This is a genomic window from Streptomyces sp. NPDC053076 (assembly GCF_044546845.1).
GTDB lineage: Bacteria > Actinomycetota > Actinomycetes > Streptomycetales > Streptomycetaceae > Streptomyces.
The window spans coordinates 115,344-171,830 of record NZ_JBITZL010000010.1; the positions used below are offsets into that span (position 1 = coordinate 115,344).

At 69.6% G+C, this 56,487-nt stretch carries 50 protein-coding genes, 1 tRNA gene and 4 pseudogenes (1 of these 55 cut by a window edge); 20 read left to right on the forward strand and 35 right to left on the reverse strand.

The genetic code is table 11. The annotated features are described in order from the left end of the window. Positions 1 to 202, forward strand: the end of a protein-coding gene (locus ACIGYR_RS32905) for a DEAD/DEAH box helicase (RefSeq protein WP_399606597.1). The gene continues 2,462 nt to the left of window position 1, outside the view; only the last 202 of its 2,664 coding nucleotides appear in the window; its start codon lies beyond the left edge, outside the window; it ends in the stop codon at positions 200 to 202. 445 nt (positions 203 to 647) lie between these two features. Here ACIGYR_RS32905 and ACIGYR_RS32910 read toward each other — a convergent pair. From ACIGYR_RS32910 to ssd, 7 genes and pseudogenes are all read right to left on the reverse strand, one after another. Next, a pseudogene (locus ACIGYR_RS32910) lies at positions 648 to 989 on the reverse strand (Rv3654c family TadE-like protein); the annotation flags it as partial. A gap of 347 nt (positions 990 to 1,336) precedes the next feature. Further along, positions 1,337 to 1,687, reverse strand: coding sequence for a TadE family type IV pilus minor pilin (locus ACIGYR_RS32915; RefSeq protein ID WP_399606596.1), 351 nt, complete (start codon positions 1,685 to 1,687; stop codon positions 1,337 to 1,339). 22 nt (positions 1,688 to 1,709) lie between these two features. Then, a complete protein-coding gene (locus tag ACIGYR_RS32920; protein WP_391847681.1) occupies positions 1,710 to 1,910 on the reverse strand; it encodes a DUF4244 domain-containing protein in 201 nt (66 codons plus the stop codon). Between the two features lie 80 nt (positions 1,911 to 1,990). Continuing rightward, entirely contained in the window at positions 1,991 to 2,770 is a 780-nt protein-coding gene (locus tag ACIGYR_RS32925; protein WP_399606591.1) for a type II secretion system F family protein, read from the reverse strand. A 288-nt stretch (positions 2,771 to 3,058) separates the two neighbouring features. Then, the gene (locus ACIGYR_RS32930) at positions 3,059 to 3,943 is read right to left on the reverse strand and encodes a type II secretion system F family protein (RefSeq protein WP_399606589.1); all 885 of its coding nucleotides are present in this window, start codon (positions 3,941 to 3,943) and stop codon (positions 3,059 to 3,061) included. A gap of 97 nt (positions 3,944 to 4,040) precedes the next feature. Next, the gene (locus ACIGYR_RS32935; protein WP_399606587.1) at positions 4,041 to 5,231 is read right to left on the reverse strand and encodes a TadA family conjugal transfer-associated ATPase; all 1,191 of its coding nucleotides are present in this window, start codon (positions 5,229 to 5,231) and stop codon (positions 4,041 to 4,043) included. Then, on the reverse strand, positions 5,228 to 6,334 hold the full coding sequence (ssd, locus tag ACIGYR_RS32940; protein WP_399606584.1) for a septum site-determining protein Ssd: 1,107 nt from the start codon (positions 6,332 to 6,334) through the stop codon (positions 5,228 to 5,230). The genes ACIGYR_RS32935 and ssd overlap by 4 nt, the downstream gene beginning before the upstream one ends. 589 nt (positions 6,335 to 6,923) lie before the next feature. On the opposite strand from ssd, the gene ACIGYR_RS32945 reads away from it, so the two are divergent. Next, positions 6,924 to 7,754: an HAD family hydrolase gene (locus ACIGYR_RS32945; protein ID WP_391847676.1), complete on the forward strand. Its 831-nt coding sequence runs from the start codon at positions 6,924 to 6,926 to the stop codon at positions 7,752 to 7,754. A gap of 349 nt (positions 7,755 to 8,103) precedes the next feature. Here the strand turns inward: ACIGYR_RS32945 and ACIGYR_RS32950 are convergent, their stop codons facing one another. Then, on the reverse strand, positions 8,104 to 8,928 hold the full coding sequence (locus tag ACIGYR_RS32950; RefSeq protein ID WP_399606581.1) for an oxidoreductase: 825 nt from the start codon (positions 8,926 to 8,928) through the stop codon (positions 8,104 to 8,106). Positions 8,929 to 9,029: 101 nt separating this feature from the next. Between ACIGYR_RS32950 and ACIGYR_RS32955 the strand changes: the two genes are divergently transcribed. Continuing rightward, a complete protein-coding gene (locus ACIGYR_RS32955; protein ID WP_399606580.1) occupies positions 9,030 to 10,010 on the forward strand; it encodes an ATP-binding protein in 981 nt (326 codons plus the stop codon). Between the two features lie 3 nt (positions 10,011 to 10,013). On the opposite strand, the gene ACIGYR_RS32960 is transcribed toward ACIGYR_RS32955, so the two are convergent. Next, complete coding sequence (locus ACIGYR_RS32960) at positions 10,014 to 11,279, reverse strand: hypothetical protein (RefSeq protein WP_399606578.1); 1,266 nt, start codon at positions 11,277 to 11,279, stop codon at positions 10,014 to 10,016. A 334-nt stretch (positions 11,280 to 11,613) separates the two neighbouring features. Between ACIGYR_RS32960 and ACIGYR_RS32965 the strand changes: the two genes are divergently transcribed. From ACIGYR_RS32965 to ACIGYR_RS32990, 6 genes are all read left to right on the forward strand, one after another. Further along, positions 11,614 to 13,941 (forward strand): SulP family inorganic anion transporter, encoded by a 2,328-nt coding sequence (locus tag ACIGYR_RS32965; RefSeq protein ID WP_399606575.1) that lies wholly within the window; start codon positions 11,614 to 11,616, stop codon positions 13,939 to 13,941. Positions 13,942 to 14,050: 109 nt separating this feature from the next. Next, complete coding sequence (gene acs, locus ACIGYR_RS32970) at positions 14,051 to 16,006, forward strand: acetate--CoA ligase (RefSeq protein ID WP_399606573.1); 1,956 nt, start codon at positions 14,051 to 14,053, stop codon at positions 16,004 to 16,006. Between the two features lie 202 nt (positions 16,007 to 16,208). Beyond that, positions 16,209 to 17,651 carry a Na+/H+ antiporter NhaA gene (gene nhaA / locus ACIGYR_RS32975; RefSeq protein ID WP_399606570.1) on the forward strand — a complete coding sequence of 481 codons (1,443 nt, stop codon included), beginning with the start codon at positions 16,209 to 16,211 and terminating at the stop codon, positions 17,649 to 17,651. A gap of 125 nt (positions 17,652 to 17,776) precedes the next feature. Further along, on the forward strand, positions 17,777 to 18,265 hold the full coding sequence (locus tag ACIGYR_RS32980) for a phage holin family protein (protein WP_399606567.1): 489 nt from the start codon (positions 17,777 to 17,779) through the stop codon (positions 18,263 to 18,265). Further along, entirely contained in the window at positions 18,262 to 19,197 is a 936-nt protein-coding gene (locus tag ACIGYR_RS32985; RefSeq protein WP_391847668.1) for an alpha/beta fold hydrolase, read from the forward strand. Before ACIGYR_RS32980 ends, ACIGYR_RS32985 begins: the two co-directional genes overlap by 4 nt. A 205-nt stretch (positions 19,198 to 19,402) precedes the next feature. Continuing rightward, entirely contained in the window at positions 19,403 to 19,582 is a 180-nt protein-coding gene (locus tag ACIGYR_RS32990) for a hypothetical protein (protein ID WP_236053281.1), read from the forward strand. A gap of 16 nt (positions 19,583 to 19,598) precedes the next feature. Here the strand turns inward: ACIGYR_RS32990 and ACIGYR_RS32995 are convergent, their stop codons facing one another. The 3 genes from ACIGYR_RS32995 to nth form a co-directional block, all read right to left on the reverse strand. After that, entirely contained in the window at positions 19,599 to 20,798 is a 1,200-nt protein-coding gene (locus ACIGYR_RS32995) for a MarP family serine protease (protein ID WP_399606565.1), read from the reverse strand. Between the two features lie 90 nt (positions 20,799 to 20,888). Continuing rightward, positions 20,889 to 21,584 (reverse strand): NUDIX hydrolase, encoded by a 696-nt coding sequence (locus ACIGYR_RS33000; RefSeq protein WP_391847666.1) that lies wholly within the window; start codon positions 21,582 to 21,584, stop codon positions 20,889 to 20,891. A 63-nt stretch (positions 21,585 to 21,647) separates the two neighbouring features. Then, the gene (gene nth, locus ACIGYR_RS33005; RefSeq protein ID WP_399606563.1) at positions 21,648 to 22,655 is read right to left on the reverse strand and encodes an endonuclease III; all 1,008 of its coding nucleotides are present in this window, start codon (positions 22,653 to 22,655) and stop codon (positions 21,648 to 21,650) included. A gap of 383 nt (positions 22,656 to 23,038) precedes the next feature. Here nth and ACIGYR_RS33010 point away from each other — a divergent pair, with 383 nt between their 5' ends. Continuing rightward, a complete protein-coding gene (locus ACIGYR_RS33010; protein WP_030422469.1) occupies positions 23,039 to 23,713 on the forward strand; it encodes a Crp/Fnr family transcriptional regulator in 675 nt (224 codons plus the stop codon). A 40-nt stretch (positions 23,714 to 23,753) separates the two neighbouring features. On the opposite strand, the gene ACIGYR_RS33015 is transcribed toward ACIGYR_RS33010, so the two are convergent. From ACIGYR_RS33015 to ACIGYR_RS33030, 4 genes and pseudogenes are all read right to left on the reverse strand, one after another. Further along, complete coding sequence (locus tag ACIGYR_RS33015) at positions 23,754 to 24,584, reverse strand: MBL fold metallo-hydrolase (RefSeq protein WP_391847664.1); 831 nt, start codon at positions 24,582 to 24,584, stop codon at positions 23,754 to 23,756. A 167-nt stretch (positions 24,585 to 24,751) separates the two neighbouring features. Beyond that, positions 24,752 to 25,627 (reverse strand): annotated as a pseudogene (locus ACIGYR_RS33020) (NUDIX hydrolase); the annotation flags it as partial. A 66-nt stretch (positions 25,628 to 25,693) separates the two neighbouring features. Next, a complete protein-coding gene (locus tag ACIGYR_RS33025; RefSeq protein ID WP_399606559.1) occupies positions 25,694 to 26,158 on the reverse strand; it encodes a RidA family protein in 465 nt (154 codons plus the stop codon). After that, positions 26,155 to 26,316, reverse strand: a complete 162-nt coding sequence (locus ACIGYR_RS33030; protein WP_003975360.1) for a DUF4177 domain-containing protein — start codon at positions 26,314 to 26,316, stop codon at positions 26,155 to 26,157. Before ACIGYR_RS33030 ends, ACIGYR_RS33025 begins: the two co-directional genes overlap by 4 nt. Before the next feature lie 106 nt (positions 26,317 to 26,422). Here ACIGYR_RS33030 and ACIGYR_RS33035 point away from each other — a divergent pair, with 106 nt between their 5' ends. Beyond that, complete coding sequence (locus tag ACIGYR_RS33035; protein WP_399606555.1) at positions 26,423 to 27,400, forward strand: ArsA family ATPase; 978 nt, start codon at positions 26,423 to 26,425, stop codon at positions 27,398 to 27,400. After that, positions 27,397 to 28,788, forward strand: a complete 1,392-nt coding sequence (locus tag ACIGYR_RS33040; RefSeq protein ID WP_399606553.1) for an ArsA-related P-loop ATPase — start codon at positions 27,397 to 27,399, stop codon at positions 28,786 to 28,788. The genes ACIGYR_RS33035 and ACIGYR_RS33040 overlap by 4 nt, the downstream gene beginning before the upstream one ends. Positions 28,789 to 29,151: 363 nt before the next feature. Here the strand turns inward: ACIGYR_RS33040 and wblA are convergent, their stop codons facing one another. Beyond that, the gene (gene wblA / locus ACIGYR_RS33045) at positions 29,152 to 29,490 is read right to left on the reverse strand and encodes a transcriptional regulator WblA (protein WP_132856581.1); all 339 of its coding nucleotides are present in this window, start codon (positions 29,488 to 29,490) and stop codon (positions 29,152 to 29,154) included. Positions 29,491 to 30,053: 563 nt separating this feature from the next. On the opposite strand from wblA, the gene ACIGYR_RS33050 reads away from it, so the two are divergent. Then, on the forward strand, positions 30,054 to 32,396 hold the full coding sequence (locus ACIGYR_RS33050) for a transglycosylase domain-containing protein (protein WP_399606549.1): 2,343 nt from the start codon (positions 30,054 to 30,056) through the stop codon (positions 32,394 to 32,396). 262 nt (positions 32,397 to 32,658) lie between these two features. Here ACIGYR_RS33050 and ACIGYR_RS33055 read toward each other — a convergent pair whose 3' ends face one another. Continuing rightward, positions 32,659 to 33,126 (reverse strand): GatB/YqeY domain-containing protein, encoded by a 468-nt coding sequence (locus ACIGYR_RS33055; protein ID WP_391847659.1) that lies wholly within the window; start codon positions 33,124 to 33,126, stop codon positions 32,659 to 32,661. 93 nt (positions 33,127 to 33,219) lie between these two features. Here ACIGYR_RS33055 and ACIGYR_RS33060 point away from each other — a divergent pair, with 93 nt between their 5' ends. From ACIGYR_RS33060 to ACIGYR_RS33070, 3 genes are all read left to right on the forward strand, one after another. Beyond that, complete coding sequence (locus ACIGYR_RS33060) at positions 33,220 to 34,146, forward strand: metallophosphoesterase (protein ID WP_399606546.1); 927 nt, start codon at positions 33,220 to 33,222, stop codon at positions 34,144 to 34,146. 308 nt (positions 34,147 to 34,454) lie between these two features. Continuing rightward, complete coding sequence (locus tag ACIGYR_RS33065; protein ID WP_399606543.1) at positions 34,455 to 35,213, forward strand: Pr6Pr family membrane protein; 759 nt, start codon at positions 34,455 to 34,457, stop codon at positions 35,211 to 35,213. A gap of 66 nt (positions 35,214 to 35,279) precedes the next feature. Beyond that, a tRNA-Pro gene (locus ACIGYR_RS33070) sits at positions 35,280 to 35,353 on the forward strand. Between the two features lie 83 nt (positions 35,354 to 35,436). Here the strand turns inward: ACIGYR_RS33070 and xerC are convergent. From xerC to ACIGYR_RS33090, 4 genes are all read right to left on the reverse strand, one after another. Then, on the reverse strand, positions 35,437 to 36,642 hold the full coding sequence (gene xerC, locus ACIGYR_RS33075; protein WP_399606540.1) for a tyrosine recombinase XerC: 1,206 nt from the start codon (positions 36,640 to 36,642) through the stop codon (positions 35,437 to 35,439). 74 nt (positions 36,643 to 36,716) lie between these two features. After that, positions 36,717 to 36,929, reverse strand: coding sequence for a helix-turn-helix domain-containing protein (locus tag ACIGYR_RS33080; RefSeq protein WP_399606537.1), 213 nt, complete (start codon positions 36,927 to 36,929; stop codon positions 36,717 to 36,719). Positions 36,930 to 37,399: 470 nt separating this feature from the next. Beyond that, positions 37,400 to 38,878, reverse strand: coding sequence for an ATP-binding protein (locus ACIGYR_RS33085; protein ID WP_399606535.1), 1,479 nt, complete (start codon positions 38,876 to 38,878; stop codon positions 37,400 to 37,402). A gap of 3 nt (positions 38,879 to 38,881) precedes the next feature. Further along, positions 38,882 to 39,730, reverse strand: coding sequence for a bifunctional DNA primase/polymerase (locus tag ACIGYR_RS33090; RefSeq protein ID WP_399606532.1), 849 nt, complete (start codon positions 39,728 to 39,730; stop codon positions 38,882 to 38,884). A gap of 138 nt (positions 39,731 to 39,868) precedes the next feature. On the opposite strand from ACIGYR_RS33090, the gene ACIGYR_RS33095 reads away from it, so the two are divergent. Continuing rightward, a complete protein-coding gene (locus tag ACIGYR_RS33095; protein ID WP_399606530.1) occupies positions 39,869 to 40,888 on the forward strand; it encodes a hypothetical protein in 1,020 nt (339 codons plus the stop codon). 6 nt (positions 40,889 to 40,894) lie between these two features. On the opposite strand, the gene ACIGYR_RS33100 is transcribed toward ACIGYR_RS33095, so the two are convergent. The 9 genes from ACIGYR_RS33100 to ACIGYR_RS33140 form a co-directional block, all read right to left on the reverse strand. After that, positions 40,895 to 41,371, reverse strand: a complete 477-nt coding sequence (locus ACIGYR_RS33100; RefSeq protein ID WP_399606529.1) for a hypothetical protein — start codon at positions 41,369 to 41,371, stop codon at positions 40,895 to 40,897. Between the two features lie 15 nt (positions 41,372 to 41,386). After that, complete coding sequence (locus ACIGYR_RS33105) at positions 41,387 to 41,581, reverse strand: hypothetical protein (protein ID WP_399606527.1); 195 nt, start codon at positions 41,579 to 41,581, stop codon at positions 41,387 to 41,389. After that, positions 41,578 to 41,853, reverse strand: coding sequence for a hypothetical protein (locus ACIGYR_RS33110; RefSeq protein ID WP_399606524.1), 276 nt, complete (start codon positions 41,851 to 41,853; stop codon positions 41,578 to 41,580). Before ACIGYR_RS33110 ends, ACIGYR_RS33105 begins: the two co-directional genes overlap by 4 nt. A gap of 141 nt (positions 41,854 to 41,994) precedes the next feature. Beyond that, positions 41,995 to 44,226, reverse strand: a complete 2,232-nt coding sequence (locus ACIGYR_RS33115) for a cell division protein FtsK (RefSeq protein ID WP_399606521.1) — start codon at positions 44,224 to 44,226, stop codon at positions 41,995 to 41,997. Positions 44,227 to 44,307: 81 nt separating this feature from the next. Then, the gene (locus tag ACIGYR_RS33120; protein ID WP_399606519.1) at positions 44,308 to 44,691 is read right to left on the reverse strand and encodes an RRQRL motif-containing zinc-binding protein; all 384 of its coding nucleotides are present in this window, start codon (positions 44,689 to 44,691) and stop codon (positions 44,308 to 44,310) included. Then, the gene (locus tag ACIGYR_RS33125; RefSeq protein ID WP_399606517.1) at positions 44,691 to 45,341 is read right to left on the reverse strand and encodes a GGDEF domain-containing protein; all 651 of its coding nucleotides are present in this window, start codon (positions 45,339 to 45,341) and stop codon (positions 44,691 to 44,693) included. Before ACIGYR_RS33125 ends, ACIGYR_RS33120 begins: the two co-directional genes overlap by 1 nt. Next, a complete protein-coding gene (locus tag ACIGYR_RS33130; RefSeq protein ID WP_399606514.1) occupies positions 45,338 to 46,330 on the reverse strand; it encodes a DUF2637 domain-containing protein in 993 nt (330 codons plus the stop codon). The genes ACIGYR_RS33125 and ACIGYR_RS33130 overlap by 4 nt, the downstream gene beginning before the upstream one ends. Continuing rightward, positions 46,330 to 46,683, reverse strand: coding sequence for a hypothetical protein (locus ACIGYR_RS33135; protein ID WP_399606511.1), 354 nt, complete (start codon positions 46,681 to 46,683; stop codon positions 46,330 to 46,332). The genes ACIGYR_RS33130 and ACIGYR_RS33135 overlap by 1 nt, the downstream gene beginning before the upstream one ends. Continuing rightward, complete coding sequence (locus tag ACIGYR_RS33140) at positions 46,680 to 46,949, reverse strand: DUF6284 family protein (protein ID WP_399606509.1); 270 nt, start codon at positions 46,947 to 46,949, stop codon at positions 46,680 to 46,682. Before ACIGYR_RS33140 ends, ACIGYR_RS33135 begins: the two co-directional genes overlap by 4 nt. A gap of 586 nt (positions 46,950 to 47,535) precedes the next feature. On the opposite strand from ACIGYR_RS33140, the gene ACIGYR_RS33145 reads away from it, so the two are divergent. Beyond that, positions 47,536 to 47,871: a GntR family transcriptional regulator gene (locus ACIGYR_RS33145; protein ID WP_399606507.1), complete on the forward strand. Its 336-nt coding sequence runs from the start codon at positions 47,536 to 47,538 to the stop codon at positions 47,869 to 47,871. Positions 47,872 to 48,029: 158 nt separating this feature from the next. Continuing rightward, entirely contained in the window at positions 48,030 to 49,277 is a 1,248-nt protein-coding gene (locus tag ACIGYR_RS33150; RefSeq protein ID WP_399606505.1) for an XRE family transcriptional regulator, read from the forward strand. A 128-nt stretch (positions 49,278 to 49,405) separates the two neighbouring features. Here ACIGYR_RS33150 and ACIGYR_RS33155 read toward each other — a convergent pair whose 3' ends face one another. From ACIGYR_RS33155 to ACIGYR_RS33170, 4 genes and pseudogenes are all read right to left on the reverse strand, one after another. After that, complete coding sequence (locus tag ACIGYR_RS33155; RefSeq protein ID WP_399606502.1) at positions 49,406 to 51,070, reverse strand: P-loop ATPase, Sll1717 family; 1,665 nt, start codon at positions 51,068 to 51,070, stop codon at positions 49,406 to 49,408. 503 nt (positions 51,071 to 51,573) lie between these two features. Further along, positions 51,574 to 51,816 (reverse strand): annotated as a pseudogene (locus ACIGYR_RS33160) (tyrosine-type recombinase/integrase); the annotation flags it as partial. Further along, a pseudogene (locus ACIGYR_RS33165) lies at positions 51,800 to 52,015 on the reverse strand (replication initiator); the annotation flags it as partial. The pseudogenes ACIGYR_RS33165 and ACIGYR_RS33160, both read right to left, overlap by 17 nt. An 83-nt stretch (positions 52,016 to 52,098) precedes the next feature. Continuing rightward, a complete protein-coding gene (locus tag ACIGYR_RS33170) occupies positions 52,099 to 52,305 on the reverse strand; it encodes a hypothetical protein (RefSeq protein ID WP_399606499.1) in 207 nt (68 codons plus the stop codon). A gap of 246 nt (positions 52,306 to 52,551) precedes the next feature. On the opposite strand from ACIGYR_RS33170, the gene ACIGYR_RS33175 reads away from it, so the two are divergent. Beyond that, positions 52,552 to 54,375, forward strand: coding sequence for a HEAT repeat domain-containing protein (locus ACIGYR_RS33175; protein WP_399606497.1), 1,824 nt, complete (start codon positions 52,552 to 52,554; stop codon positions 54,373 to 54,375). The last annotated feature ends 2,112 nt before the right edge of the window (positions 54,376 to 56,487 follow it).

The window sequence follows — 56,487 nt, forward strand, 5'->3', positions numbered from 1 at the left end:
GGAGGCGACGCAGACGCGGACGGAGGGGGTGACGCAAGAGGCGGGGCGGATGACGGAGGAGGCAGAGGGGGCGACGGGAGAGGCGGCGCGGCCGGCGGAGGAGGCAGAGGGGGCGACGGGAGAGGCGGCGCGGCCGGCGGAGGAGGCAGAGGGGGCGACGGGAGAGGCGGGGCGGCCGGCGGAGGAGGCAGAGGCCGGCTAGAGGGCCCCGGAGGAGGCAGGACAAGCCGTCGGGAGGAGGCGGACACCTGCCAAGGACCGCCGGGTGAGGACGGCTGGCCAGCCGGAGACGGGGGAGGCCCCCCAGAGGGCGCCGGGTGAGACGAGCTAGCCGACGGAAGAAACTAAGGCCGGCTGGAGAGAGCCGGAGGAGAGCCCGGCCGAGGAGCCGACGGAGCCCAGATCTTCCGCCCGGGGCCTGACCGGGGCAGGGGCCCGCCAGCCGCCACCGGACTCGCCGACACGCCATCCACCACCGGACCCACGCGCCCCGCCGACACACCCGGCACCGCCGGCCCCGCGGACACACCAGACACCACCGGCCCCGCCCGCCCCGCGGACACACCAGACACCACCGGCCCCGCCCGCCCCGCGGACACACCAGACACCACCGGCCCCGTCGGCACGCCAAACGCCACCGGCCCCACCGGCCCCGCCGGCCCCGCTCTCGCCCTGACCTCCGCCGTGAACGGCCCTCTCCCGGCAGCCGCCGTCACGTCCGAGGTGTCGCCGATGATCGCGCACCGCACCAGCCGTACCCCTTGGGCCGCCGCCAGCCGTCCGGCCTTGGCGCAGGCCACCGTGCCGCCCTCGGCCCAGTGGTCCGCCGCCGCGAGCGCCGCCAGATCCGCGCCGCCGGCCGCCCGGTGTCGTACGGCGACGGCCTGGCCGAGAGCGAGCACGGCACCGAACACCACGCACAGCACGGCGATCGCCCCCAGGCTCCACACGGTGGCGGACCCCCGGTCGGAGCCCTCCTGCCGGCCCCGGCGCCCACACGGCCCGTGCGACGCCTCCGCTCGAACCCACCGGCCGGCCCACCACGAGCCCGGCCACCGAGAGCCCACGTTGCCCCTCGCCCGAGCACGGTCCTCCCATCCGCGCAGCCCCCGCCAGCCGCTCAACCACCCCCAGCCGGCCCACCGACCCCAACCGACGCGCCGAACCCAAAAGGACATCCACCCCCACCAGGTCAACCACTCCCGGCCAGTCAGCCACCCCCAGCCCTCCAACCACCCCCGGCCAGTCAGCCACCCCCAGCCGGTCGGCCACCCCCAGCCGGTCAGTCGCCCTCTGTCCGGATGCCGTCGTCCGATGTCCGGTTCGCCTCCACGCTTCACGGCACCTCCTCCCCCGCTCGCACCGCGGCCCCCACACTGTCCTCGGCGAGTGCGACGGCCTCCTCCCGTACCTCGAACGGCAACCCGCTCAACACCGGCGGCTCGGCCACCACCGTCACCCGGACCCTGTCGCCCTCGCGCGCGACGGTCACCCGCGCTCCCCGCGGCGCCGCTTCCCGGGTCACCGTCACCACCGCGTCGGCCGGATCCTGACGGGCGGCGGCCCGGGCGCCCGCACGGGCCGCGTCCACGCACTCGATCTGCGCCGCGACCACGAGCAGGCCCCAGACCAACGCCATCGTGAACGCCACCAGCACGGACAGCACCACGGCCGCCTCAGCGGTCACGAACCCCCGGTCCCCGCCCCGCTCACATGCGCGCACTGAGGGCCTTCTTCACGATGGCCGCCAGCTCCGCCCGGACCTGGCCGCTGGTGACGACCTCGTAGAGCAGCACCGCGAACCCGACGGCCGCGACGATCCCCATGGCGTACTCGGACGTCACCATTCCGGCGTCCCGACGGCTCGCCCCGCACAACCGGACCGCCGCTTTCCTGATCTTTCCGAACATCTCAACCCCCGTAAGGCTCTGTACTTCGGTCGTTCTCCGCGCTCATCCCACGTCTGCGTGTCCGTGCCTTCCCGTACGCCTCACCCCCCTCCCATCACCCCGCCGGCCAGCCCGATCACCACGGGCAGCACCCCGACCGCGATGAACGCGGGCAGGAAACACAGACCGACCGGTGCGGAGATCAGTACGGCCGCCCGGCGTGCCCGGGCCGTCGCCGTGCGGGCCCACTCCGCGCGCGCGTCCGACGCGAGACGGGTGACGGGACCGGCCGCGGGAAGCCCGGACTCGTCGGCCCGCTCCAGCAACCGCGCCAGGGCACCGGCGCCGGGCAGCAGGGCCAGGTTCCGCCAGGCATCGCCCGGTGCGCCGCCGAGCCGGACCTCCGCCGCTCCCCGCGCAAGCGCCTGCCCGACGGGTCCGCCCAGGGCCTCGCCCACCGCGTGCGCGGCGATCACCGGACCGGCGCCTGCGGCGATGCAGGCCGCCAGCAGGTCGGCTGCGAGAGGGAGTTGGCGCGCGGCCCCGGCGGTGTCGATCACCTGCTCCTGGCCGGCCGCCGTCTGCCCGCCCCGCCACCGCCAGAGCACGACGCCGACGCCCAGCCCCAGCACGGCCCCGACGGTCCCGCCGACCAGCACCCACGCGCCGCACGCCGCACCGGCCGGCGGGAGCCACCGCCGTACAGCGGGCGGGATCACGAACGCCGGTCTGCCGGAGGCCACTTCGAGCCCCAGCAGCTCGGCCACCCGGCGCCGAGCCTGACGCCGCCGACGCATCAGCTCCAGCCGCCGCACGCACCAGCCGAGGATCAACGCCGCGACCACGACCATCCCCAGCCTGTGGACAACTTCTCCGCTCACACCGCCCGCCCTTCCCGCACCCGTCGCACTACTCGCCATTTCACCCATTCCGGACTGCCCGCCATTTCCACGCACTCCGGACCAACCTCACGCACTCCGAACCAGCCCCGCGCACTCCGGACCAGCCCCAGGGAGCCTGGACCAACTCCCTGCGGCCCGGACCAATCGGCCTTCCCGCGCACCCTGGCTTCCCCGCACTCCCGGCCTGCCTGCGCCCCTTGCCTTCCCGCGCACCGCAAGCCGCTCGCCGTGTCCCGGTCCCCTCGGGGCCCCGCCCCGGGCCAGCTCTCACAACGCCTCGGCCTTCCTCACGATCCGCACCGCCCACCACATCCCGGCCGCCTCGAACACCGCCCCGGCCGCCAGGCAGCCGAGGCCGGCCCCGCTGTGCAGCAGCACGCGCAGCGGGTCCGCGCCCATGGCCGCGCCGAGGAGCAGACCGAGGGCGGGCAGTGCGGCGAGCAGTACCGCGGTGGCCCGGGCCCCCGCCAATTGAGCTCGCAGGTCGCCTCGTTGATCCCGCTCGGCGCGCAGCGCCCCCTCCAGCCGGTCCAGACCGGCGGCGAGTCCGGCACCTTGGTCCAAGGCCACCCGCCAGCACGCGGCGAGTCCGAGCAGGCCCTCGGCGCCCGGCTGCCGCGCCGCCGCGGTGAGCGCGCCAGGCACGTCGCCGCCGAACCGCGCCGCCGCCACCACGGCGGCATGCGCGTCGCCGCATCCGCCGGAGTCCCGGGCGGCCCGCAGCAGCGCCGCCCCCGGTTGCCGTCCCGCCCGCACTTCCCCGGCCAGCGCACCGCACAGGGCGATCACCTCGTCGGCCCGCCGCTCCCCGTCACGCCGGGACCGCCGGGACAACCGCACCCGGCGCAGCACCGGCACCCCGGCCGCCCCCGCGACGACCGGGATCACCGAGGAACCCAGCAGGGCGATCACCAGCCCGGCGGCCAGCGCCCACCACTCGGCACCCAACCGCTCGCACCGGCGCCGCAGTTCCGCGAGGATCCGCTCGGGGGCGGGCGGTCCGGTCGCCACTACCCCGCCGCCGGCCAGCAACAGCCGGGCCCTGCGCATCCCGTAGTGCGGGCCGCCCAGCAGCCAGGCCAGCGCGCCGAGACAGAGCAGCGCGGCGCCCATGGACGTCTCACCGATCACCTTCGTCACCTCTCTCGTCATTCCGGAACCTCACCCGCTCGGGGATCCCGCCCGACCGGAACCCGCTCGGGGATCCAGCCCGACCGGAACCCGCTCAGGGATCCCGCCCGACCGGATCTCAGTCGTCCGCGAACTCACCCGACGCGCCCAGGAGCTGCCGCAGTCGCTCCCACCCCCGCCCCCGCACGAAGGCCGGCTCGCCCCAGCGCAGTGCCGGTACCGTCCGCACCAGCCCGGTGGCGTCCCGCTCCAGCACATGCACCTCGTCGATCCGGCGCCGCCCGGACCGGTCCCGCACGAGGTGCACCACCACCGAGAGGGCGGCCGCCAGCTGGCTGTGCAGCGCGGCCCGGTCCAGCCCGGCGGCGGTGGCCAGTGCCTCCAGCCGGGCCGGTACGTCCGCGGCGGCGTTGGCATGGACCGTGCAACAGCCGCCTTCATGGCCCGTATTGAGGGCCGCGAGCAGATGCACGACCTCGGGTCCGCGCACCTCGCCGACGACCAGCCGGTCCGGCCGCATCCGCAGGGCCTGCCGTACGAGGTCCTCCAGGGTGACCAGGCCGGCGCCCTCCTGGTTGGCGGGCCGGGTCTCCAGCCGGACGACGTGCGGGTGGTCCGGCCGCAGCTCGGCCGAGTCCTCGGCCAGCACGATGCGTTCACCCGGTCCGACGAGGCCGAGCAGTGCGCTGAGCAAGGTGGTCTTGCCACAGCCGGTGCCGCCGCTGACCAGGAAGGAGAGCCGGGCCTCGAGCAGCGCCTTCAGGATCCGGTCACCTCCGGGCGGCACCGTGCCGGCCGCGACGAGTTCCTCGACGGTGAAGGCCCGGGGCCGTACCACCCGCAGGGCCAGGCAGGTACAGCCGACGGCGACCGGGGGCAGCACCGCGTGCAGCCGGGTTCCGTCGGGCAGCCGCGCGTCCGCCCAGGGCCGGGCGTCGTCCAGCCGGCGGCCGGCCACGCCCGCCAGCCGCTGGGCGAGACGTCGTACGGCCGCCGCGTCCGGGAAGGTCACCGGAGTCAGCTCCAGGCCACCGCCGCGGTCCACCCACACCCGGTCCGGGGCGGAGACCAGGACGTCGGTGACGTCCGGGTCGGCGAGCAGCGGTTCCAGGGGGCCGGCGCCGACCAGCTCGGACCGCAGGTGGTCGGCCGCGCCGAGGACCTCCGCGTCGCCAAGCACCCGGCCCTGCTCGCGCAGCGCCTGGGCCACGCGCGCGGGAGTGGGTTCGGCACCGCTCTGGGCGAGCCAGCGGCGCACTCCGTCGAGCAGGGCCGCGCCGTCGGCCCGGTCGAGTCCGGGCAGGGTCATCGGGTGCCTCCCGCCTCGACCAGCGCGCGCTCCCAGAAGTGCGCGCAGAAGCGGGCGAGAGGGCCGCGCCCGGTCGCCCCGGGGGGCTTCGCGCCACCCTGCGGGCGCAGCAACGCCGGTTCGACGGGCACCTCGCCGGCCAGCGGCAGGCCGAGCAGCCGGGCCACCGCGTGGTCGTCCAGGCCGGGTGCGTAGGGCCCGCGGACCGCGACCCGCAGATCGCGAACGACCATGCCGACGGCGGAGGCGACGCGACCGGCAGCCGCCAGCGCCCGCAGGTCGGCCGGGACGACGAGCAGCGCCAGGTCGAGCTGGGCGAGAGCCTCGGCGACCCCGTCGTCGAGGCGGCGGGGCAGGTCGACCACGACCGTGCCGCCGCGTCGCCGGGCGGCGGCCAGCACCGCGCGCACCGCGGGAGACGGAACGGCCACGCAGTCGCCGCGGTCCCAGCTGAGCACGCGGAGGGAGTGCAGCTGCGGCAGCGACTCCTCCAGGGCGCCGCCGCCGACCCGGCCGCGGGAGGCGGCGAAGGCCGGCCAGCGCAGACCTTCGGCACCCTCGCCGCCGAGGAGTACGTCGAGTCCGCCGCCGAGCGGATCGGCGTCCACCAGTAGGGTGCGCAGTCCCTCGCGCGCGGAGGTGACGGCGAGGGCGCACGCGAGCGTGGACGCTCCGGCCCCGCCCCGGCCGCCGATCACCCCGACGGTGAGCGCCGGGCGGCCGATGCCCTCGGCGACGTCGGCGATGCGGTCGACCAGCCACGGCTCGCCGTCAGGGAGCATCAGGACATGGTCGGCGCCGATCTGGACGGCTCGTTTCCATACCCCGGGGTCGTCCTGGTCACGGCCGACCAGCACCACTCCGGGCCGGCGCGCGGCCCCGCTCACCCGGCGGGCGGCGTCGTCGCCGACGAGCACCAGCGGGGCCACCGCCCAGCCGTCGCCGGATTCCGGTACGCCGTGATGGACCTCGGGTGTGGCGCCCGCCGCCGCGCACAGGCGCAGCAGATCGTCCAGGAGGGCCGCGTCCTCGGTGACGATGAGCGGCCGTCCGGGCCGGCCTCCGGGGCCGGGCGGCGGATCGTGGATGACGGTTCCGGTCACGGGTGTTCCCCCTTCGCTGCGTGGGCCGCGCGGCCCCCGCGGCCACGCGATTCCCAAAGGTGTGAAGAACCGGCGAGCGGCCTCCATATGAACGGCCGATAGGAACCGGCCATACGCGCACCGGCAATCGGAACCAGCCATGAACCGGCCAGGCCGGGGTGCGTGGGAATCACGGTGCAGCGAACCGGGAAATCGTGTGGATCTTGGTCGATAACTGTGGACAACTCAGACCCTGTGAATAACTTCGTCACCCATACCGGCGACCCCTGTACTGATCCGTGTGCGATTCACAGAGCAGTCCGACGATTACCCTCAGTGACCGATCATGGGCATACGAAAACGCGGCCGCGGCGGCGCGAGGCCGGCCCTACGACCGCGTGAAGAACTGGAGAGGAGGGAGAAAACCCATCCGGACATGCGACGACCCCCGCCGGGGGGGAGAGCGGGGGTCGTCCCCACGGCCGACTCGGGGGGGGAGGAGTCGGGCCGGGTTAGCACGGTCGCGAACGATCCGTGACTTCCATGGTGTACCCGAGAGCCCTCTCAGGCAAACCCACGCGCCTCACCTTACGCCGAATGGTGGGCGCCTATGCTCAGGGACGTGGAAAACCACTCCTTGCCTCGCGCAGCAGCCTTCTTTGACCTGGACAAGACGGTCATTGCGAAGTCGAGCACGCTCACCTTCAGCAAGTCCTTCTACCAAGGCGGGCTGATCAACCGCAGGGCCGCCCTGCGTACCGCATACGCCCAGTTCGTCTTCCTGGCCGGCGGCCTGGACCACGACCAGATGGAGCGCATGCGCGAGTATCTGTCCGCGCTGTGCCGAGGCTGGAACGTCCAGCAGGTGCGGGAGATCGTCGCCGAGACCCTGCACGATCTGATCGACCCGATCATCTACGACGAGGCCGCCTCCCTGATCGAGGAGCACCACGCGGCCGGCCGGGACGTCGTGATCGTGTCCACCTCGGGCGCCGAGGTGGTCGAGCCGGTCGGTGAACTGCTGGGCGCGGACCGGGTGGTCGCCACCCGCATGGTCGTGGGCGAGGACGGCTGTTTCACCGGAGAGGTGGAGTACTACGCCTACGGCCCGACCAAGGCCGAGGCCGTCAAGGAGCTGGCCGCGTCCGAGGGCTACGACCTCGACCGCTGCTACGCCTACAGCGACTCGGCGACCGATCTGCCGATGCTCCGGACCGTCGGGCACCCGCACGCCGTGAACCCGGACCGCGCACTGCGCCGCGAGGCACTCGCGCGCGGGTGGCCGGTGCTGGAGTTCCGCCGCCCTGTCCCGCTCAAGAAGCGGCTGCCCACGTTCTCCGTACCGCCCCGCCCGGCGCTGGTCGCGGCGGCGGCCATAGGCGCGGCCGCGGCGACCGCCGGGGTCGTCTGGTACACCAGCCGGCGTCGCGGCACGACCTGACCGGCGCCCGTTTCACCCGGATTGAACCTGAAAGTAAAGAAGTGCAGGCAGGGGTTCCGCTTCATCCCGGCTCGCGGTACAAAGAACGTAGGCCCGCGAGACCAAAGGACATCCGAGAGGATCCCCTGACACTACGCACTTGGCCCCACGGACCCCCGCATGGACACCGGGCACCCACGCGACGTCGACCCGTCGATTACGGGCCAGCCGCACCAGGGACGGGCAAAGCATCCCGACCTGATGGGCAATATTCGAGGACGCTTGGTAACCGGGTGAGCATGCCAGCGGCGGTACGAGCACTCGTACCGCCGCAACCCTTTCCCGGGGGAAGCCTCCTCCGGGAGGGCTCTCAGGCCGCGCCCCGCTGCAGCGCCTCGCACACCGCCGTGGACTCCCGCGCCCCCAGCTCCACCGCCCGGCCGCAGTGGTTGATCCACGCCGCCATGCCCTCGGGAGTGCCGGAGACGTAACCGTCGAGGGCGGCCAGATACGCGGCGCGACCCAGTTCGGCGTACCCGACCTCGGCCGGGCAGACCGCCTTCGGGTCCAGCCCGCTGCCGATCAGCACGATCCGCTCGGCAGTGCGCGCGATCAGCCCGTTGTGGGACACGAAGGGGCGCAGCGCGATCAGCTCGCCGTGCACCACGGCGGCCGTCACCAGCGCGGGGGCCGAGGTGCCGGCGATGATCAGGTCCGCCAGCCCCTCCAGCCGGCCCGAGACCTCACCCGCAGCCGGCAGCGGCAGCTCGATCAGCGGCTCGTCCACCGGTTCGCCGGCGTGACGCGGCCTGCCGACCCGGTCGTCATCGCTCGCCGCGGCCACCAGGTGCAGCCGGGCCAGCACACGCAGGGGTGACTGACGCCAGATGGACAGCAGCTGTCCCGCCTCGGCGGAGAGCCGCAGGGCCGCGCCCATCACGCGGGCCTCGGCGTCGGCGCTGAAGTCGGTGCGCCGCCGCACTTCCTCCAGGGCCCAGTCCGCGCCGGACAGCGCCGCCGAGCCGCGGGCACCACGCAGGGCCGCCTCGGAGGTGATCTCGTTGCTGCGGCGCCGCATGACCCGGTGCCCGTAGACCCGGTCCACGGCCTTGCGCACGGACTCCACGGACTCGGCCACGCCGGGCAGTGACCCCAGGGCCGCGAGCGGATCGGCGGCCGCACCTGTCGTACTCATGAGTACGACAGTACGCACCTCGCCGCAGCACTCCACGAAGGAGTGGTCTTCTTCACTTCCTCATGACACGTAGAGCGATGGGGCAACTACTCTTGGTGAACATGAAAATTGCTTTCGTCGGGAAGGGCGGCAGCGGCAAGACCACGCTGTCCTCCCTCTTCATCCGCCATCTCGCCGCCGGCGGCGCCCCGGTGGTCGCCATCGACGCGGACATCAACCAGCACCTCGGCCCCGCACTCGGCCTCGGCGAGGAGGAGGCGGCGGCGCTGCCTGCCATGGGCGAGCGGCTGCCGCTGATCAAGGACTACCTGCGCGGCAGCAACCCGCGCATCGCCTCGGCCGCGACGATGATCAAGACGACACCGCCCGGCGAGGGCTCACGGCTGGTCCAGGTGCGGGAGCCCAACCCGGTCTACGACGCCTGCGCGCGTCCGGTGGAACTCGACGGCGGTGCCGTCCGTTTGATGGTCACGGGCCCTTTCACGGACGCCGACCTGGGGGTCGCCTGCTACCACTCCAAGACCGGTGCGGTGGAACTGTTCCTGAACCACCTCGTCGACGGCCCCGACGAGTACGTCGTGGTCGACATGACGGCCGGTTCGGACTCCTTCGCCTCCGGCATGTTCACCCGCTTCGACATGACGTTCCTCGTCGCCGAGCCGACCCGGAAGGGGGTCTCCGTCTACCGCCAGTACAAGGAGTACGCCCGCGACTTCGGCGTCGCCCTGAAGGTCGTCGGCAACAAGATCCAGGAACCGGACGACGTCGACTTCCTGCGCGCGGAGGTCGGGGACGACCTGCTCGTGACGGTCGGGCGCTCGGACTGGGTGCGTGCCATGGAGAAGGGCCGCCCACCCCGGTTCGACCTCCTGGAGGAGGCCAACGCCCGCGCCCTGGACACTCTGCGGACCACCGCCGACGCCACCTACGCGCGGCGCGACTGGGAGCGCTACACCCGCCAGATGGTGCACTTCCACCTGAAGAACGCCGAGAACTGGGGCAACGAGCGCACCGGGGCCGACCTGGCGGCGCAGGTCGACCCCCACTTCGTGCTCGGCGAGAGTGTGGCGACGCCCGTCTGACGCCTACCGCTTGTCCGCCGGCGCCCCGGGAACACCCTTGGGCGCCGGGGCCGGTCGGCCGGACAGGAAGGACGCCCAGCCCTGCCGGGGCGCCTCGCCCACCTCCAGGGTGCGCAGTCTCGCAAGGGTCTGCGGGTCCTGGGCGTCCAGCCAGTCGGCCAGCTGGTGGAAGGAGACGCAGCGCACCTCCGGCTTGGTGCACACCTCCTTCACCACGTCTTCGACGGCACGCATGTAGGTGCCGCCGTTCCACGACTCGAAGTGGTTGCCGATGATCAGGGGCGCTCGGTTGCCGTCATAGGCGCGGTAGAAGCCCTTGAGGAGGCCGTCGCGCATCTGGTCGCCCCAGTAGTCGAACTTGTCCGGGTCGCCCTGGGTCTCGGTACCGGACTGGTTGACCATGAAGTTGTAGTCCATGGTCAGCTGCTCGTAGGTGTGGCCCGGGAAGGGCACCAGCTGCATCGACAGGTCCCACAACCCCTCCTTCTTCTTGGGCCAGACCTGGTCGTTGACCCCGCTGGAGTCGTAGCGGAAGCCCAGCTGGCGGGCGGCCTTCATGAAGTTCTTCTGCCCTTCCAGGCAGGGGGTGCGGGCGCCGATCAGCTCCTTTTCGTAGTCGAAGGGCAGCGGGGCCTCCGCCTTGATTCCGGCGTTGGTCTTCCAGGACTTCACGAACTTCTTGGCCTGGGCGATCTCGCTCTTCCACTCGTCCACCGACCAGGTGCCGACCCCGCCGTCGGGCCCGCAGAAGTGGCCGTTGAAGTGGGTGCCGATCTCATTGCCCTCCAGCCATGCCTGCCGTACCTGCTCAAGGGTGTCGGTGATGCCCTGCTCGTCGTTGAAGCCGATGTCGGAGCGGCCCGGCGAGTGCTGCGGCGGCTTGTACAGGTCACGCTTCTCCTCGGGCAGCATGTACACGCCGCTGAGGAAGTACGTCATGGTCGCGTTGTTCTCCTTGGCGACCTCACGGAAGTGCGAGAACAGCTTCTGACTGTCCTCGCCCGCGCCGTCCCAGGAGAAGACGACGAACTGCGGGGGCTTCTGATCAGGGCTCAGTCGCTCGGGAACGGGCAGATGGGGCTGGGATCCGGTGTACGCGGTGGATCCGTCGCCGATCACCCGGAAGACGCTGCCGGGCGCCGGCGCCCCCTTCTGCGGGCCGGACGCTCCTTCCTTCTTGCTGGTGGAGTCGGTCGCGCAACCGGCGAGCGACGCCGCACAGGCCGCGGCGACCATGGCGCCGACGGCGATCCTGTGGGTGGCGGCCATGTTCCGCCCACCTTCTTCCTTCTCTCAGGCACACGCTGTTGAGGGCCTTTTCTGGTGGTATGCCGGGCTTGTCCCGGCGGCGCCGCCAAGGTCGCACGGGACCGAGAAGGAATTAGTACGACAAGCCGATCAAATGATTACTTCACTCCGGCGGGCGATCTTCTGCCCCATATGCCCCGGAAAACTATGCTTTACCTTTACTTCGCATTACGGTTCTTTTACCGAGCGTGATCCATCCCGCCGCTGCACGCCGTGACCCACGGCCGCGACCGACCCCGCCCATCCCGCGGGTCCCACCAGTCCGCGACCGCGCCGCCCCGGAGGAGACGGGAACATGCCAACCTGCGCACCCCCTCACGCCCAGCACCCCAACCCGCCGCACAACCCGGCACCGACGCGCCGACGCCTCCGCGTCGAAGGCGCCGACCTGTCCGCGTCCGTCGCGGTCTTCCTGATCGCCCTGCCCCTCTCCCTCGGCATCGCTCTGGCGACCGGCGCCCCGCTGCAGGCCGGCCTCGTCGCCGCCGCGGTCGGCGGGATCGTCGCCGGACGGCTGGGCGGCTGCCCACTCCAGGTCAGCGGGCCCGCCGCCGGACTCACCGTGGTCACCGCCGACCTGATCCACCGTTACGGCTGGCGGGCCACCTGCGGCATCACCGTCCTCGCCGGTCTCGCCCAGCTCGGCCTCGGCTGTCTACGAGTGGCGCGCGGCGCGCTCGCGGTCAGCCCGGCCGTGGTGCACGGCATGCTCGCCGGCATCGGCATCACCATCGCCGTCGCCCAGCTGCACATCGTCCTCGGCGGCAGCCCGGACAGCTCCGTCCTCGCCAACCTGCGCGATCTGCCCGCTCAGTTGGCCGACCTGCACCCGGCTGCGGTGTCGATGAGCGCGCTGACCCTGACCCTGCTGCTGGCCTGGCCGCGCCTGCCCGGCCGCGCCGGCCGGCTGCTGCGCAGGGTGCCGGCGGCTCTCGTGGCCGTCACCGGAGCCGCCGCGACCGCCGCCCTCACCGGCCTTGTCCTGCCCCGGGCCGACCTGCCGTCCTGGCACAGCCACGCCCTGGCCGGACTGCCCGAGGGCCCGGTGCTCGGTGTCGTGGCCGCCGTGCTCACCACCACCCTGGTGTGCAGCGTGCAGTCGCTGCTCGGCGCGGTGGCCGTGGACAAGCTGGTCGCCTCCCGTCCCGGCCCCCAGTCCCATGTCGGCCGCTCCGACCTCGACCGGGAGTTGCTCGGTCAGGGCGCCGCCAACATCGTCTCGGGAGCCCTCGGCGGGCTGCCGGTCGCGGGTGTGGCGGTGCGCAGTACCGCGAACGTGAAATCGGGTGCGGTCAGCCGGAACTCCACGATGCTGCACGGCGTTCTCGTAGTAGTCGCCGCGCTGCTGATGGTCCCGGTCCTGGAGGAGATCCCGCTCGCCTCCCTCGCCGCCCTGGTGATGGCCGTCGGCATCCAGATGGTGTCCCTGCACCACATCCGCACGGTGACGCGCCACCGCGAAGTACCGGTCTACGCCACGACCGCACTCGGCGTGGTGTTCCTCGGTGTCCTGCAAGGCGTGTGCCTCGGAATCGCCGTGGCCGTCGCCGTCTCCCTGCACCGCCTCTCCCACACCCGCATCACCCACGAAGAGGAGAAAGGAGTCCATCACGTCCGGGTCCGCGGCCAGCTGACCTTCCTCGCGGTGCCCCGGCTCAGCAGAGTCCTGCATCTCGTACCCAAAGGCGCCGACGCCGTCGTGGAGTTGGACGGTTCGTTCATGGACCACGCGGCGTACGAGTCGCTGCAGGACTGGCGCAGTGCCCACATCGCGCGGGGAGGAAAGGCCGAGCTGGTGGGCCGGCGCGGCGTCATCCGGACCGCCGGGCAGGCCCCGTCCGCCGAGTGCCGGTGCCGCCCCTGGACCCCCTGGCGCAACCACCAGTCCTGCTTCACCGGCGCCACCGCCGCCCCGGCCGGGCAGGAGGCCGGGCGGGACCTGGCCCGCGGCATCAGCACGTTCCAGCGGAACACCGCGCCGCTGGTGCGGGAGGAACTGGCGCGGCTGGCCCGGGAGGGGCAGCGGCCCGGCCAGCTCTTCCTCACCTGTGCCGACTCCCGGCTCGTCACGTCGATGATCACCGCCAGTGGTCCCGGCGATCTGTTCGTCGTCCGCAACGTCGGCAACCTGGTGCCGCCGCCGGGCGAGGAGCACGGCGACGACTCGGTCGCCGCCGCCATCGAGTACGCGGTGGACGTGCTCGGGGTGCGTTCGATCACCGTGTGCGGACACTCCGGGTGCGGTGCGATGCAGGCGCTGCTCACCACCGGGACCGGCCGCGGGAGCACCCCGCTGGAGAGGTGGCTGCGACACGGGCTGCCGAGTCTGGCGCGCATGGCCGGCGACCGGCCCGGCCGGCCGCGGCTGGCCGGGCGGGCCCCCGTGGACGCGGTGGAACTGCTGTGCCTGACCAATGTCGTCCAGCAACTGGCGCATCTACGGGCGCACGGGCCGGTCGCCCGGGCGCTGGCCGAGGGAGAACTGGAGCTGCACGGCATGTACTTCCACGTCGGCGAGGCGCAGGCGTACCTGCTCGCGGGAGCGGAGGGAGGAACGGTGTTCGAGGACGTCACGGACGACGTCCGCCGAGGTGAGGAGGCCGCGACCCGGTCCGGCCAGTGAACCCAGGATAGGTCTAAACCAATTTTACCGCCGACCCTTGTCATCGGACCCCCGGGTCTGATGAGCTGTGGCCTGGGACACAACGGACACCCTTCGAAAGGGAGATGTCGTGAGCAACGAAAGCCTGGCCAACCTGCTCAAGGAAGAGCGCAGGTTCGCGCCACCCGCCGACCTGGCCGCGCACGCCAACGTCACCGCGGAGGCGTATGAACAGGCCAAGGCTGACAGGCTCGGCTTCTGGGCCGAGCAGGCCCGTCGGCTGACCTGGGCCAAGAAACCGACCGAGACACTGGACTGGTCGAACCCGCCGTTCGCGAAGTGGTTCAAGGACGGCGAGCTGAACGTCGCGTACAACTGCGTGGACCGGCATGTGGAGGCCGGTCACGGGGACCGCGTCGCCATCCACTTCGAGGGTGAGCCCGGCGACAGCCGCGCGATCACCTACGCGGAGCTGAAGGACGAGGTCTCCCGGGCCGCCAACGCCCTGCTGGAACTGGGCGTACGCAAGGGTGACCGGGTAGCCATCTACATGCCGATGATCCCGGAGACCGCGATCGCGATGCTGGCCTCGGCCCGGATCGGCGCGGCGCACTCGGTCGTCTTCGGCGGCTTCTCGGCGGACGCGCTCGCGACCCGGATCCAGGACGCGGACGCCAAGGTCGTCATCACCGCCGACGGCGGCTACCGGCGCGGCAAGCCGTCCGCGCTCAAGCCGGCCGTGGACGAGGCGGTCGAGAAGGCGGGCAATGTCGAGCACGTGCTCGTGGTGCGCCGTACCGGGCAGGAAGTGGTCTGGAACGGCGAGCGGGACGTGTGGTGGGACGAGCTGGTGGGCCGGCAGTCCGCCGAGCACACCCCGGAGGCGTTCGCGGCGGAGCACCCGCTGTTCATCCTCTACACCTCGGGGACGACGGGGAAGCCGAAGGGCATCCTGCACACCTCCGGCGGCTACCTCACCCAGACGGCCTACACCCACTGGGCGGTGTTCGACCTCAAGCCGGAGACGGACGTGTACTGGTGCACGGCCGACGTCGGCTGGGTGACCGGGCACTCGTACATCGTGTACGGCCCGCTGGCCAACGGCGCGACGCAGGTGATGTATGAGGGCACGCCGGACACCCCGCACCAGGGCCGGTTCTGGGAGATCGTCCAGAAGTACAAGGTCACGATCCTCTACACCGCGCCGACCGCGATCCGGACGTTCATGAAGTGGGGCGACGACATCCCCGCCAAGTTCGATCTGAGCAGCCTGCGCGTCCTGGGCTCGGTCGGTGAGCCCATCAACCCCGAGGCATGGATCTGGTACCGCAAGCACATCGGCGCCGACCGGACCCCCGTCGTGGACACCTGGTGGCAGACCGAGACCGGCGCCATGATGATCACGCCGCTGCCCGGAGTCACCGAGGCCAAGCCCGGTTCGGCGCAGCGTCCGCTGCCCGGCATCAGCGCGACCGTCGTCGACGACGAGGCGCGCGAGGTGCCCGACGGCGGCGGTGGCTATCTGGTGCTGACCGAGCCGTGGCCGTCGATGCTGCGCACCATCTGGGGCGACGACCAGCGGTTCCTCGACACCTACTGGTCCCGCTTCGAGGGCAAGTACTTCGCCGGGGACGGGGCGAAGAAGGACGACGACGGGGACATCTGGCTGCTGGGCCGGGTGGACGACGTGATGCTCGTCTCCGGGCACAACATCTCCACCACCGAGGTGGAGTCCGCGCTCGTCTCGCACCCGTCGGTCGCCGAAGCCGCCGTCGTGGGCGCCGTGGACGAGACCACCGGCCAGGCCATCGTGGCGTTCGTCATCCTGCGCGGCTCGGTCACGGAGGACGACAAGCTCGTGGGCGAGCTGCGCGACCACGTGGGTGCCACGCTCGGGCCGATCGCCAAGCCCAAGCGGATCCTGCCGGTGGCGGAGCTGCCGAAGACCCGCTCCGGCAAGATCATGCGCCGCCTGCTGCGGGACGTCGCCGAGAACCGTCAGCTGGGTGATGTCACCACCCTGACCGACTCGGCGGTCATGCAGTTGATCCAGGACAAACTGCCCGCGGCGCCCAGCGAGGACTGAGCGGGCCGGGGACTGAGCCGCACCCCGCGGGGCACCCGGCCGGCGAACGTGCCGGGTGCCCCGCGGGCGTCTACGGTGAAGATCACCGGACCCGGCGCGCGCCATTTTAGGTAAAATATGCAAAGTGCCGTGTGACGCGGCACGTCAGGTGCGCCGGGAAGTCTGGTCGGCATGTGAGTTTCGCCTGCCCCGGAGGTCTCCCGTGACCGCGCCCCGCACCCGCACCACCGCCCGCAAGGTCCTCGGCCGGCTGTCCCTGCCCGAGCGGACATTCGTCGCGGACGCGTTGCGCGCCGAGACCGTCGGCGGGGTCCTGCTGCTGCTCGCCGCCGTGGCGGCACTGACGTGGGCGAACGTCCCCGCACTGCGCCACAGCTACGCGAGCGTCAGCCACTTCCACCTCGGCCCCGGCGTCCTCGGCCTGCACCTCTCCGTCGCCCACTGGGCCGCGGACGGGCTGCTCGCCGTGTTCTTCTTCGTCGCCGGCATCGAACTCAAGCGCGAACTGGTCGCGGGCGATCTGCGAGACCGCAGGGCGGCCGTGCTGCCCGTCGCGGCGGCACTGTGCGGGATGGCCGTACCGGCGCTCGTCTACGCGCTCACCAACCTCGCCGGCAACGGCTCCCCGCAGGGCTGGGCGGTGCCGACCGCCACCGACATCGCCTTCGCGCTCGCCGTCCTCGCGGTCATCGGCACCTCACTGCCCAGCGCCCTGCGGGCCTTCCTGCTCACCCTCGCGGTCGTCGACGACCTCTTCGCGATCCTGATCATCGCGATCTTCTTCACCGACCGGCTGAACTTCGCCGCCCTCGGCGGGGCCGCCGCCGGCCTCGCCCTCTTCTGGCTGCTGCTGCGCAAGGGGGTACGCGGCTGGTACGTGTACGTGCCGCTCGCCGCCGTCGTCTGGGCGCTGATGTACAACAGCGGCGTGCACGCCACCATCGCCGGTGTGGCGATGGGCCTGATGCTGCGCTGCACCACCCGGGAGGGGGAGGAGCACTCGCCCGGCGAGCACATCGAGCATCTGGTGCGGCCCCTGTCGGCCGGACTCGCCGTACCGCTGTTCGCGCTGTTCAGCGCCGGCGTGCCGCTCTCCGGCGGGGCGCTCGGGGATGTCTTCGCCAAGTCCGAGACACTCGGCGTCGTGCTCGGCCTGGTCGTGGGCAAGACGGTCGGCATCTTCGGCGGAACCTGGCTGACCGTCCGCTTCACCCGGGCGCAGCTCAGCGCGGAGCTGGCGTGGGCCGACGTCTTCGCCGTGGCCTCGCTCGCCGGGATCGGCTTCACCGTCTCGTTGCTCATCGGCGAGCTGGCCTTCGACGGCGACACCGTGCTCACGGACGAGGTCAAGGCGGCCGTCCTCATCGGGTCACTGATCGCGGCGGTGTGCGCGACGGTGCTGCTGAAGCTGCGCAACGCCCGGTACCGCAAGCTGTGCGAGGAGGAGGAGCGCGACGAGGACCTCGACGGCATCCCGGACGTCTACGAGCAGGACGACCCGGCGTACCACCTCCGCATGGCCGAGATCCACGAGCGCAAGGCCGCCGAACACCGGCGTCTGGCCGCCGAGCGAGCGGCCGGGACGCGCCACGGGCTTGCGGAAGTACCGGGCGGGGCAGGCGAGGAGGGCGACCGTCCGGCATGATCTGACGAGACGGTACAGAACAAGACGGCCGCGCGCGCACGACGGCTACCCGGTCGGCCGTACGAGCATGACGGCCGTTCCACACAGCGCGTGTGCGGCACAACAGACTTCTGAGGGAGAACGCGATGAGCGCACCCGACGGCAGCCCGGTCGGCGCCGAACGCAGCATCGGCCAGCTGTTCGCCTCGGCGACGACCGAATTGTCGGCGCTGGTGCACGACGAGATCGCGCTGGCCAAGGCTCAGCTCAAGCAGGACGTCAAGCGCGGCGCGGTGAGCGGCGGCGCGTTCTCGATCGCCGGCGCCGTGCTGGTGTTCTCCCTGCCGATGCTCAACTTCGCCCTGGCGTACGGCATCAGGACCTGGAGCGGCTGGAACCTGGCCGTCTGCTTCCTGCTGTCCTTCGCGGCCAACGTGCTCGTCGCCGGTTTCCTCGCGCTCATCGGCACGGTGTTCGCGAAGAAGGCCAAGAAGGGCCAGGGTCCGCAGAAGGTGGCCGCCTCGATGAAGCAGACGGCGGGCGTCCTGCAGAACGCCAAGCCGCACCCGCGCCCGGAGCTGCCCGACGACCGCGCTCCCGCGGCCATCGAGGCTGTGGCACGCTCGTCGTCATGACGGACCCAGCCGCCCTCTCGCCCGTGCGGATCGACCTCCCGGACGGGAGGAAGGTCACCCATCGGGATGTCGCCGCCAACGGCGCCCGCTTCCACATCGCCGAGCTGGGCGACGGCCCCCTGGTGCTGCTCCTGCACGGCTTCCCGCAGTTCTGGTGGACGTGGCGGCACCAGCTGGCCGCGCTCGCGGACGCGGGCTACCGGGCGGTGGCGATGGACCTGCGGGGCGTCGGCGGCAGCGACCGCACGCCCCGCGGGTACGACCCCGCCAACCTGGCCCTGGACGTCACCGGGGTGATCCGCTCGCTCGGCGAGCCGGACGCCGCGCTGGTCGGACATGACCTCGGCGGCTATCTGGCATGGACGGCGGCGGCCATGCGGCCCAAGCTCGTGCGGCGCCTCGCCGTGGCGTCCATGCCGCACCCGAGGCGCTGGCGCGCGGCGATGCTGCGGGACGCCCGGCAGACGGCCGCCAACTCCTACATCTGGGGATTCCAGCGGCCGTGGCTCCCGGAACGTCAACTGACCGCCGACGGGGGCGCGCTGGTGGGCCGTCTGATCCGGGACTGGTCCGGGCCGCGGCTGCCCGAGGACGCGGCCGTGGAGACGTACCAGCGGGCCATGTGCATCCCCTCCACGGCGCATTGCGCCATCGAGCCGTACCGCTGGCTGGTGCGTTCACTGGCCCGCCCGGACGGCCTGCAGTTCTACCGCCGGATGAAGCGGCCGGTGCGGGTGCCGACGCTGCACCTGCACGGCTCCCTGGACCCGGTCACCCGCACACGCAGCGCGGCCGGTTCGGGCGAGTTCGTCGAAGCGCCGTACCGCTGGCGGCTGTTCGACGGCCTCGGCCACTTCCCGCACGAGGAGGACCCGGCGGCCTTCTCCACGGAACTGATCAACTGGCTCAAGGACCCCGAACCCGACCGGTGATGCCCACCCGCCCCCACCCGGCCGGGGGTCCGGGGGTCGCCCTGGGGACAGGGGCCGGCCCGGCGACCGTTCTGTAAGCAATTGGATGCATGGAGTATCCGAATCGTGAACAGTTGTCCCTCGAACGGCCACATGCCTGTCGCATAGGCCAATTGGGGGGCGCCCAGGCGGTTATCGACCTTCGGGCGGGGGCACACGTCGGGGTATGGGCTGGACGCACGACTACAGTGACGCACCCCGCAACCGCCGCTCGGCCACGGGCCTGAGCACGCCTCAGCGAGGCACCCCGCAACTCGCGGAAGGCGACCTGCGGGTGGGGATTCCGCGCATCCTGCGCCGCCGGGCCCGCTGGGTCTCGGTGCGCCTGCGTCACCCGCGGGGCTGAGCGCCCCCGCGTCGTCCTACAGGGCGCAGCTGTCCGTGCCCACCTGCTCGTTCGCCGTACGGCCCCGCTCGACGTCGGCCTGGATCTCGTCCGCCGTCAGGGCGTAGCCCGTGTCCGCGTCGTCGAGGGACTTGGCGAACACCACGCCGTAGACCTTGCCGTCCGGGGTGAGCAGCGGGCCGCCGGAGTTGCCCTGGCGGACGGTGGCGTACAGGGAGTACACGTCGCGGCGGACCGTGCCGCGGTGGTAGATGTCCGGGCCGTTGGCCGTGATGCGCCCGCGCACGCGTGCGGCGCGCACGTCGTACGAGCCGTTCTCCGGGAAGCCCGCGACGATCGCGCCGTCGCCACCGGCCGCGTCCTGGTTCGTGAACCGCAGCGAGGCCGCCTTCAGGTCCGGTACGTCGAGTACGGCGATGTCGCGCTTCCAGTCGTACAGCACGACCTTGGCGTCGTGCTTGCGGCCCTCACCGCCTATCTGCACCCGCGGCGCGTCCACCCCGCCGACCACGTGCGCATTGGTCATGACGCGGCGGTCGGCGAAGACGAAGCCGGTGCCCTCCAGGACCTTGCCGCAGCTCTGGGCGGTGCCGGTGACCTTGACGATGGAGCGCTGGGCGCGCAGGGCGACCTGGCTGTTCGCGAGGGCCGGGTCGGGCGGTCGCACGTCCTTGATCGGTTCGTCGGAGAACGGGCTGAACACCTGCGGGAAGCCGTTCTGCGCGAGCACGGAGGAGAAGTCCGCGAACCAGGTGTCGGCCTGCGCGGGCAGCGCCCGGGAGACGCCGAGGAGCACCTTGGAGCCGCGCACCTCCTTGCCGAGCGTGGGCAGGGTCGTGCCGGCCAGAGCGGAGCCGATCAGCCAGGCCACCAGGAGCATCGCGACGACGTTGACCAGCGCGCCGCCGGTGGCGTCCAGGGCGCGGGCCGGGGACCAGGTGATGTGCCGGCGCAGCTTGTTGCCGAGATGGGTGGTCAGCGCCTGGCCCACGGAGGCGCAGACGATGACGACGACCACGGCCACGACGGCGGCGGTGGTGCCGACCTCCGCCTGGCCGGTCACGGCGTCCCAGATGACGGGCAGCGTGTACACGGCGACGAGGCCCCCGCCCAGGAACCCGATCACCGACAGGATGCCGACGACGAAGCCCTGGCGGTAGCCCACCACCGCGAACCACACGGCCGCGACGAGCAACAGGATGTCCAGCACGTTCACTGCTTCAGGCCTCGCCTACTCACTCCGCTCCCAGCAGCTCGGCCGGGGCCCGGGGGGTGCCCCGGGGGATACAGCACGGGGATCACCCTGTCATGCGTGCCAGTCGAGCGGGACCTGCTTCTGCCGGTCCCAGGGCCGCTCCCAGCCCGCGTAGTGCAGGAGGCGGTCGATGACGCCGGCCGTGAAGCCCCAGACCAGGGCCGATTCGACCAGGAACGCCGGACCGCTGTGACCTCTGGGGTGGACGGCGGTGGCGCGGTTGGCGGGGTCCGTGAGATCCGCCACGGGAACGGTGAAGACCCGCGCGGTCTCCCTGGGGTCGACGGCGCCCACGGGGCTGGGCTCGCGCCACCAGCCGAGCACGGAGGTGACGACGAAGCCGCTGACCGGGATGTACAGCCGGGGCAGCACACCGAAGAGCTGCACGCCGGAGGGGTCGAGCCCGGTCTCCTCCTCGGCCTCGCGCAGTGCGGCCCGCAGGGGGCCCTCACCCTGCGGATCGCCGTCCTCCGGATCCAGCGCGCCGCCCGGGAAGGACGGCTGCCCGGCGTGCGAGCGCAGGGAGCCCGCCCGCTCCATGAGCAGCAGTTCCGGGCCGCGCTCCCCCTCGCCGAACAGGATCAGCACGGCCGACTGCCGCCCCGAGCCGTTCTCCGGCGGCAGGAAGCGGCTCAGCTGGAGCGGCTGGACCGTGTCGGCGGCGTGCGCCACGGGCTCCAGCCAGTCCGGCAGCCCTTCCCTGCTGAGCGTCACCGGGCCGCCCTGTGTGTCACTTGCCCTCGTCATCGCCACCCCCGTCGCCCCGTCGCTCCGCCCTCTCCAACGCCCGAGGGCCCCGAGATCGTTCCGTCACGAGGCCCCCAGCGGCGGCGCGGGTTTGCCGCCCGCGTCGAGGTACGCCTGCGGGGGCTTGAGCCGCTGCCCCGGGAAGCCGCCCTTTTCGTACTTCAGCAGCTTCCGCGCCTTCTCCGGGTCGGTCTCGCCCTCGCCGTAGGCCGGACAGAGCGGGGCGATGGGGCAGGCGCCGCAGGCGGGTTTGCGGGCGTGGCAGATCCGCCGGCCGTGCCAGATCACGTGGTGGGACAGGTCGGTCCAGTCGCTCTTCGGGAAGAGCGCGCCGACGGCGGCCTCGATCTTGTCCGGGTCGGTCTCCTCCGTCCACTGCCAGCGCCGGACCAGCCGCTGGAAGTGGGTGTCCACCGTGATCCCCGGCCGCCCGTAGGCGTTGCCGAGGACGACGAACGCTGTCTTGCGGCCCACGCCGGGCAGCTTGACCAGATCCTCCAGCCTGCCGGGCACCTCGCCGCCGAAGTCCTCGGTGAGGGCCTTGGAGAGCCCTATGACCGACCTGGTCTTGGCCCGGAAGAAGCCGCAGGGGCGCAGGATCTCCTCGACCTCCTCCGGGTTGGCGGCGGCGAGGTCCTCGGGGGTGGGGTACTTGGCGAAGAGCGCCGGGGTGGTCTGGTTGACCCGCAGGTCGGTGGTCTGGGCCGACAGCACGGTGGCGACCAGCAGCTGGAAGGGGTTCTCGAAGTCCAGCTCGGGGTGGGCGTACGGGTACACCTCGGCCAGTTCGCGGTTGATGCGGCGGGCGCGGCGGACCAGCGCGGTGGGGGACTCGCCGGCGGGCGACCTGACGGCGATCTTCTTGACGGGCGCGGCCTTCTTGGCGGCACTCTTGACGGGTACGGCCTTCTTCGCGGTGGCCTTCGCGGGTACGGCCTTCTTCGCCGCACTCTTCGCGGGTACGGCCTTCTTCGCGCCCCTGTCCGCAGGCACGGCCCTCTTCGCGCCCCTGTCCGCAGGCACGGCCTTCTTCGCGGCCTTGTCGGCAGGTACGGCCTTGTCGGCAGTCACGGCCTTCTTCGCGGGCGCGGCCCGCTTGGAGCCCTTCTCCGTGACACCGACAGTCGTTTTAGCCGATTTACCCGTTTTACTACTTCCTTCGGGAGCGTGTTCGCCCACAGCGGAATCCCGACGTACAACCACCCGCGCAGCCCCCTTGGCCTGTGCTCTCACCGGCGTTTTGGACACCCGGCCAGCCTAAAGCCCGGTACCGGCATCCGCCCCGGAGCCGGCAGAGCGGCCCCCGATTGGACCCCTGACGCTTACCCCGGGACACGTGTGCGGCATCCTTGTGACAGATCACACTGTTCGGACCGTCCGGCAAAATGGGGAACACGGACCCCTGGCACACGGGGGAGCAAGATCCCCTGAGCAGGTCGACAAGGAGAGAACTCGTGGACGACGTTCTGCGGCGCAACCCGCTCTTCGCGGCACTCGACGACGAGCAGTCCGCGGAACTGCGCGCCTCCATGAGCGAGGTGACGCTCGCACGTGGCGACTCCCTGTTCCACGAGGGCGACCCCGGTGACCGGCTGTACGTCGTCACCGAAGGCAAGGTCAAGCTGCACCGCACCTCCCCCGACGGCCGCGAGAACATGCTCGCCGTCGTCGGCCCCGGCGAGCTGATCGGCGAACTGTCGCTGTTCGACCCGGGCCCGCGTACCGCCACGGCGACCGCGCTGACCGAGGTCAAGCTGCTCGGTCTCGGCCACGGCGACCTCCAGCCCTGGCTGAACGTCCGCCCCGAGGTGGCCACCGCGCTGCTGCGCGCCGTCGCCCGGCGCCTGCGCAAGACCAACGACGCCATGTCCGACCTGGTCTTCTCCGACGTCCCCGGCCGCGTGGCCCGCGCCCTGCTGGACCTCTCGCGCCGCTTCGGCGTGCAGTCCGAGGAAGGCATCCACGTCGTCCACGACCTCACCCAGGAAGAGCTGGCCCAGCTCGTCGGCGCCTCCCGCGAGACCGTGAACAAGGCCCTCGCGGACTTCGCCCAGCGCGGCTGGCTCCGCCTCGAGGCACGCGCCGTGATTCTGCTCGACGTCGAACGGCTGGCCAAGAGGTCCCGCTGACCGTCCCGGGGAGCTGCCGCTGCGATCCAAACGAGCGGCCCTAGATCAGTCCGTGCTCGCTGAGATAGTCCAGCTGGGCGCGGACCGAGAGTTCCGCCGCCGGCCACAGCGAGCGGTCCACATCGGAGTAGACGTGGGCGACGACCTCGGCCGGGGAGCGGTGGCCGTTCTCGACCGCGGTCTCCACCTGGGCGAGCCGGTGGGCGCGGTGGGCGAGGTAGAACTCCACGGCGCCCTGGGCGTCCTCCAGGACCGGCCCGTGGCCCGGCAGGACGGTGTGCACGCCGTCGTCCACCGTCAGCGACCTCAGCCGCCGCAGGGAGTCCAGATAGTCCCCGAGCCGGCCGTCGGGGTGCGCCACGACCGTCGTACCGCGTCCGAGAACGGTGTCGCCGGTCAGCACCGCCCGGTCGGCCGGGAGATGGAAGGACAGCGAGTCCGCGGTGTGCCCGGGGGTCGGTACGACTCTCAGCTCCAGGCCACCGACGGTGATCACGTTCCCCGCGGCCAGGCCCTCGTCACCGAGCCGTAGGGCCGGGTCGAGGGCACGCACGCGCGTGGCGGTCAGCTCGGCGAAGCGCGCGGCGCCTTCGGCGTGGTCGGGGTGACCGTGGGTCAGCAGGGTGAGGGCTATGCGCTTGCCGGCCTTCTCGGCCGTGTCCACGACGTTGCGCAGGTGGTGGTCGTCCAGCGGGCCCGGGTCGATCACCACGGCCAGGTCGGAGTCGGGCTCGGCGACGATCCAGGTGTTGGTGCCGTCCAGAGTCATCGCGGAGGCGTTGGGCGCGAGGACGTTGACCGCCCGTTCGGTGGCCGGACCCGAGAGGACTCCGCCCCTGGGCTGGCCCGGCAGAGCGCTGGCGTCGGTCATGCGGGGCCTCCACCGGTGGTCGTCGGGGCGGTCGGCGCGGTGTGCGCCCGGGCGGTGTGCGCCGGGGCGGTCGGGGCGGTGTGTGCCGGGGCGGTCGGCGGTGTCTCCGGCTCGGCGGCCGCCGCTGCCGCTGTCGTCGCCTGTGCCGGTGTCGCCGCCGCGGTCGCCGCCGCCGTGGTCGCCGTCCCGGAGGTCGGGACGTGCTTGGTGAACTCGTCGTGCCCGGGCCAGGACAGCACGATCTCGCCGTCCTGGAGTCGGGCGCGGGCCAGCACCGGTGTCATGTCGCGCGCGGGCGCGGCGGCCAGCGCCTCGGCGGCGGTGCCGTACGGAAGCAGCTGGCGCAGGGTGGCGACGGTGGGCGGCATCATCAGCAGCTCGCCCTTGTCGTACCCGGCGGCGGCCTCCTCGGGGCGGATCCACACCGTGCGGTCGGCCTCCGTGGAGGCGTTCCGGGTGCGCTGTCCCTCGGGCAGGGCAGCCACGAAGAACCACGTGTCGTAGCGGCGGGCCTCGAACTCCGGGGTGATCCACCGGGTCCAGGCGCCCAGCAGGTCCGAGCGCAGCACCAGGCCGCGCCGGTCCAGGAACTCGGCGAAGGACAGCTCACGCGCGACCAGGGCGGCACGGTCGGCCTCCCAGTCGTCCCCGGTGATGTCGCCGACGACCGAGTCCGGGTCGGGCCCGGCGAGCAGCACACCGGCCTCCTCGTAGGTCTCCCGTACGGCCGCGCAGACGATCGCCTGGGCGCCCGCCTCGTCGACGCCCAGCCGCTCCCCCCACCACGCGCGCGGGGGGCCCGCCCAGCGGATCCGCCGGTCGTCGTCCCGCGGGTCGACACCGCCCCCGGGATACGCGTACGCGCCTCCGGCGAAGGCCATGGAGGCGCGTCTGCGCAGCATGTGGACGACCGGGCCGTCCGGGGTGTCCCTCAGGAGCAGAACCGTGGCCGCGCGCCTGGGTGTCACCGGGGTGAGCGTGCCGTCCGCGAGCGCGCGGATGCGGTCCGGCCACTCCGGGGGGTACCACTGACCGTTCGCCATGGCCGGAGGCTATCCCGTATAGGGCGAATGTTCGAGGGGTGCCCGAGGTCAGCGGGCCGCCGTGGCCTACTGGGCCAGTTCCACCTGGATCTCGACCTCGACGGGCGCGTCCAGCGGCAGCACGGCGACGCCCACCGCACTGCGGGCGTGCACGCCCTTTTCGCCGAGGACCTCGCCGAGCAGTTCACTGGCGCCGTTGACGACCCCGGGCTGACCGGTGAAGTCGGACGCCGAGGCGACGAAACCGACGACCTTCACCACGCTCGCGATGCGGTCCAGGTCACCGACGACGGACTTCACGGCGGCGAGCGCGTTCAGCGCGCAGGTGCGGGCCAGTTCCTTGGCCTCCTCCGGCGTGACCTCGCCGCCCACCTTCCCGGTGACCGGCAGCTTGCCCTCCACCATCGGCAGCTGGCCGGCGGTGTAGACGTACACCCCGGACTGCACGGCCGGCTGGTACGCGGCCAGCGGCGGTACGACCTCCGGCAGGGTCAGGCCCAGTTCGGCCAGCTTGGTCTCGACCGCGCTCACGCCTGCTTCTCCCGCTTCAGGTAGGCCACGAGCTGCTCGGGGTTGTTCGGCCCGGGCACGACCTGGACGAGCTCCCAGCCGTCCTCGCCCCAGGTGTCCAGAATCTGCTTCGTGGCATGGACGAGCAGCGGCACGGTTGCGTATTCCCACTTGGTCATGGGCCGACTGTAGCCGTTGTGGCGGACGGGGCCGGTGGGCCCACCACGACCCCGTTATCCACAGCCTCCCGCGTGGTCGTCGCCCGGAGTGGTTAGTCTCGAAGACGTGAGCAGGCTCCAGGTCGTCAGCGGCAAGGGCGGGACCGGAAAGACGACGGTCGCCGCCGCACTCGCGCTGGCCCTCGCGACCGAGGGGAAGCGGACGCTTCTCGTGGAGGTCGAGGGCCGGCAAGGAATCGCACAACTCTTCGAGACGGAAGCGCTCCCGTACGAGGAGCGCAAGATCGCGGTCGCTCCGGGCGGCGGCGAGGTGTACGCCCTCGCCATCGATCCCGAACTGGCCCTTCTGGACTATCTCCAGATGTTCTACAAGCTCGGCGGCGCGGGCCGGGCCTTGAGGAAACTCGGCGCGATCGACTTCGCCACCACCATCGCACCCGGCCTCAGGGACGTCCTGCTGACCGGCAAGGCGTGCGAGGCCGTGCGCCGCAAGGACCGGTCCGGACGGTTCGCGTACGACTACGTCGTCATGGACGCCCCGCCGACCGGCCGCGTCACCCGCTTCCTGAACGTCAACGACGAGGTGGCGGGCCTTGCGAAGATCGGGCCGATACACAATCAGGCGCAGGCCGTCATGCGGGTGCTGAAGTCGCCGGAGACGGCGGTGCATCTGGTGACGCTGCTGGAGGAGATGCCGGTCCAGGAGACCGCCGACGGCATCGCCGAACTCCGCGCGGCGCGGCTGCCGGTGGGCCGGGTCATCGTGAACATGGTCCGACCCGAGGTGTTGGACGCGGCAGATCTGGAACTCGTACGGACCGTGGAACGTTCCTCGGTGGCACAGGCGCTCTCGGCCGCCGGACTGGGCGGAGCCCGTCGGGGCGGGTACGCCGAGAAGCTGGTGGACCCGCTGCTGGAGCAGGCCGCGGAGTACGCCGAGCGGTACGCGCTGGAGCAGGAGCAGCGCGCGGTCCTCAGCGAGCTGGACCTGCCGCTGCACGAACTGCCGCTGCTCGCCGAGGGCATGGATCTGGCGGGCCTGTACGAACTCGCCACCGAGCTGCGGAAGCAGGGGTTGTCATGAGTCCGGACCGGGCGGAGGCGCGGGAGACCCCCGAGGGGCGCAGGACCGCCGAGGCGCAGGAAGCGCCCCGGCGACTGTCCTCCGCGCGCGTGCTCGACATCGATCCGCTGCTGGACGATCCCAAGACGCGGATCGTGGTGTGCTGCGGCTCGGGCGGGGTCGGCAAGACGACGACCGCGGCGGCCCTCGGGCTCCGGGCGGCCGAGCGGGGCCGCAAGGTGGTCGTCCTGACCATCGACCCGGCCAGGCGGCTGGCCCAGTCGATGGGCATCGACTCCCTCGACAACGTGCCGCGCAAGGTGAAGGGCACCGAGGGCGACGGCGAGCTGCACGCCATGATGCTCGACATGAAGCGCACCTTCGACGAGGTCGTGGAGGCGCACGCGGATCCCCAGCGGGCCGCCGCGATCCTGGCGAACCCCTTCTACAAGTCGCTCTCGGCGGGCTTCGCGGGCACGCAGGAGTACATGGCGATGGAGAAGCTGGGCCAGCTGCGGGCGAGGGACGAGTGGGACCTGATCGTGGTCGACACCCCGCCGTCCCGCTCGGCGCTGGATTTCCTGGACGCGCCCAAACGGCTCGGCTCCTTCCTGGACGGACGGCTCATCCGGCTGCTGACCGCACCGGCGAAGCTCGGCGGTCGCGCCGGGATGGCCTTCCTCAACGTCGGCATGTCGATGATGACCGGCACGATCGGCAAGCTGCTGGGCGGTCAGCTGCTGAAAGACGTACAGACGTTCGTGGCCGCCATGGACACCACCTTCGGTGGGTTCCGTACGCGCGCGGACGCCACCTACAAGCTGCTCCAGGCACCGGGCACCGCCTTCCTGGTGGTGGCGGCCCCGGAGCGGGACGCGCTGCGCGAGGCCGCGTACTTCGTGGAACGGCTGGCCGCGGAAAAGATGCCGCTGGTGGGTCTGGTGCTGAACCGGGTCCACGGCAGCAGCGCCGGCCGGCTGTCCGCCGAGCGGGCGCTCGCCGCCGCGGAAAATCTTGAGGACCCCCGCATTGTCGATCAGGGGGACGGGAAAGCTGGAGTTCGTAACTCTCCCGACACGTACGGCAGTTCACAACCTCCCGCATCCGAGACCGCAACCGAGACGGCACCCGCCGCTCCTGAGGAAGGCTCCCCCGCCGACGCGGAGCGCCCCGTCGACCGGCTCACCGCGGGCCTGCTGAGGCTGCACGCCGAGCGTGTGCAGCTGCTCTCGCGTGAGCAGCGCACACGCGACCGCTTCACCGCCCGCCACCCCGAGGTGGCGGTGGTCGAAGTACCCGCGCTGCCCGGTGACGTCCATGACCTCGTGGGCCTGCGTGACATCGGGGATCGGATGGCGGACGGACGGCAGGAGCGCCCAGAACACCCGGGGCACCCAGAGCACATATAGGCACGCACAACGCGCTGTGTGCGCGCATACCCGGCCCCCTGGGGTAGGCGTGGCGCATCTCGCGCTCACACGGCGCGCTCGGCACTCACCGGCGCGTCTCGGTACTCACGCGGTGCGTCTGGGCCCCCACGGGGCACGTCCACCCACAGAGGCACGTCCTACCCACAGGTCACGTCTCGGCACCCACACGGCGCACGTGCGTTTCACCTGCACGGCACGCACAGCACCACACGGTGGTCACACCCGGCCGCACCCGGCGACCGTACGCGGACACGTACAGGGTGAGGCCAAGCGGACGCGGCGAAGCAGCGGGCCGGAGCGAGGTGCCTCGGGGGTATGCCAGAACGTGCCGGAGGGGAACCCTCAGCTCACGGCCGCGTAGTTCTCGTACACCTCGTCGCTGTCGAGGGGCACGATCCCGGTACCCCGCTCGTACTCCGAGCGGGCGGTTTCCAGCAGTCTGCGCCACGAGGTCACGGTGGGCCGCCGGCGCAGCAGTGCGCGGCGCTCCCGCTCCGTCATGCCTCCCCACACGCCGAACTCGACGCGGTTGTCCAGCGCGTCCGCCAGGCATTCGGTGCGTACCGGGCATCCGGTGCACACCGCCTTGGCCCTGTTCTGCGCTGCTCCCTGAACGAACAGTTCATCCGGATCGGTAGTGCGGCAGGCAGCCTGCGCACTCCAGTCGGTTACCCAGCCCATACCGGCGCCGTCCTCTCCCGAATCGAGGCTCCCCCACGGCGGCAGCGGCATATTCACCGCCGCCAGTTGAGGACGTTACGGAAGGTGGGGACACCGCAACACCCCCTTCGGGCCCAATCTTGAATGGCCCGAACGGACTATGGGTAAGCGGCAGATCACCCGCGGGAGTGAGCTGGCGACATGCGTGATCATCCCGGCAAACCGGGACAGTCGTGGTGCCTCACACCGGGCGTCAGGTGACACACACGGCGGATTCGGGCTCATCACCTTCGGGAAGCGGGGGCACGTTCCCTGGGAATTCCGGGCTACGTCCGAAACGATTCGGGGTCGCCGGACGTATGGATACATGACCACACTGCTGTGACAGTTGAGAGCAGCTTAGGCCAATGCCTGCGCGCGTGTCCGGCGAATGGAAACGTAGGGGTCCTGGTTTGCCGTGCCGTGACGCGGACCAGCACACTCGGGCGAGTTCTCGGTCCGGTACGTCACGATCCGGCACTCGGAACATCCCGAGAAGCGGTCGCTCCCTCGGAACGCTCAACAGTACGGATTAGGCTGCCCCCATGCCAAAGAAGCGCTCGGGCGGTGGTCTGTCGCCCATGCAGCAGGCCGCCAAGTTCCTCGGTGTCAGTGTTCTCGCCGGCGCCGTGATGGCGGGCATCGCGCTGCCCGCGGCCGGCGCGCTGGGCCTCGCGGCCAAGGGCTCGGTCAAGGGTTTCGACGAGATCCCGGCCAACCTGAAGAGTCCCCAGCTGAGCCAGCGCACCACGATCCTGGACAACCAGGGCCACCAGATCGCGACCGTCTACTCCCGCGACCGTACGGTGGTCGACCTCAAGGACATCTCGCCGTACGTGCAGAAGGCGATCGTCGCGATCGAGGACGCGCGCTTCTACAAGCACGGCGCGGTCGACCTCAAGGGCGTGCTGCGCGCCCTGAACAAGAACGCGCAGGAGGGCGGGGTCGCCCAGGGCGCCTCCACGCTCACCCAGCAGCTGGTGAAGAACTACTTCATCGAGGAGGCCGGCGACGACCCGACCAAGGTCGCCGAGGCCACCCAGCAGACCCTGGGCCGCAAGATCCGCGAGCTGAAGTACGCCATCCAGATCGAGGACAAGCTCGGCAAGAAGAAGATCCTCGAGAACTACCTGAACATCACCTTCTTCGGCGAGCAGGCCTACGGCGTCGAGGCGGCCTCCCAGCGCTACTTCTCCAAGCACGCCAAGGACCTGAACCTCCAGGAATCGGCACTGCTGGCCGGCATCGTGCAGTCCCCGAGCCGCTACGACCCCGTCAACGACGAGGCGGAGGCCACCAAGCGGCGCAACATCGTCCTGCAGCGCATGGCGGAGCTCGGCGACATCTCCCAGAAGGAGGCCGACCAGGCGAAGGAGAAGCCGCTCGGCCTGCACACCAGCCGCCCCAAGAACGGCTGCATCACCGCGGTGAAGGGCGCCGGCTTCTTCTGTGACTACGCCCGCCAGGTCGTACTCACCGACCCGGTCTTCGGCAAGTCCAAGGAGGAGCGGGCCAAGCTCTGGAACCAGGGCGGCCTGACGATCCGTACGACGCTCGACCCGCAGGCGCAGGAGTCCGTGCAGGCGTCCATCAAGGACCACGTCTACAAGAGCGACCCCGTGGCGACCGCCGCGACCGTCGTCGAGCCCGGCACCGGGAAGATCCTGGCCATGGGCCAGTCCCGCCCCTACGGCGTCAACACCAACAACGACGAGACGACGATCAACCTGTCCGTGAACCAGGACATGGGCGGCGGCGCCGGCTACCAGCCCGGCTCGACCTTCAAGCCGATCGTCGCCGCGGCGGCCGTCGAGGGCGGCAAGCCCCCGACGCAGAAGTACTCGTCGCCGTACGAGATGCCGTACCCGAGCTCGGTGTCCGCGTGCAACGGCAGGACGTGGCGCAACGACCCGTACCGGCCCGCCAAGCTGAAGAACGAGAACGAATCGGAGCACGGCCCGTACGGCATGTCGGAGGCGACCGCGAAGTCGGTCAACACCTACTACGTCCAGCTGATCAGCGACATCGGCATCTGCCCGGTCATCGACATGGCCAAGAAGATGGGCGTGGCGCGCGCGGACGGCCGCAAGATCGACCAGGCGCCCTCCATCGCGCTCGGCACCCAGGAGATGTCCCCGCTGACGATGGCGAGCGCGTACGCCACCTTCGCCTCGCGCGGCATGTACTGCACGCCGGTCGCCATCGAGTCGGTCACCCAGAAGGTCGGCAGCGAGCAGAAGTCCCTGGAGGTGCCGAAGTCGACCTGCTCACGGGCGATGTCGGAGAAGACCGCCGACACCGTCAGCACGCTCCTCAAGGGCGTGGTCGAGGACGGCACCGGCCAGGAGGCCGGTCTCGGCAGCCGTCCGAGCGCGGGCAAGACGGGTACCACGGACGAGCGCTACGCGGCCTGGTTCGTCGGCTACACCCCGAACATGGCGGGCGCGGTCTGGGTCGGCGACCCGCAGCACAAGCGCAAGATGACCAGCATCACCATCGGCGGCATCCCGCACGACAAGGTCTACGGCGGTGAGGTTCCGGGACCGATCTGGCGCGACATGATGACCGGCGCGCTGGAGGGCAGGCCCGACCCGAACTTCCACCTGATCGACATCCCCGACGACAACGACGACGACGACGAGGACGACGACCAGGGAAAAGGCGACCGGGGGAATCACGACGGGAACAACGGGGCCCCGACGGGACAGGTGATCGGGGGGCTGATCGGCGGTCTGACGGACGGGGGAACGGCCAACGGCGGAGCCACGGGTGACACGGCCACCGGCGGCAACGGCGGCGCGTTCCCGAAGCCGACCTTCTCCCTCCCCGGGAACCTCGTCCAGGGTCAGGGGAACGGCGGTAACGGCAACGGGGGCCGCCGACACTAGCGCCCTCGCGGTACGACAGCGGGGCCGCACCTCCGAGAGGGGTGCGGCCCCGTGGTCGTAGAGACGGCCCTGGGACACGCCGGCACGGCTGGCCGCATACGGCCTGCATACGGTCGTGGACACAGGTGTAGAGAAGGCCGTTGATGCAGCTGTGGCGACAGCTGGGGGTTCAGCCGCCGAGACGGCCGTGAAACGGGCCCTGCCGATGGCCGTGAGGTGGCTCTGAAGACGGCCGTGGAGACTGTGAAGGCCAGGCAGTCGCTCAGCCCTGGAGCAGCTTCTTCACCGCCGCGGCGACCCGACCGCCCTCGGCCTGACCGGCCACCTTCGGGTTCACGATCTTCATGACGGCGCCCATGGCCCGCGGCCCCTCGGCGCCGGCCGCCTTCGCCTCCTCCACGGCCTGGGTGACGATCGCGTTCAGCTCCTCGTCGGACAGCTGCTTGGGCAGGTACTCGGCGAGCACCTCGCCCTCCGCCTTCTCCCGCTCGGCCTGCTCGGCACGACCACCCTGCGCGAAGGCGTCGGCCGCCTCACGGCGCTTCTTCGCCTCGCGGGTGATCACCTTGAGGACCTCGTCGTCGGACAGCTCCCGCTTCTCCTTGCCCGCGACCTCCTCCTTGGTGATCGCGGCGAGCGTCAGCCGGAGCGTCGAGGAGCGCAGCTCGTCCCGCTCCTTGATCGCGGCGTTGAGGTCGGCGTGCAGCTTCGACTTGAGCGTGGTGGTCATGGCCCCGATTGTCGCAGGTGTACGTGCGGCTACGCCCGCGGATTAACCGGCCGGCGGTCTCACCCCGGTCAACCGGTCTGACACGATGGACACATGCGCGCGCGATACGGAATTCCCCTGGGGATCGTGGCGGCCGGCGCCGCCGGCCTGGTGTATGCGGCGGGCTTCGAGGCCCGCTCCTTCCGCCTCCGACGGGTCACCGTGCCCGTCCTGCCCCCGGGCATGGGCCCGCTGCGTGTACTCCAGGTCTCCGACATCCACATGGTGGGCGGCCAGCGCAAGAAGCAGCGCTGGCTGCAGTCGCTGGCAGGACTGCGCCCCGACTTCGTGATCAACACGGGGGACAACCTGTCGGACCCCGAGGGCGTCCCCGAGGTGCTGGACGCCCTGGGCCCGCTGATGGAGTTCCCGGGCGCGTACGTCTTCGGCTCCAACGACTACTACGGCCCCAAGCTGCGCAACCCCGCCCGTTACCTGCTGGAGAAGACGAGCGGACGCCATGGCCTGAACGGCAACTCCCCGGCGGTGGGCGTGATCCACAACCCGTGGGAGGACCTGCGGGACGGCTTCGACGCGGCGGGCTGGCTGAACCTGACCAACACGCGGGGAGTCCTCAAGATCGAGGGCGTCTCCGTCGAGCTGACGGGCCTGGACGATCCGCACATCAAGCGCGACCGCTACGCCCAGGTGGCGGGTGGCCCCTCGGGCACGTACGACTTCTCCATGGGCGTGGTCCACGCCCCCTACCTGCGCGTTCTCGACTCCTTCACGGCGGACGACTACCCCCTGATCCTGGCCGGCCACACGCACGGCGGCCAGCTGTGCATCCCCTTCTACGGCGCCCTGGTCACCAACTGCGACCTGGACACGGACCGCGTGAAGGGCCTGTCCACGCACATGGCGGAGGGCCGTACGTCCTACCTGCACGTCTCGGCGGGCTGCGGCACCAACCGCTACACCCCGGTCCGCTTCGCGTGTCCTCCGGAGGCGACGCTGCTGACGCTGGTGGGCAGGGAATAGGAAGGCCCGGCCCGGGCCGCCAGGAAGCTGGCGGCCGAGGGGAAGGCCAGGAAGCGGGAGGGCGAGGGCGAAGCCAAGGGGTAGGACGGCGCCCGGGGGTCAAGGAGTAGGACGGCGACCGGGAGCCAAGGGGACCAGGAACGCGAGGGGTCGAGGAGAGCAGGAAGCCGAGGGGGGTCGCGGAGAGCAGGAAGCCGAGGGGGCAGGGCCGGGAAGTCAGGGGCTGACGGGGAAGGTACGGCCGTCACCTCACCCACCTGGCCCAGCCCACATGGCCCCGCCCTCCCCCCACTCCTAGCGTGAAGGGCATGACCGCCCCGATACCCCGGGACATCCCGGACCTGCCCGCGGTCCCGGGCCCACCCATACTGCTGCCCGCGCCGGTCCCGGCCTCGGCCGTGGTCGCCCCGGTCCGCCGCCCCGCGATCGCGATGTTCCGCCTCATGACCGCCCTGGCAGCGGCCGGCGGCGTCGCGCTGGAACTCCTGCTGGGCACCCCGACCCGCATCCTGAGCTACTTCAGTGTCCAGGCCAACATCCTGCTCACCGTGGTCATGCTCCTGTCGGCGGCGAGGGCCTGGCGGGCCCGACGCCCGCTCCCGTCCGCCGTGACAGGCGCCGTCCTCCTCTACGCCGTGGTCGGGGCGCTGGCCTACCACCTGCTCCTGGCCCACACGACGCCCCCGTTCTCCATGACCGGCGCGACGGCGGCCCCGGCCCGCTGGCACGCCCAGTGGACAGCGCTCCAGGTCCTGCACGTGCTGGTCCCGACGGCGGCGGTACTGGACTGGCTCCTCCTCACTCCAGCGGGGCGCCTGCACCTCCGGCAGACCGCGGCCTGGCTCCTCTATCCCCTGGCCTACCTGGCCTTCACCTTCATCCGGGCGGCCTTCCTGCCACCCTCGGATCCGTCCCGCTACCTCTATCCGTTCCTGGACGTGACGACCCACGGCTACCGCAGCACGCTGGCGAACGCCCTCCTGCTGGGCCTCGGGATGTACGCCCTGTCCGTACTCCTGGTGGCCCTCGACCACAGCCGCCCCACCCCGATCCGCCACCGCGTCTAAACCGGATTTCGTCTACAGCCCCCGGTGGGCTAAAGTAAACGTCGTCGCCGCGACAAGCAGTGACATCGGGGTGTAGCGCAGCTTGGCAGCGCGCTTCGTTCGGGACGAAGAGGTCGTGGGTTCAAATCCCGCCACCCCGACGCTGATCAGAGGGCCATTCGCATGATCGCGAATGGCCCTCTGTCATGCTCGGGGGGCCAAACAGGGGGCCAAACGAATTTGATCAGGCCACCGCGTCGCCCTCTTCCTCGCCCTCCGTGTCCTCCCCTTTCTGATCTTCGGCGAAGATGTCATCCATCGCTTCTGCACCCTGTGTGATCACGGGTCGGAGCTGCTTGCGGTAGACCGCCTCTGTGGTCGCCTGACTGCTGTGACCGACCAAGAGCGCGATCCGTTCCAGGGGGATGCCGTGATCGGAGAGCAGGGACACGAAGCTGTGCCGGAGCTCCCTCGGGGTCCACTCAGGCTTCAGTCCGGCTTTCTTCACGATGGCCTTGAAGTCGCGCCGGACGTTGGCCGCATCGAGCGGCTCGCCGCTCCGGGTGGTGAAGACGCGGCCGGTCGGGCTCCACTCCATCCCTCTCGATGCCCGCTCCTGCTTCTGCCATCGCATGTGCTCTTCGAGGACGTCGACCACCTGTTTCGGCAGTGCGATGGTCCGGCGGCTCTTCCTGGTCTTGGTCTCACCGTGCTTGCGCACCGAACGCCACACCGCGACGTGAGGCGGGATGCCGTCCGTCGTCTCCAGGAAGACGTGATCCCAGGTGAGGGGCCGCGCCTCTTCCGTGCGCACACCGCTGAGGAGCGAGAGCACGAGGTAGGCGTACAGCCGTGACGGACGCGCGGCGGTGAGCACGGCTTTCGCCTGCTCCAAGTTCAGTGCCTTGCTCGGACGACCGGGGCGCCCCTCCGGTGCGGTGACGAGTAGGGCGACGTTCCGTGCGGCCTTGTCCCTGCGCTGAGCGTGCGCGATGGAACGGCGCAGGATGGCGAGCAGGTCGCGCAGACTTCGCGTCGCAAGGAATTCAGCCCTGTCGTCCAACCAGTCGTCCACGTCGTCCGCGCTGAGTTCCTTCAGCTTGGCCTTGCCGATGAACGGGATCAGGTGCTTGTTCGCCATCGAGCGGTTCTTGCCGATGGTGCCCTTCTCGTCGCGCCCCTTCAGCCCACGTTCCAACCAGTCGTTCACCGCGTCGGCCACGGTGTAGTTGGCGGGCGCCTTGACGCCCGTCTGCATCTCCTTCTTCAAGTCGCGGATCTTGTTGCGGACTTCCGTCTTCGTCTTGCCGTAGACCTTCGGCCGGCGGCGCTTGCCGTTCGGGGCGTAGCCCAGGGAGACGGCACCGACGTAGCTCTTCTTGGCGGGGTCCCAATAGATCGTGTCCGCGCCGTGGCCAGCCCTTTGGGCACGCTTCGGGGTCTCGGTCATGTTCTGTTGTGCCTCCAATAGGACAGGACCGCGCCCCGAAGGACGCGGCCCTGTGGAACTGGGGTGTTGAGGGTTCAGGCGGCGGCCTCTGCCTCGCGCTTCAGGAGTTCGACGTACCGCGCGATGTACTCCAGCGGCACGAGTCGGCGACGGCCGATGCGGACGGTCTGAAGACGTCCGAGGCGGATCTCCTCATAGATCAGCGATCGGCCGATACCGAGCGTGGCCGCTGCTTCTTCCGGCCGATACAGCAGCCGCTCGGCGGGAGCGGCGAGCGTGACGCTCATTCCGGAATGCCTCCTAGGCAGGAAGGTCTTAGATGCTTCTCGTGGGCCCGTGTGTGTCCGAGGCACGGATTTCTGCGTCATCGCGTCACACACGTCATTTGCGGTTCTGACCTGGGGTTATGCGGTGACGCGGGCAGCTCGGGGCGTGTCACAGGGCGGGGCGGGGTTCCGTCACCCGTGACGCGGGTGACGCGGGATGACGCAGGTCTGGCCGTCTGCGTCACCGCTGTAGCCCCTGGTCAGGGCCCGCTTTCGGGTGGCTGGTGACGTGAGTGACGCAGCGTCTCTCCTCTTAGGGAAAAGAGAAGGGTGGTGTCTGTGGTGGTGCGCGGCGGCTCAGGACGTGAAGAAGGAGCCGCTTCGCGGCGCGTCCTCGGGGCGGCGGCAAGCCGCCGGAACAGCAAGAGGAGCACCGCGGGGGCGGGGGGTGCTCCTCTTGCTTGTTGGGTGTGGCTCCGTGGTAGCGCGGGTCAGAACGCCGCTTCCTGCTCGTGCGGGAGCGTGAGCGGGGTGCTGCGGGTCATTTCGATGTAGCGGGCGGAGCTGGTGCGGCCCCAGTCGATGAGGACGCCGCGTGCGGCGAGGGTTGGCTGTAGCCGCTTGAGCCGGTCGGAGAGGACTTTGCCGGTGGTGGGCCAGCCTTTGGGCAGGGGACGGCACTCTTCGCCGCTGTAGAGGCTGGTGAGGCAGTGCAGCCACTCGGAGGACGTCATGCGGACTTCCGCGCCCGTGTCGAGTCCGGCCGCGTGCCTGAGAACCGTCTGTGCGAGGAGGTCTCCTTCGATGACGTCGTCGTTGAGGTCATCGAGGCTGGCTCGGTACGCGGCCAGTGAGCGGAAGCCGGTAGCCGCGTCGAGTTGCGCGCACAGGTGGGCGAAGTCGGCCATCCGCAGGTCGGTGGGGGTTTCTGCCTGGGCGGCACGCACCTTCACTGTCAGGTCCAGCAGGGAGCCGAGTACTACCGGCAGGATCTCCGCGTACTCCCTCCACAGCTCTGCCTCGGTCCGCCGCACCCGGGGCCGCACGAGACGCAGCGGGAGGAGCCGTTCGGCGAGGTCGGGCCGGATGACGCCGACGTCAATGCCGGTGAGGAGCATGGGGCGCCGGTAGCGGGAGCGGACGACGTCCCCGTCGGTGAACAGCGCGCGCTTGATGCTCTCGGCGCCGGTCACGATGCAGCACATGAGGTCGGACAGGTCCGGTGGCAGGTGGGAGAGGTTGTCCAGTGCGGTGACCCATCCGGCGGCGACGGCCGTGATCATGTTCTCCTCGTCCTTCGGCGCCCGCCGCAGGTCACCGCTCATCCCCTCGATGATCCGCACCAGCATCCGGCCGCCGGTGGACTTGCCCGCCCCTTGGGGGCCGGTAAGGAACGGCGCGGGCACGGGCACGGACGGTTCCAGGCAGCCGATCAGCCAGGCGATGGCCAGGCACTCGGTCTCGGCGCTGGCGAAGTTGCACAGGCGGAGCAGGAGGTCGATGCCCTTGCCATTGGTGTCCTGGGCGGGCAGGGGGAGTTCGCCGGTGAGCTGGGTGCGCCGCCAGCAGACTTCCTTCGGGTCGGGAGTGAGGATGTCCCAGCCGGTGGGGTGGATGCGGACGGACTTGCCGTCGTCGCGGCCCAGGTCGAGCCAGGTGGCACCGTCGAACCCGGGCGCGACGCGGATGTGGGTGGGCTGTACGTCCTCGGTCAGGGCGAGTGCTTCGATCAAGTCCAACGCCTCCTTGAGTGCCGTCCCGTTGAATACGCCGACCCCGTCCTTGTAGAGGCCGACCATGAGTTCCTGCCGGTGGCTCCCGGTCGTGCCCTGGGAGCGGATGGGCCGGGCGACGGGGTGGCCGTTGCGCTGCGCGTATACGGTCCCGTCGATGGTCCGGAAGTACCGGAACTGCTCTTGTGCGTAGTCGGTGATGATCTGGCGGGCCGGGGTCTTCTCGTCCTCGACCATGACTCACATCCCCAGTGCGGTGCGGGCGTTGGTCCATGCGTCGGCACAGTGCCGAGCGGATTCGCCCTTGGCCTGGGCAGCGCTGAACAGTCGCGCCATGTGGGCCTCGGTGAGGCAGCCGCACCGGCCGTGCGTGGACAGCACCGCAAGGAACGTCCGGTAGACCGTTGCGTGCACCGCGCTCCGGGCCTCCGTGATGCTCTGCTCCGCCATGGCGATACCGCGTTCCAGGTAGACGGGCGTGCGGTGCCGGCAGTCCCCGCCCCCGACCCGCGCGGGCATGCTCACCCCGTGCGGCGTGGACGGGGCCGCGGCGGGTTCCTTCACAGCCATCGCCCGGACGTCGTCCGGAAGGGCGGCGATGGTGCCGGTGCCGGGTCCGAGCCAGCGGGCGTAGGACATGGACGACTTGATGTCGACGCCGGGGCGGACCGCGTTGGACGAGGCCATGGCGCCGCGGTAGATCCAGTGCTCACCTCGCGTCGTCTGCACGGTCCGGGTGGCGGGCAGGGTCTCGCGGGCCCATGTGACGGCCGCGGTGTCGTCCAGGTCCACCACGGTTAGCCCGGCGGCGCCGGGGTGGTAGGCGACGCAGACGGCCCGGCGCCATGCGGCCGTCCATGGCGGGGAGGTGAGGACGGTCGGGTCGGTGGCGGCGGCGGCCCATGCGTGGCAGACGCCGGGGCACTGGCACGGCCCGGCGGTCTTCATGTTCGGCCGGCCACCGCACGCGTTGTTCGTGCACTGGTGGCAGTTGCCGAACGGCGCCTTGCCTGCCCGCAGGGGCAGCACGGGGAGACCGGCGGCGGCCAAGCTAAGTGCCACTCGCCAGAGGGGGGTCGGTTGGGTCATGCTGGAAGACCTCCACAGGTCAGGTGATGGCAGGTGGATGAGGGCGACCCCCTTCCGCCAAGAACGCGGGGTCGCCCTTTTGCCTGGCCTCGGGGAAATGAGAGGCCGGGTGTCAGTGGGGGTGGCTATGGTCGCGCCATGACGACGACCGTTGATCTTGTGCCGGGTGTGATCACGACGCGTGATGCGATCGCGGCGACTTTCGGCTGTGGCACGTTTCAGGGCATCGAACCGGCCGACGATGCGGGCAAGGTGTTCGTGTACTCCGACCCGTCCGCGGGCGAGGAGTACGGCTACACCTTCGACGGCCGTGCGGAGGACGACGAGTACGGGCCGCTGTACCTGTACACCGGTGCCGGCGCCAACGGGCCGCAGAAGCCGTCCGGCCGCAACGGGTCCCTGCTGACCGCGGCTGAGAAGGGCCGGGAGATCCATCTGTTCGTCGCGCACGGCAAGGTTCCCGGCAGCGGGGCTATGCGGCAGCGCTACATCGGTCAGATGGTGGTCGACCCGGTCACGCCGTACGAGGTGCGGCGCGCGCCGGGCAAGGACCGGATTATGCGGGATGTGCTGGTGTTCCGCTTCCGGCCGGCTGAGGGAACGACGCTGGCGTGGACGGAGGCCGATCGTCTGCCGGCGGCGCCCGCGTCGGATGTGGAAATCACCGAGCCTGGCCCCGCCGCGGCGATCGCCGCCCCGGTGACGTTACCTCAGCAGACAGGTGCGAAGGTCAAGAAGACCGAGCAGCACGGCACTGCTGAGACTGTCGCGGACATTCCCGCCGGGCAGCGCAAAGTCCTGCGCCGAGAGGGCGAGTTGGTCACGGCGTTCGTGGCGCATCTGACCGCGGCAGGCCACGAGACCCACAGCTTCCAGATCACCATCAAGGGTGAGCCGGGAGCATTGACCCCGGACCTGTACGACGCCACGGATCACGTGTTGTTCGAGGCGAAGGGCCAGACCACCCGGTCCAACGTGCGGATGGCGATTGGGCAGTTGGCTGACTACCGCCGACATGTCCCCAACCGGGAGGGCCTGCGCATCGCGGTACTGCTGCCCAGCGAGCCCACCGCGGACGTACAGGACCTCCTTGCCGAGGAAGGCGTGAGGCTGGTCTACCAGACCGCGGACGGTTTCGCCGGCTGGCCGCTCGCCTAGCCAGCCTCAGCCGCGGAAGTGACTCCGCTTGATCACAGCCTTGCGGATGTTGACCGTGGTTCCGCCGCCCCGGTGGCCGCTCGCGCTGAACACCTGCACCGCGATCCAACCGCCGAAGATCACGGCGGCGAGGATGATGAGCTGGGTGACCAGCGCGGTGAGCGCAGCAATGAACGTGGTGAGCAGCAGCAGTCCGCCGCACACGGCCAGGAACCCGATGCCTCCGAGGGCGACGTTGACGGCCGCGCGGGAGACGGGGGGTTTGGCCACGACCGGTTCGGGTTGCATGGGGTTGAGGGCGTAGCCGGTGATGACCCGCCCGTCCGGCAGGACGATGGACGCGACCGCCGGAACGTGCCCCGGCTGCACGGGCACGACCGGCACAGCCCGCGCGGGTGCGGGGGTGATCGGAGTGGGGGTGTGGACTTCCAGGGCCGTCGTCTCGTGGCCGGCGGTCCGGCGGTGCGTGGTGGGTTCGGTCACGGCCAGTGGCTCCCTTCAGTTGCCGAGGGCGGACAGGGCTTCAGCGGATGCCTGGACGAGGTTGTGGATGGGCTCGTAGGCGCCGGTTCCGGCGGTGAAGAAGCCGAACAGGAACAGCACCAGGGCAGCGCCACCCCCGGCGGACTTCGTCTTGACCGCGAGGGCGGAGGCGGCGCCGAACAGCAGCACGGCGGAGATGTTGAGAATCATCGGGTGCCTTCCGGGCGAGGGGTGTCGGTGCCGGCGCGGTAGATGCGGGCCCACCGGTTGTAGAGCCAGCGGCCGGTGCGGATGCGCTTGCCGGTGGCGCGGCAGTGGCGGCAGTCCTTGCCGCGCTTGAGGCGCCCGCGGCGGTCGTGCTTGAGCTTGTGGCCCATGCCGTGGCAGCGGCGGCAGTCGCCGAACGGCGAGGCAGCACACAGTCCGATGTAACCGAATGTGACGGCTATCAGGCAGGTGATAGCAAGGAGGATGGGGGTCATCCGGGGCCCTCCGAGCGGGTTTCCAGGGGTTTTCGCTGGTGGGGTGCTATCCGCTAGATCACAGGTGAATGGGCGAATGGGGTGCTAGCGGGGGTGCTACCGGTAGCAGGTGTGACTGCTACCGGTAGCACCGGATCGGGCCTAGGCCGCGCTTGGCTTCTCGTTACGCTCCGCAATCGCCTTGAGCAGGTCGGCGCGGGTGATGCCGCGGCGGGTGGTGCGGGCGCCGTCGTCGGTGGTGCCGGCGACGTCGCGGGTACGGATGCCGTGGGGCTTGAGCGCGCTGGTGACGTTCTCACCCTTCCAGCCGCCGTAGACGTCCGGGCGGAGTTCGGCGAGGCGGGCGGCGATCCGCTCGTTCCACACCCGCTCTTCCTTCTCCGGGACCACGGCCGCCACGTCGGCGAGCAGGTCGTAGGACGGCCCGGTCACCGCGGCAGCGCTCTCGCCGAGCGCGTAGCCGGACAGCAGTCCGGCCTTCTCGCGGACGGTACGGGCGCGGGCGGCGATGGCTTCGGCGCCGGGCGCGTCCACGAACGTACTGGACACGATCCGGGCATCGGAGCCCTCGCCAACGAAGTAGTGCAGCCCCTTGTCACCCCACGCGAACATGGTCGCCCGCACCCCGCGCTTGTACGACGACGTGCCGAGCACCATGTCGTTCTCGGTTTGGCCCATGACCTTCAGGCACCACCGCGCGCCCGCGTTCGCGCTGATCCCGGTGGGCAGGGACTTCGCATCGGGCCGCTGGGTGGCCAGCAGCAGCACGATCCCGGTGGCCGGGCCGCGCTTGACCAGGTCGGTGGCGATCTCCTCGAACTCCTTGCCGTAGTCGGCGTGCTCGAACAGCACCTGGCACTCATCCACCCCGATCACGATGGGGTGCAGGCCAAGGGACCGCTTAGAAGCCAGTTCGCTGGTCACCTTCGACTCCGGGCAGATGTCCCGCGGCAGGGAGCGGATCACCTTCGTACGCCGGCGCAGTTCCTCGCGCAGGGCCCGGAAGTCGGCCAGCGCGTACTGGAGGGTTTCGTCTTCCTCACCGACGCCGTGCCGGTGAGAGACCTTTTCCCCGACCGGGTCCAGGTCGCCGGTGCCCTTCATGTCATAGGAGTGGATCTCCGCCCGCGGGTCGAGCGCCGCGATGAGCAGCAACAGCCTGAGCAGGAAGGTCTTGCCCATGCGGGGGATCGCGCCGATGACTCCGGCGATGAACATCAGGGTGACTTCGACCCAGCGTCCGCGCTGGTCGGTGCCGTAGGGGACGGGCTTGAATAGGTCCACGGTGCCTGACTTCAGCAGCGGCCAGACCGGCTTGCGCGCGCTCTTGAGGTCCTGGTCCCCGACCCACAGCACGAGACGGCCGGTGTGCTCATCCGGGACCGCTTCGGGCCACACGCAGCCCAACGGGCGGCGCAGACCAGAAGCGAGACGGTCACGGCGCTCGATCACGTCCGTGACGGTGACCCCGTACGGTAGGTCACCTTCCGCGCGCCACCCGGGCCCGTCCCGGGTGATCGGGGCAGTGAACGCAAACCCGTCCCTCCCCTTGGCCTGCGCCTGGTTGATCGCCGGAATGCCCAGCGCCCCCAGCGCACGCAGCACGATGTCACTGGTGAGCTTCGGTGCGTCGGGGAGTTCCACAGCCTTGTGGATAAGCGGCGCGTCGGCCTTCCGAGCGGCCGACCCGAGCGCCAGCACGACCACGCCGGCCGACAGGGCTTGCAGCCAGTCGGGGGCGAGCACGTAGATGGCCAGCGCCGACCCGACACCGACGAACAGGGCCAGCACGGCAACCAGCGTGCGCAGCCGCACGCGGCCGTCCCGCTGCCTCGACAGTTTCAGGTACTCGGCCGCGTCCTCGCGGCGCACGGCGGCGAGGCGGACGGGTTCGCCCTCACGGTCGGCGACCCACCGCATCGTGCCGCCCACGAACCCCGCGGCGCCGGTCGGCGCCCGGAAGGCGAGCCGCGCGGCGTAGACCGGTGCGCGCAGGGCGTGGTATCCGGCGGTGTGGGCGTAGTGGCGGGCCACCCACCCGGACGCGGTCTTCAGTTCGGAGACCGACCGCAGCCACAGCGGGACGACCGCCCGGCGCTTGGCTCCGGCGAGCCGACCGAGGTAGCCGGGACCGGCCGCCTTCAGCGTCGGTGAGTCGACCAACACCGGCGTACTCGGGTCGGCCGACTCGATGCCCGACCCGACGGGGCGGGAGTCGACCGACCGGTCGGCGTCCGGTCGGGCGCCGGGGTCGGCCGACTCGGCACGGGCCGTCCGTGCCTTGTCGAGGTCGACCACGTCCCCGCCGGAGTCGGCGGTAAGTTCGGCTTCCAGTCGGTTGAAGAGTTCGTTGTCGTCGTCGGGGTGCTTCACTGAAGTTGTCCTTCGCTCGTGAGGGATGAGGGGCCCGGTCGCTGCTTTGGTCGGTCATGACCGGGCCCCGCATGGAAGCGGTCAGGCGGCGCACTGTTCCTCGGGGTAGGCGCATAGGACGCACATCCCGAGCGATGTCGGGATGCAGTAGCTGTAGGTGATCCGGCAGCGGGGGCAGGTGCGGCGGGCCAGCATCGCCAGCGCGAGCGCACCCCACTTCCGGGACGTCATCGGGCGGACCGGCTTGGCGCGGTCGACGCGGTAGAGGAAGGCCACCTGCACCCCCGCCTTCCGGCCGCGGTGTGTGCGCATGATCTGCGCGGCCACCTCTTGCCCGCCGGGGCGCAGCCCGGACACGCGCAGTTGGCGGCGGGTGGCGTAGCCGTCCGGGGCGAAGTGCCACGGGTAGGTGGGTATCCCGAACCGGGCCCCGGAGGGGTCGTAGCACTTGGTGTAGGCGGACATCAGACCGCTACCCCCACCGCGGGCCCGTCCGTGCGGGTGCCGGTGCGGCCGGAGCGGCGTCCGGTGATCGTGGAGAACAGCCGTCCCAGCCCCGCCCGGCGGGTGCCGGAGTGGGCTTGCTTGGCCGCGTACATCGCCTCATCCGCCCGGCGCAGCAGCCCGGATAGGTCGTCGGCGGGGAAGTCTGCGGCGCGCACCCAGCCCAGCGAGACCGTGGTGTGCACGGCGGGGTCGTGGCCGTCGATCGGGCGGGCCAGCACGCCATGCAGCAGGGGCAGCATGTCGGCGGCGGTGCCGTGGACGTCGATGAGCACGGCGGCGAACTCATCGCCCCCGAGCCGCCCGGCGATGCCGGACCGGCCCACGTGGTGGGCGAGCCGGTCCGCAGTCGCCTTCAGCAGCGCATCCCCCGCGGCGTGCCCGTGAACGTCGTTGATCTGCTTGAACTTGTCGACGTCGGCGAGGACAACGACCGCCCGCGGGTCCCTTAGTAGGGCGTTCGCGCGGCGGGTGAACCCGTCTCGGGTGACCAGACCCGTCAACGGGTCCCGGCGCGCGGTGCTCAGGCAGCGGTGCAGCCACCGCACGTGAACCATCCACCCCGCCAGCAGGGGTAGCACGGCTAACAGGACTGTGGCCAGGGTGCTCATGCCGCCACCCCCTCAGCCTCAGCCGGAACGGCGTCCGCCGAACGCAGGGAGCGAGCTGCCGCGCGTTCGGCGAGCAGGACGTCACGGACCTGCCGTGCCGGCGCCGACCCGCATCGCAGCGCCTTCCGCAGCACTTCGGCGTTGACCGCGTCGTCCGTCCAGTCGGCCGTCACCGTGCGGGCTTCACTGAGCAGGTCGGCGGCGGTGCGCTGCACCGCGGCGGGCTTGGCCTTGACCGGCCGCTTGCGCGACGGATTAGGCGTTGCGGGCTCCGGCGGCTCCGGTGCCTGCACCGGCTCAGGATCCGGGGCGGTGTCGGCCTGCGGCGGGGCAGCGGGGGTGAGTTCGCCCATGCGGAGCATCACGCGCTCACGCCGCGGCGTCTTCCTGCGCCAGCTGCGGCCGTACCGCTCGTGAAGGTCCGCACGGACCAGCAGCCGTTCACGCTCACACGCCAGCGCCGCACTGTAGGAGGTGATCTCCCACAAGGTCATGCGCCGCCACAGAGCGAACGTCGACAGGGGCGCCAGCAGCCACCGTGAGAACCGGATCTTCTCCATACGCCGGCCGATCGCAGCCCCGATCCGCACGGCGTAGATGTGCGCGCCGATCTCGGAGAACACCACCCACAGCAGCGGCATCGTGCCGTGCGCGACCTTCGCCCACAGCCCATTCCCGGCGGCGACGTTCAGCCCACAGGTGACCAGGGTCAACGCCCACGGCACGAACCGCACCCACGCCAACGCCATGTCCATACGGATCAACAGCAGATTGGCCACCGTGAACACCGGGATCGCGGTATCGATGCCGACCGGCAGCATCCACGGCTCACCGAACCCCCACCGCGCCGCGGCCAACGACACCGCGTCGAAAGAGGAGATCAGACCGAGCGCGCCGACGCCGGCCGCGGCCAGCGCACCGACACCGGCGAGCCCCATTTCCGGGCGGGTGAGCGGCGGCACCGCCGCGCGTTCCACGGACTGCGACATCACTGTGTACCCACCGCCCCGGCGAACGCCGTGTCGTCGGCGGGCAAGGCGGCGAAGGCGGTCAACTCGATGTCCGCACCCCCGTACACGCCGAACCCCTTCAGGACAGCGGTGCGGCCATCGCTCTGGGTGTGGAAGTCGACCGTGGCGGGCTCGATGCCCAGCGCACGGCGCCAGGACTCGAACGCGGCGAAGCTGTCGCACGACGACTCGTGCAGCGACAGACGCAGCACCTGCGGGTACAGAGGCGAGACGTCCACGTTCGGCGCGGTCAGGTGCGGAAAGTCGACCGCCAGCAGGCGCAGCACCCGCAGTGGAACAGTCAGCCCATCCAGGTTCAGACCCTCGTTCATGCCGCACCGCCGGGAAGGCTCGCACCGGCCGTCTGGTTGATTACGGCGACGCGGGCGGCCAGCGCCCGGCGGCGAGCCCGGCGGATACGCCGCAAGTCGAACTCGGACGGGACGCGGTCCAGGGTCAAGATCTGCGCGTCCAACAGGTCAACGTCCGCCAGGATCACGGGCATCTCCCGGTCGATCGCGTCCAGCTCAGCGTTCGTCGGCTCCATGAAGTCGGCGAACGCCGTGACAGCGTCCTGAAGTGTGACAACGTGGTTCATGGGTCGTGGTTCCTTCCAGAGAGGAACGGCCCGAACAGCGGCCCCGGAGTTGCACCTCCGGGGCCGCGCGCCGTTGAAGTCGGGATATCCGGCTCCCCACCACCCCGCCCGTACAGCCGGCGCAGACAGCGCGGCCGGACGGGCGAGGGAGGCAGCCGGCGCGGCGATAGCCACCGCGAGACGGCAGAAGGTGACCGGTTGTCCCCTGCACCCGAACGGTGCGAGGGACCGGGGATGGAGCGGCGCCGCCGTGCCGGTCGATCACGGCCGCGCCCAACGCTTTGGTCTGATCACAGTCACTCCTTCAAGGCGAGGAACAGGGGTTTTGCACTGCAAGGGGGACCTTGTCCCCACTCTCCGGCCGTTGCTCGCGGTCACCGGGCCACCTCGCCAGTACGGGCCGAAGCCCTGTTTCACCTGGCCTTTAGCGGGATTACAGCGTCCCCGCCCTGTGCATTCGTGCAGATCGAGCTGCCCTACCGAGAACACGGAGGAGCTTTACTGACTAGCTTGCACTAGTGCGCTGTGGTCCACAACCTCTTCAGGGTGATGCGCGCTAGTTCGCTGTGGTGGGTACGCTCAGAGCATGACTGTCACAGGAGGGCCGAAGCCGAAAGCAGTGCAGGTCGCGGACGCACTTCGCGAGGACATCAAGAGGATGAAGCCGGGGGACAAGCTTCCGTCACAGCGCGAGTTGATCGACCGCTTCGGGTTCGCGAGCCAGACCGTCCAGAACGGTTTGGCCGCACTCCGGGCCGAAGGGTTGGTCGTGTCGGCCGGAAACCTGGGCAACTTCGTGAGCGGCGGGGCTTCCCCCAGCAGCGACGTGCGCGACGACATCAAGGAAATCCGCTCCCAGATTCAGGCGTTGGCTGAGCGGGTCGCAGCGCTCGAAGAACGCTCCGCCCCGAGTGGCGCGTGATCTGCAACCAGCATGCGGGGAACGGCAGTTGTGACGTAAGTGACAGCCAGGGGACGGCGAGGCGGAGGTGGGGACATGTCCAGTGACACCCCGGTGTCCCCTTCCCTGTCCCCCTAGCTCGCGGGTGAGACTCGGAGTAGGCACTCGGAGGAGGGCACATGACCGACGACAGGCCCGCATGGGCGCGGCGCATCGCTGCCGAACGAGCGGCCCGCGACTGGTCGCAGCGTGACGCGGTCCGGGCGCTGCGGGCGCACGCTCCCACGGAGCTGCCCGCAGAGGACAGCATGATTCGCCAGTGGAAGCGCTGGGAGTCAGGCCAGATGCCGAACGACTTCTACCAACCGATCATCGCGGCCCTCTTCGGCACCGTGACGCACGCGCTCTTTCCAGCGCCCTCACGTCGGGACGGGGACAGGGAGATCCTGGCAGCGTCCGGCATGGAGACGCTGGAGATCGTGAGCCGCCTCAACAGGTCCGACGTCGACAACGCCACGCTTGATGCCCTGCGGATCACAGCCGACCGGCTCGCCTCGGAGTACCCGTTCATGCCGAGCGAACAGCTCCTAATCGAGGGGCGGCAGTGGCTTCGCCGTGTCGTTGAGCTGCACACGAAGAGCCTCACGCTTGCGCAACACCGCGAAGTTCTCGCACTGTCCGGTTGGCTCGCGCTACTGGTCGGCTGTGTCGAGTACGACACGGGCGACCGGCACGCGGCCGAGTCGACGCGACAAGCTGCGCTCTCCCTCGCGACCGAGGCAGACCATGCAGAGGTCGCCGGATGGGCCCACGAGATGCGGGCATGGTTCGCCCTCACGACCGGCGACTACCGCGGCGTCATCGCGGCGGCGCGGGCCGGGGCAGAGACGGCGGCACATCACGGCGTGGCCGTGCAGCTCGCTGCCCAGGAAGCCAAGGCATGGGCGCGGCTCGGAGACCGCCGGCAAGTCGAGGTCGCCTTGGACAAGGGGCGGCGAATCCTTGAAGGGATGCCGTACCCGGAGAACCTGGACAACCACTTCGTGGTGGACCCGGCCAAGTTCGACTTCTACGCGATGGACTGCTATCGCCTGGTCGGTGAGGACAAGCTCGCGCGCACGCTCGCCGAAGAGGTGCTGAGGGCCGGAACGGACTTCGACGGCATCGAGCGCTCGCCCATGCGCAACGCTGAAGCCCGCGTCACACTGGGCGTCACGGCGGCACGTGAGGGGGACTTGGAACAGGCACTCCTCATGGGTGAGCGGGCCCTCGAAGGTGACCGACAGTCGGTGCCGTCGCTCATCATGACCAGCCGCGAACTCGCTGCCGAGATGCGGCGCCGGTACAGCTCCGAACCGGCGGCGCAGAACTACCTTGGGCGGCTTCACTCACTCGCTGAGCAGAAGCCTGGATTCATGCCCCGATGACCCGCGCCGGGACGTCGCGCCCACGGCAAAGGCCCTGGCCAACAGGCCAGGGCCTTTGCCGCATACGGGCGGATGCGCACCGAATGCCTCACGACTTTCCTTGTGGAAAGAAGAGAGTCACACGGTACTCAGTCGCCCTGACGGAGACTATCCACTCTTACATCCAATGCGGCCTGGAATGCGGGGTGGATTGTGAAACCGTCCGCAGCTTCTAGGTTACTGACTCTTTCCGCAAAGTCGGGAAACATGCGGACATAGCGAACGGTGCTTTGCCTACCCGTCGTGCACCCCACGAATCCAATATTGTAGAGGAGCGCGAGTAGAGGACCGTACCAACCGGCCCAACTTGCTGCCGGGTTATTCCACATGGCTGAAGTCATGTAGTCCAGCCACTCTGTGCCGCGAAAGTACGGATCAGCCAATAGGAGAGCAGCGTCGTCAATGCGCCTTGTGAATTCCTCCTTGGACATTGGAACTACTGCTCCCGCAAATACCGCGAAGACCCTGTCGATGTCTGGGTAAGTCATCTTCCATTCGTCGCGTAGCGCCAGAAGTCTTTTGTACGAGTAAGAGTCCTCGGCGTTTTTTATGTCTTCCCAGGATGTTCTGCCACTGCCCGTAGATATCGCGAATGTCTCATTCACGAAGGCGATGATGTCGCGCGGTCGCATCAGGGTTCGGGCGAGCATGTAATCAAAAGCGTCACCGCGTGTGGTGTTGATGCGTGGAAGCATGTCGGATATAGAGTTAACTGGTACGCCGTGCTTCTTTGTCGCGACGCGAAGCCTGCTGCTGACGAGGTCGCGCAGTTCTGCCGGGCCCCATCGCATGTGGAGGGATAGGGAGCGGAATTTCTCTTCCTGTCCACCTGTTCGGTGCCCGAAGTCTAGGTTCTCGAAGATGTTCGTGCGGAGCGCGACGATGACTTTAAGGTTCTTCACACGGTGCAGGTCAAGCACGGCCCGGAAGAGGCATCGAATTAGAGCATTCGATATTTTCTCATCCACCCAGTCGCGGTCCAGGTCGTCAATGACCACGTAGGTGAAGTTCTGACGGCTGTCGAGGATGTCCTCGTCGAGAACCTTTATCATTTTGTTTAGACGCGCCATCTGAGTCTCATTGACGATGCGCTGAAATCGGTCCGTCAGTTCCCGACGGGTTTCGGTGGCGAAAGTGTCCGCAGTCCCCGACCCTACCGTGGCTGACGCATTTGCCACCTGATTACTGGCTAGGCCGAAAGTCCCTTTAGCTTCGCTATTTATTTTTTCTTCGAATTTTTCTGTGATCTCCCGTACGCGCTCATCCGCTTCCACCCAGAATCGATCTTGGAAGTCTTCCAAGTAGTCGAGCGCAACGCGTTTTCCGGGATCTCTTTTGATCTTCTCTCGCAGCGTCGTAAGGAAGTTTATTTTGGCTGCATGGGAATCGACCTTGTACCTATGGCGTATCAGTTCGACGAGCAGAACATGCTTCCATAGTGCAATGAAAAGGGGGTCAAGGCTGACATTCAGCTCATCCAAATATCGCATCACGCCAAGACTCGTAATGTAGCTCAGCGAAAGATCCTCAGGGGCCACCCTCACGACGTGGTCGGGGTGTTCCTCTTCTAGTCGCTGCAGAAGGGCGGATTTGCCTCCACCGGTGCGCGCAATGACGAAACAACGAGGATCCTCCCGCGATGACACTGTTCTGTAATCATCGGATTCATAGAAGGCTTCCATCAAAAGCGGATCGGCCTCGGCCTGTTCTCCGCCGATGCTGAAGTTGGTTCCGCGTGCACCACTTGACGCCATACAGTCCCCCCAGACGTGACGAAGCTCATACTGTAACCCCGTGCCCTCGGAGACGGGAGTCTCTCGTCGAGGTTTAGACCTTGCACTCGTGCCAACCAGCCGCTGGGTCGTGGCTACGGGTGCCTGAACATGCCGTCGAGGAGATGGCCGTCGAGATGCAGGGGCAATCGGACACAGCGTGAGACGTCCACTGGTGCCAGCTGCTAGCCACGAAGAGCCTGCCCAGAGGGCAGATGTCCGGGGGCCAAACAGGGGGCCAAACGAAGCGACCGAGTCAAGACCGTCCCGGACGATAGTGGACTATCCCGGAGCCGAACCAACAGGTCAGCACCCCCAGGCCAAGGTCACAGAGGGTCTGATCGCGTTCGGGACGAAGAGGTCGTGGGTTCAAATCCCGCCACCCCGACAGCCGAAACAGCAGATCAGGCAGGTACTGGATTCAGTACCTGCCTGATCTGTTTCTGCCTGCGTGTCTATCTGCGTGACTAACGCTCTCCGCGTGTCTACGACCGCCGCTCTTGCGCGCCAAAGATGCCGTTCATGACCACGGCGCCGGTCTGGATCACGGGCCGGATCTGCTTCCGGTAGAGCTCCTCAGTCACGGCCGTCCCCGAGTGCCCGACGAGCCGCGAGATCTCCTCCAGGGGGACACCCCGGTCGGAGAGCAGCGAGACAAAGCTGTGTCGCAGCTCCCGAGGCGTCCACTCGTCGGCATTGATCCCGTCGATGCCGGCCATCGATCTCCGGGCCGTCGACGCGTGCGGCAGCGGAAGCGGCGCGGATGGCGTCCGTCAGCAGCTCGGTCGTGGCCCAGGCCGGCGGAGGCGTGTCGCCGCCTTCGGGGCCGTCGAGGCGGATGACCGCGTGGAAGTGGACGGCGCCCCGCTTCTGGTACTCGGCGACCTTGGCGAACGAGATCCGGGCATGCTCGCGGAAATCGCGTTGGGCTGGCTGCCGAGGTATGACCGGTCACTCGACGCGGTACCGACCGCTGGGCACTTCCCCACCCCGGCATCAAGGAGAGCCGGTCAATGGCCCGAGTCCTTATCCGAGCGGGTCAAGGTACGGCGCACGTGCTGCAGGCCCCAGGAGGTCACGGTGACGATGAAGGCGGCTGCCACGGCGCCGAGGAACTCGGGTACCGCAGCCAACAAGAGGTGCACCGCGACTTCTCGCAGACCGGTCGGAGCCAGCAGGTCAATGGGCAGAGCGACATCATTGGGCGTAGCCGTCACGGAGACGACCTCCTTCGCATCATCCCCGACTTCCCTGCGAAGCCGGGCGAGGTGCGGCGACAATGGGCCGTCCGGATCTGATCTCCAAGCGCCTGCGGGACGGACGGGGACCAACGGGGACACCGAACGCAAAGCCGTAGGTCCACAGCGCGGCGGCACGGGGCAGCCGGAGCCGTCCCAGGGACACGGTGGGGCTGTCCGGGACGGGCGGCTCCGCAGCAGAGGACGAGGATGGGGATGCGGCCCATGACCAACCAGGAAAGTTCCGGAAGCGGCCCGCGGCTCGACTACGCGAACTTTCTGCAACGTCAGGCCCGAGAGGCTGGTCTGGGCGCCCGAGACATTTCTGAACGCTTTGCCCGCGCACGGGAGGACGCAAAGGCGGCGAAGGCCGACCACGGAAGCAGGTCAGAACCCCCGATCAGCACGATGGCCTGCTCCAAATCGCACATCGACCGGTTATTGAAGGCGCAGGCATTGCCCAGTCCACTCTGGCCGTTCACCCTCCAGTTCTTACGGATCACCAACCGAGCAGCAGGCCTCAGCGCGGAGGAGCACCGGAAGCGCTGCATTCAGGCCCGCGCCTTGGTCAACGCCATTCAGGACGCCCCCCAACCGCAGATCACGCGCACGCCCGCCCGCAGCGACGACACAACCGCAGGGGACAACACACCTGAAGAAACCATCGCCACCCTGCGTCTTGAAGTGGATCTCGAACGGGCGCGCCACACCGAAACTCGCCTGCGCTACGCCCTGAGGGACTCCCAGGTTCTCATGGCGACCTTGTGGACTATTATCAGCGCCTTACGGGATATCATCTCCAGCCATCACGCCCTTGAGGCCCGCGTCTACCACACCAGCGGTGATCCCGCAGAGCTCGCGCGGCTGCGTAGTGAAACCCAGCAGGCCCTTGCCCACAAACGCACTGGCCACGAGGAAGCCCATCGAGTAGCGGCACGCATGCGCAGACTTGAAGAATCGTGGGAGCGAGCCCGTGCAGAATTGCACCGTCTCTCTCTGGACCCAGGCGCCTTCGATCTAGTCCCGCTTCCCTGCGGCCACGCACTGTCGCCCCAACCTGTTCTCCCCCAGGACCTCCTCGCCTCCAGTGTCCTCGACGACATAGCCGCCGCCTTGAACAAGGCCAAATCGCTCAACGACCAGGAAGAGCTCGAGGCCTGCGCTTTGCAGCAGACCCTCATGCCTACTGCTCCTCTTCAATCCGAAGACGAACTCGCCATTTTGGTGGCCGCCACCCGAGATGCCCTATTTCGCCTCACCAACGACGATGACACCGGCATCCGGGCACGTGCCGTGCAAGCACTGGCGGAGAGTTGGCCGGACCATCCTGACGTCGGCGAACTCACCCTTCGTATAGTCCGTGATGACAATGACCGCGTCAGGAAGTCTGCTACACGCGGGCTTGCACGGGTATACCCCGGAGATGCTGGCGCGCGCGACACCCTTATCCACCTCGCGAAGAATGACCGGTATTACGGCGTCCGATGCAGTGCCGTTGACGGGTTGGCAAAGAGTTGGCCGGGCGACTCTGAGGTAGCCAAAGAGCTCCTTGGCCTGACCCGTGATGAGCACGCCCGTGTCAGGAAGACTGCTGTTTGTGCATTGGCAACGGGCTGGCCAAATGATGCTGGCATCGCCGAGACCCTCGTAAAGCTGATCTTCGACTTCAGCAGCGACGGCGTTCGTGACTCCGCAAGGGTGGGCTTGCGGGCTGCGTGGCCGCGTGCTGCTGCTGTCCGTGATGCGCTCCGCCGACTTGCCCGCTCCAACAGATACCCTCACCGGGCTCTTGCCGCATCCCTGTGGGGGGATCTGGGGCGAGGGCACACCGAGGCCCGTGAGGTGCTCGTGCATCTAACGTTTGACGAGCACCCATCAGTGAGACACGACGCTCTATTTGAGATTTTTGAGAATTGGCTATACGACCCCATCGTCCCCGATGTACTTCTTCGCCTCACCACTGACCCCGACGAAATGATTCGAAAAACGGCTTCGGAGTTGTTGAGGTCCGGCTGGGCGCTGTGGCACCACGCGAATGCCTCTACCTGACAGGCGGCGAACTCCACCGCTTCGTCCAACCGGCGCCGACGGAACTGGCCTTGTCGTGTGTGGAACTTCAGCAACACGGCGAAGCCCCGTCGCGTCACACCGCGCCTGACATCCCCGCGTGACATCAACAGCGCCGAATGTCAGGACTCGTGGGCGGTCTGGCATGGCCAGCATGGCCGGGTCAATCGTCAGCAGGGCCGAAGAGCGATCGAACTCCTAATGCGATGCTCACGCACGAACGCCCTCCCGGGCCGTCCTGGGGCCGTGGAAGGGCGCTCAGCGATGACCAACGTCGACAGGTGCCGACAGCTCGACAGGAGGTCAGGACGTTGATCGGTTAGGCGGCCGCAGGTCTCGGCCGTCAATGATCAGGTGTGGCTGTGCAAGGGCTCACGGCAGGCGTCAGCCCTCGGGAGGGGCCACCCATGCCGGAGACGGCCTCAGGCTGGCTGCGGCTGTGCTTGTGCCGCGTGGAAGGTTCGAACTGGGTCAGCCCAGCCTCCAAGGCTCCGGCTCAAGCCAAAGCGCCGAGGGAGCCACCGGCTCCTAGTGACACATCCGTCAGAGGCGGCTGACCACTTAGGCCCGGACAAGTCCTCAACTCCCCACCAGGTCTTAACCCACTTTTGCCCGTTTAGCCGCAGAAGAGGCCATCGTGGGAGATGCAGGCCAATAAAGAACATGGACACATCATCACCACACTTAGTGGTGTAGAAATGCCGATCGGCATCGGTATAACTCGTCCCCAGTCCACATTCTAGGCCCATGGTTCCGCCGAGCCATGTCAACGCAAGCTTTCCGCCAACTGGTATCGAGGGGACCAGGACTGGGTTGTACCAGACTTCGCCGTTGAGGCCGCGGGTGAGAGACGTTTTTTGCGTTTGGGCAACTAATACATTGGTAGCTGGCCCCGTCCCCACATTGACAAGCCACCACTTCGGATCGCTACCCGTTTGCCCGCTCTCCCACATAAATTGAAGAACTGGCATACGAGTTCGACGACCGGTCACGTAGGCATGTACGAACGATCCGAGTGAAATCAGAGCTGCGAAGATCGAGATCACCAATGCTGGCATCGTTCCCCCAGATGTCCAGTTCATTCATGAGCTTAGGCAGTCTCAACCCTACTGTCCGAAGAGAGAGGTAGGCGCCCTGCGGGGCGAACTCGTCACACAGATAGGGGGCCAGATCCACTACTGCTAGGGTGCCTCCGGTTCACAGCCGATGCATCTTGTGCCCATGTCGCCGCCGACGACAACGACTGCGGCCGGCAGCGGCGCTCGGCAGCCCGCATGGTGGTCGCAAGGGACGATCGGAACCGCCCGCCAAGATGTGCTCGCATCTCCTAAGCGCTCGGCCACATCACTGTCGTCGTAGACCATGAGTGTCTAAGTGCGTGACAACGCTGACGCACAGCGGCGAACAACCGCAGATAGTCGCGGACCATCGCAGCAGGTGAGGGACGCACCGGCGCCTGGTCAAGCGCTCACCCAAGTTACTTCGAAACGAAGAGGTCGTGGGTTCAAATCCCGCCACCCCGTCGCTGGTCAGAGGCCGCATACGGATTTCCGTATGCGGCCTCTGACGTGCTCGGGGGGCCAAACGAAGTTGATCAGGCCACCGCGTCACCCTCTTCTTGTTCCTCCCTGCTCTCCTCTTCCTGATCTCCGCGGAAGATGTCGTCCATCGCTTCGGCACCCTTGCTGATCACGGGACGGAGCTGCTTCCGGTAGACGGCCTCTGTCGTAGCCTGGCTGCTGCAACCAACCAACAGGACGATGGTCTCCAGCGGGACTGCCGTGATCGGAGAGCAGGGGCACAATGGTCCGCTGGCTCTTCCTGGTCTTTGTCGCCGTGCTTGCGCACCGGAGCGCCACACTGCGACGTGCGGCGGCACGCCATCCTTCGTCTCCAGGAAGACGTGATCCCAGGTAAGGGGCCGCGCCTCTTCCGTGTGGACTCCGCTCGGGAGTGAGAGCACAAGGTAGGCGTACAGCCGTGACGGGCAGGCCGCGGCAAGCACGGCTTTCGCCTGTTCCAGATTGAGCGCCTCGCTTGGCCGGCCGGGGCGTGCCTAGGTGGACCTGCGCCGCCGGCTCGGAGCTGTACCGG

Bases quoted from the DNA above. Each gene is read 5' to 3' on its own strand.
- ACIGYR_RS32920 (WP_391847681.1), bottom strand. From the start codon at position 1,910: ATGTTCGGAAAGATCAGGAAAGCGGCGGTCCGGTTGTGCGGGGCGAGC.
- ACIGYR_RS32930 (WP_399606589.1), bottom strand. From the start codon at position 3,943: ATGACGAGAGAGGTGACGAAGGTGATCGGTGAGACGTCCATGGGCGCC.
- ACIGYR_RS32935 (WP_399606587.1), bottom strand. From the start codon at position 5,231: ATGACCCTGCCCGGACTCGACCGGGCCGACGGCGCGGCCCTGCTCGAC.
- ACIGYR_RS32945 (WP_391847676.1), top strand. From the start codon at position 6,924: ATGCTCAGGGACGTGGAAAACCACTCCTTGCCTCGCGCAGCAGCCTTC.
- ACIGYR_RS32950 (WP_399606581.1), bottom strand. From the start codon at position 8,928: ATGAGTACGACAGGTGCGGCCGCCGATCCGCTCGCGGCCCTGGGGTCA.
- ACIGYR_RS32955 (WP_399606580.1), top strand. From the start codon at position 9,030: ATGAAAATTGCTTTCGTCGGGAAGGGCGGCAGCGGCAAGACCACGCTG.
- ACIGYR_RS32960 (WP_399606578.1), bottom strand. From the start codon at position 11,279: ATGGCCGCCACCCACAGGATCGCCGTCGGCGCCATGGTCGCCGCGGCC.
- ACIGYR_RS32965 (WP_399606575.1), top strand. From the start codon at position 11,614: ATGCCAACCTGCGCACCCCCTCACGCCCAGCACCCCAACCCGCCGCAC.
- ACIGYR_RS32980 (WP_399606567.1), top strand. From the start codon at position 17,777: ATGAGCGCACCCGACGGCAGCCCGGTCGGCGCCGAACGCAGCATCGGC.
- ACIGYR_RS32985 (WP_391847668.1), top strand. From the start codon at position 18,262: ATGACGGACCCAGCCGCCCTCTCGCCCGTGCGGATCGACCTCCCGGAC.
- ACIGYR_RS32990 (WP_236053281.1), top strand. From the start codon at position 19,403: ATGGGCTGGACGCACGACTACAGTGACGCACCCCGCAACCGCCGCTCG.
- ACIGYR_RS33000 (WP_391847666.1), bottom strand. From the start codon at position 21,584: ATGACGAGGGCAAGTGACACACAGGGCGGCCCGGTGACGCTCAGCAGG.
- ACIGYR_RS33015 (WP_391847664.1), bottom strand. From the start codon at position 24,584: ATGACCGACGCCAGCGCTCTGCCGGGCCAGCCCAGGGGCGGAGTCCTC.
- ACIGYR_RS33030 (WP_003975360.1), bottom strand. From the start codon at position 26,316: ATGACCAAGTGGGAATACGCAACCGTGCCGCTGCTCGTCCATGCCACG.
- ACIGYR_RS33040 (WP_399606553.1), top strand. From the start codon at position 27,397: ATGAGTCCGGACCGGGCGGAGGCGCGGGAGACCCCCGAGGGGCGCAGG.
- wblA (WP_132856581.1), bottom strand. From the start codon at position 29,490: ATGGGCTGGGTAACCGACTGGAGTGCGCAGGCTGCCTGCCGCACTACC.
- ACIGYR_RS33050 (WP_399606549.1), top strand. From the start codon at position 30,054: ATGCCAAAGAAGCGCTCGGGCGGTGGTCTGTCGCCCATGCAGCAGGCC.
- ACIGYR_RS33055 (WP_391847659.1), bottom strand. From the start codon at position 33,126: ATGACCACCACGCTCAAGTCGAAGCTGCACGCCGACCTCAACGCCGCG.
- ACIGYR_RS33060 (WP_399606546.1), top strand. From the start codon at position 33,220: ATGCGCGCGCGATACGGAATTCCCCTGGGGATCGTGGCGGCCGGCGCC.
- ACIGYR_RS33065 (WP_399606543.1), top strand. From the start codon at position 34,455: ATGACCGCCCCGATACCCCGGGACATCCCGGACCTGCCCGCGGTCCCG.
- xerC (WP_399606540.1), bottom strand. From the start codon at position 36,642: ATGACCGAGACCCCGAAGCGTGCCCAAAGGGCTGGCCACGGCGCGGAC.
- ACIGYR_RS33080 (WP_399606537.1), bottom strand. From the start codon at position 36,929: ATGAGCGTCACGCTCGCCGCTCCCGCCGAGCGGCTGCTGTATCGGCCG.
- ACIGYR_RS33085 (WP_399606535.1), bottom strand. From the start codon at position 38,878: ATGGTCGAGGACGAGAAGACCCCGGCCCGCCAGATCATCACCGACTAC.
- ACIGYR_RS33090 (WP_399606532.1), bottom strand. From the start codon at position 39,730: ATGACCCAACCGACCCCCCTCTGGCGAGTGGCACTTAGCTTGGCCGCC.
- ACIGYR_RS33095 (WP_399606530.1), top strand. From the start codon at position 39,869: ATGACGACGACCGTTGATCTTGTGCCGGGTGTGATCACGACGCGTGAT.
- ACIGYR_RS33105 (WP_399606527.1), bottom strand. From the start codon at position 41,581: ATGATTCTCAACATCTCCGCCGTGCTGCTGTTCGGCGCCGCCTCCGCC.
- ACIGYR_RS33110 (WP_399606524.1), bottom strand. From the start codon at position 41,853: ATGACCCCCATCCTCCTTGCTATCACCTGCCTGATAGCCGTCACATTC.
- ACIGYR_RS33120 (WP_399606519.1), bottom strand. From the start codon at position 44,691: ATGTCCGCCTACACCAAGTGCTACGACCCCTCCGGGGCCCGGTTCGGG.
- ACIGYR_RS33125 (WP_399606517.1), bottom strand. From the start codon at position 45,341: ATGAGCACCCTGGCCACAGTCCTGTTAGCCGTGCTACCCCTGCTGGCG.
- ACIGYR_RS33130 (WP_399606514.1), bottom strand. From the start codon at position 46,330: ATGTCGCAGTCCGTGGAACGCGCGGCGGTGCCGCCGCTCACCCGCCCG.
- ACIGYR_RS33135 (WP_399606511.1), bottom strand. From the start codon at position 46,683: ATGAACGAGGGTCTGAACCTGGATGGGCTGACTGTTCCACTGCGGGTG.
- ACIGYR_RS33140 (WP_399606509.1), bottom strand. From the start codon at position 46,949: ATGAACCACGTTGTCACACTTCAGGACGCTGTCACGGCGTTCGCCGAC.
- ACIGYR_RS33145 (WP_399606507.1), top strand. From the start codon at position 47,536: ATGACTGTCACAGGAGGGCCGAAGCCGAAAGCAGTGCAGGTCGCGGAC.
- ACIGYR_RS33150 (WP_399606505.1), top strand. From the start codon at position 48,030: ATGACCGACGACAGGCCCGCATGGGCGCGGCGCATCGCTGCCGAACGA.
- ACIGYR_RS33155 (WP_399606502.1), bottom strand. From the start codon at position 51,070: ATGGCGTCAAGTGGTGCACGCGGAACCAACTTCAGCATCGGCGGAGAA.
- ACIGYR_RS33175 (WP_399606497.1), top strand. From the start codon at position 52,552: ATGACCAACCAGGAAAGTTCCGGAAGCGGCCCGCGGCTCGACTACGCG.